The sequence below is a fragment of the Tenacibaculum maritimum NCIMB 2154 genome, assembly GCF_900119795.1.
GTDB classification, from domain to species: Bacteria; Bacteroidota; Bacteroidia; order Flavobacteriales; family Flavobacteriaceae; genus Polaribacter; species Polaribacter maritimus.
On sequence record NZ_LT634361.1, the window covers coordinates 3,351,715 to 3,409,385 of the forward strand.

General features: G+C 30.9%; 48 protein-coding genes (2 of these 48 only partly in view). 34 read left to right on the forward strand and 14 right to left on the reverse strand.

What is annotated here, in order from left to right; all coding sequences use genetic code 11:
* The 3 genes from MARIT_RS15020 to trxA form a co-directional block, all read right to left on the reverse strand.
* A protein-coding gene (locus MARIT_RS15020; RefSeq protein WP_024741095.1) for a ribonucleoside-diphosphate reductase subunit alpha crosses the window boundary here: on the reverse strand, positions 1–1,377 show its 5' portion. Its footprint begins 1,008 nt before the window's first position; 1,377 of the gene's 2,385 nt are visible here — the first part of the coding sequence; the start codon lies at positions 1,375–1,377; the stop codon falls past the left edge of the window.
* A gap of 166 nt (positions 1,378–1,543) precedes the next feature.
* On the reverse strand, positions 1,544–2,515 hold the full coding sequence (locus MARIT_RS15025; protein ID WP_100211939.1) for a ribonucleotide-diphosphate reductase subunit beta: 972 nt from the start codon (positions 2,513–2,515) through the stop codon (positions 1,544–1,546).
* Positions 2,516–2,820: 305 nt separating this feature from the next.
* Complete coding sequence (gene trxA / locus MARIT_RS15030) at positions 2,821–3,180, reverse strand: thioredoxin (RefSeq protein ID WP_024741097.1); 360 nt, start codon at positions 3,178–3,180, stop codon at positions 2,821–2,823.
* 143 nt (positions 3,181–3,323) lie between these two features.
* Between trxA and MARIT_RS15035 the strand changes: the two genes are divergently transcribed.
* The 5 genes from MARIT_RS15035 to MARIT_RS15055 all read left to right on the forward strand — a co-directional run bounded on the left by MARIT_RS15035 (position 3,324) and on the right by MARIT_RS15055 (position 10,005).
* Positions 3,324–5,465: a prolyl oligopeptidase family serine peptidase gene (locus MARIT_RS15035; protein WP_100211940.1), complete on the forward strand. Its 2,142-nt coding sequence runs from the start codon at positions 3,324–3,326 to the stop codon at positions 5,463–5,465.
* Between the two features lie 73 nt (positions 5,466–5,538).
* Entirely contained in the window at positions 5,539–7,620 is a 2,082-nt protein-coding gene (locus MARIT_RS15040; RefSeq protein ID WP_100211941.1) for a M13 family metallopeptidase, read from the forward strand.
* Positions 7,621–7,748: 128 nt separating this feature from the next.
* Positions 7,749–8,162, forward strand: a complete 414-nt coding sequence (locus tag MARIT_RS15045) for an ATP-dependent zinc protease family protein (RefSeq protein ID WP_100211942.1) — start codon at positions 7,749–7,751, stop codon at positions 8,160–8,162.
* Between the two features lie 3 nt (positions 8,163–8,165).
* On the forward strand, positions 8,166–9,038 hold the full coding sequence (gene rimK, locus MARIT_RS15050; protein WP_024741101.1) for a 30S ribosomal protein S6--L-glutamate ligase: 873 nt from the start codon (positions 8,166–8,168) through the stop codon (positions 9,036–9,038).
* A 43-nt stretch (positions 9,039–9,081) separates the two neighbouring features.
* Positions 9,082–10,005: an ABC transporter ATP-binding protein gene (locus tag MARIT_RS15055; RefSeq protein ID WP_100211943.1), complete on the forward strand. Its 924-nt coding sequence runs from the start codon at positions 9,082–9,084 to the stop codon at positions 10,003–10,005.
* A gap of 11 nt (positions 10,006–10,016) precedes the next feature.
* Here MARIT_RS15055 and MARIT_RS15060 read toward each other — a convergent pair whose 3' ends face one another.
* The gene (locus MARIT_RS15060) at positions 10,017–10,469 is read right to left on the reverse strand and encodes a 3-oxoacyl-ACP synthase (protein WP_024741103.1); all 453 of its coding nucleotides are present in this window, start codon (positions 10,467–10,469) and stop codon (positions 10,017–10,019) included.
* Positions 10,470–10,487: 18 nt separating this feature from the next.
* Positions 10,488–11,594 carry an NAD(P)/FAD-dependent oxidoreductase gene (locus MARIT_RS15065; RefSeq protein ID WP_024741104.1) on the reverse strand — a complete coding sequence of 369 codons (1,107 nt, stop codon included), beginning with the start codon at positions 11,592–11,594 and terminating at the stop codon, positions 10,488–10,490.
* 88 nt (positions 11,595–11,682) lie between these two features.
* On the opposite strand from MARIT_RS15065, the gene MARIT_RS15070 reads away from it, so the two are divergent.
* The gene (locus MARIT_RS15070) at positions 11,683–12,147 is read left to right on the forward strand and encodes a hypothetical protein (RefSeq protein ID WP_100211944.1); all 465 of its coding nucleotides are present in this window, start codon (positions 11,683–11,685) and stop codon (positions 12,145–12,147) included.
* Positions 12,148–12,227: 80 nt separating this feature from the next.
* On the opposite strand, the gene MARIT_RS15075 is transcribed toward MARIT_RS15070, so the two are convergent.
* From MARIT_RS15075 to MARIT_RS15095, 5 genes are all read right to left on the reverse strand, one after another.
* Positions 12,228–13,367, reverse strand: a complete 1,140-nt coding sequence (locus tag MARIT_RS15075; RefSeq protein ID WP_024741106.1) for an ATP-binding protein — start codon at positions 13,365–13,367, stop codon at positions 12,228–12,230.
* 1 nt (position 13,368) lies between these two features.
* Positions 13,369–14,121: an SDR family NAD(P)-dependent oxidoreductase gene (locus MARIT_RS15080; RefSeq protein ID WP_024741107.1), complete on the reverse strand. Its 753-nt coding sequence runs from the start codon at positions 14,119–14,121 to the stop codon at positions 13,369–13,371.
* Between the two features lie 126 nt (positions 14,122–14,247).
* Positions 14,248–15,156: a hypothetical protein gene (locus MARIT_RS15085; RefSeq protein ID WP_100211945.1), complete on the reverse strand. Its 909-nt coding sequence runs from the start codon at positions 15,154–15,156 to the stop codon at positions 14,248–14,250.
* A gap of 409 nt (positions 15,157–15,565) precedes the next feature.
* Positions 15,566–19,039, reverse strand: coding sequence for a M4 family metallopeptidase (locus MARIT_RS15090; protein WP_100211946.1), 3,474 nt, complete (start codon positions 19,037–19,039; stop codon positions 15,566–15,568).
* Positions 19,040–19,293: 254 nt separating this feature from the next.
* Positions 19,294–21,978, reverse strand: coding sequence for a GEVED domain-containing protein (locus MARIT_RS15095; protein ID WP_100211947.1), 2,685 nt, complete (start codon positions 21,976–21,978; stop codon positions 19,294–19,296).
* A gap of 337 nt (positions 21,979–22,315) precedes the next feature.
* On the opposite strand from MARIT_RS15095, the gene MARIT_RS15100 reads away from it, so the two are divergent.
* Genes MARIT_RS15100 through MARIT_RS15120 form a run of 5 tightly spaced genes read left to right on the forward strand, consistent with a single transcriptional unit; the run spans position 22,316 to position 27,962 of the window.
* Complete coding sequence (locus tag MARIT_RS15100; RefSeq protein WP_100211948.1) at positions 22,316–23,974, forward strand: ABC transporter ATP-binding protein; 1,659 nt, start codon at positions 22,316–22,318, stop codon at positions 23,972–23,974.
* Between the two features lie 58 nt (positions 23,975–24,032).
* Positions 24,033–25,049, forward strand: a complete 1,017-nt coding sequence (locus MARIT_RS15105) for a sugar phosphate nucleotidyltransferase (RefSeq protein ID WP_100211949.1) — start codon at positions 24,033–24,035, stop codon at positions 25,047–25,049.
* A gap of 5 nt (positions 25,050–25,054) precedes the next feature.
* Complete coding sequence (locus MARIT_RS15110; protein WP_100211950.1) at positions 25,055–25,972, forward strand: tetratricopeptide repeat protein; 918 nt, start codon at positions 25,055–25,057, stop codon at positions 25,970–25,972.
* Positions 25,969–26,739, forward strand: a complete 771-nt coding sequence (locus tag MARIT_RS15115; RefSeq protein ID WP_024741878.1) for a DUF4292 domain-containing protein — start codon at positions 25,969–25,971, stop codon at positions 26,737–26,739. Before MARIT_RS15110 ends, MARIT_RS15115 begins: the two co-directional genes overlap by 4 nt.
* Positions 26,739–27,962: a murein hydrolase activator EnvC family protein gene (locus tag MARIT_RS15120; RefSeq protein ID WP_024741879.1), complete on the forward strand. Its 1,224-nt coding sequence runs from the start codon at positions 26,739–26,741 to the stop codon at positions 27,960–27,962. Before MARIT_RS15115 ends, MARIT_RS15120 begins: the two co-directional genes overlap by 1 nt.
* A gap of 117 nt (positions 27,963–28,079) precedes the next feature.
* Here the strand turns inward: MARIT_RS15120 and MARIT_RS15125 are convergent, their stop codons facing one another.
* Together MARIT_RS15125 and MARIT_RS15130 are read right to left on the reverse strand one after the other, a co-directional pair.
* Positions 28,080–28,589, reverse strand: a complete 510-nt coding sequence (locus MARIT_RS15125) for an acyl-CoA thioesterase (protein WP_024741880.1) — start codon at positions 28,587–28,589, stop codon at positions 28,080–28,082.
* Positions 28,590–28,662: 73 nt separating this feature from the next.
* Positions 28,663–29,565: an HU domain-containing protein gene (locus MARIT_RS15130; protein WP_100211951.1), complete on the reverse strand. Its 903-nt coding sequence runs from the start codon at positions 29,563–29,565 to the stop codon at positions 28,663–28,665.
* Between the two features lie 95 nt (positions 29,566–29,660).
* Here MARIT_RS15130 and dprA point away from each other — a divergent pair, with 95 nt between their 5' ends.
* Together dprA and MARIT_RS15140 are read left to right on the forward strand one after the other, a co-directional pair.
* A complete protein-coding gene (dprA, locus tag MARIT_RS15135; RefSeq protein WP_100211952.1) occupies positions 29,661–30,761 on the forward strand; it encodes a DNA-processing protein DprA in 1,101 nt (366 codons plus the stop codon).
* 37 nt (positions 30,762–30,798) lie between these two features.
* The gene (locus tag MARIT_RS15140; protein WP_024741883.1) at positions 30,799–31,857 is read left to right on the forward strand and encodes a hypothetical protein; all 1,059 of its coding nucleotides are present in this window, start codon (positions 30,799–30,801) and stop codon (positions 31,855–31,857) included.
* 2 nt (positions 31,858–31,859) lie between these two features.
* Here the strand turns inward: MARIT_RS15140 and MARIT_RS15145 are convergent, their stop codons facing one another.
* Positions 31,860–32,720 (reverse strand): DMT family transporter, encoded by an 861-nt coding sequence (locus MARIT_RS15145; RefSeq protein WP_100211953.1) that lies wholly within the window; start codon positions 32,718–32,720, stop codon positions 31,860–31,862.
* A 206-nt stretch (positions 32,721–32,926) separates the two neighbouring features.
* On the opposite strand from MARIT_RS15145, the gene MARIT_RS16110 reads away from it, so the two are divergent.
* The 4 genes from MARIT_RS16110 to glpK all read left to right on the forward strand — a co-directional run bounded on the left by MARIT_RS16110 (position 32,927) and on the right by glpK (position 37,613).
* Positions 32,927–33,055, forward strand: a complete 129-nt coding sequence (locus tag MARIT_RS16110) for a hypothetical protein (RefSeq protein WP_262509187.1) — start codon at positions 32,927–32,929, stop codon at positions 33,053–33,055.
* A gap of 63 nt (positions 33,056–33,118) precedes the next feature.
* Positions 33,119–34,981 carry a tetratricopeptide repeat-containing sensor histidine kinase gene (locus MARIT_RS15150; protein WP_024741885.1) on the forward strand — a complete coding sequence of 621 codons (1,863 nt, stop codon included), beginning with the start codon at positions 33,119–33,121 and terminating at the stop codon, positions 34,979–34,981.
* Positions 34,974–35,651: a response regulator transcription factor gene (locus MARIT_RS15155; protein WP_024741886.1), complete on the forward strand. Its 678-nt coding sequence runs from the start codon at positions 34,974–34,976 to the stop codon at positions 35,649–35,651. The genes MARIT_RS15150 and MARIT_RS15155 overlap by 8 nt, the downstream gene beginning before the upstream one ends.
* Positions 35,652–36,128: 477 nt before the next feature.
* Positions 36,129–37,613 (forward strand): glycerol kinase GlpK, encoded by a 1,485-nt coding sequence (gene glpK, locus MARIT_RS15160; RefSeq protein ID WP_100211954.1) that lies wholly within the window; start codon positions 36,129–36,131, stop codon positions 37,611–37,613.
* 385 nt (positions 37,614–37,998) lie between these two features.
* On the opposite strand, the gene MARIT_RS15165 is transcribed toward glpK, so the two are convergent.
* Positions 37,999–39,177, reverse strand: coding sequence for an acyl-CoA dehydrogenase family protein (locus MARIT_RS15165; RefSeq protein ID WP_024741888.1), 1,179 nt, complete (start codon positions 39,175–39,177; stop codon positions 37,999–38,001).
* 128 nt (positions 39,178–39,305) lie between these two features.
* Here MARIT_RS15165 and rnpA point away from each other — a divergent pair, with 128 nt between their 5' ends.
* The 17 genes from rnpA to purD all read left to right on the forward strand — a co-directional run.
* The gene (gene rnpA / locus MARIT_RS15170; protein WP_100211955.1) at positions 39,306–39,698 is read left to right on the forward strand and encodes a ribonuclease P protein component; all 393 of its coding nucleotides are present in this window, start codon (positions 39,306–39,308) and stop codon (positions 39,696–39,698) included.
* On the forward strand, positions 39,685–41,307 hold the full coding sequence (locus tag MARIT_RS15175; protein WP_100211956.1) for a S41 family peptidase: 1,623 nt from the start codon (positions 39,685–39,687) through the stop codon (positions 41,305–41,307). The genes rnpA and MARIT_RS15175 overlap by 14 nt, the downstream gene beginning before the upstream one ends.
* Positions 41,308–41,350: 43 nt before the next feature.
* Entirely contained in the window at positions 41,351–43,030 is a 1,680-nt protein-coding gene (locus MARIT_RS15180; RefSeq protein ID WP_024741891.1) for a DUF6909 family protein, read from the forward strand.
* Between the two features lie 24 nt (positions 43,031–43,054).
* Positions 43,055–44,095 carry a hypothetical protein gene (locus MARIT_RS15185; RefSeq protein ID WP_100211957.1) on the forward strand — a complete coding sequence of 347 codons (1,041 nt, stop codon included), beginning with the start codon at positions 43,055–43,057 and terminating at the stop codon, positions 44,093–44,095.
* Between the two features lie 60 nt (positions 44,096–44,155).
* Positions 44,156–45,274: a GDP-mannose 4,6-dehydratase gene (gene gmd / locus MARIT_RS15190; RefSeq protein ID WP_024741893.1), complete on the forward strand. Its 1,119-nt coding sequence runs from the start codon at positions 44,156–44,158 to the stop codon at positions 45,272–45,274.
* Between the two features lie 2 nt (positions 45,275–45,276).
* The gene (locus MARIT_RS15195) at positions 45,277–46,194 is read left to right on the forward strand and encodes a GDP-L-fucose synthase family protein (RefSeq protein WP_100211958.1); all 918 of its coding nucleotides are present in this window, start codon (positions 45,277–45,279) and stop codon (positions 46,192–46,194) included.
* 4 nt (positions 46,195–46,198) lie between these two features.
* On the forward strand, positions 46,199–47,359 hold the full coding sequence (locus MARIT_RS15200; RefSeq protein WP_100212054.1) for a DegT/DnrJ/EryC1/StrS family aminotransferase: 1,161 nt from the start codon (positions 46,199–46,201) through the stop codon (positions 47,357–47,359).
* A 13-nt stretch (positions 47,360–47,372) separates the two neighbouring features.
* Positions 47,373–48,623: an oligosaccharide flippase family protein gene (locus MARIT_RS15205; protein ID WP_024741896.1), complete on the forward strand. Its 1,251-nt coding sequence runs from the start codon at positions 47,373–47,375 to the stop codon at positions 48,621–48,623.
* Between the two features lie 19 nt (positions 48,624–48,642).
* On the forward strand, positions 48,643–49,440 hold the full coding sequence (locus MARIT_RS15210; RefSeq protein WP_024741897.1) for a glycosyltransferase family 2 protein: 798 nt from the start codon (positions 48,643–48,645) through the stop codon (positions 49,438–49,440).
* 58 nt (positions 49,441–49,498) lie between these two features.
* Positions 49,499–50,446 carry a class I SAM-dependent methyltransferase gene (locus MARIT_RS15215; RefSeq protein WP_100211959.1) on the forward strand — a complete coding sequence of 316 codons (948 nt, stop codon included), beginning with the start codon at positions 49,499–49,501 and terminating at the stop codon, positions 50,444–50,446.
* A gap of 35 nt (positions 50,447–50,481) precedes the next feature.
* Positions 50,482–51,714, forward strand: coding sequence for an O-antigen ligase family protein (locus MARIT_RS15220; protein WP_100211960.1), 1,233 nt, complete (start codon positions 50,482–50,484; stop codon positions 51,712–51,714).
* Positions 51,711–52,775: a glycosyltransferase family 4 protein gene (locus MARIT_RS15225; protein WP_024741900.1), complete on the forward strand. Its 1,065-nt coding sequence runs from the start codon at positions 51,711–51,713 to the stop codon at positions 52,773–52,775. The genes MARIT_RS15220 and MARIT_RS15225 overlap by 4 nt, the downstream gene beginning before the upstream one ends.
* Entirely contained in the window at positions 52,762–54,108 is a 1,347-nt protein-coding gene (locus tag MARIT_RS15230; protein ID WP_157926303.1) for an O-antigen ligase family protein, read from the forward strand. The genes MARIT_RS15225 and MARIT_RS15230 overlap by 14 nt, the downstream gene beginning before the upstream one ends.
* Positions 54,101–55,219 (forward strand): glycosyltransferase, encoded by a 1,119-nt coding sequence (locus MARIT_RS15235; RefSeq protein ID WP_100211962.1) that lies wholly within the window; start codon positions 54,101–54,103, stop codon positions 55,217–55,219. Before MARIT_RS15230 ends, MARIT_RS15235 begins: the two co-directional genes overlap by 8 nt.
* Positions 55,216–56,571, forward strand: coding sequence for an exopolysaccharide biosynthesis polyprenyl glycosylphosphotransferase (locus tag MARIT_RS15240; RefSeq protein ID WP_100211963.1), 1,356 nt, complete (start codon positions 55,216–55,218; stop codon positions 56,569–56,571). Before MARIT_RS15235 ends, MARIT_RS15240 begins: the two co-directional genes overlap by 4 nt.
* Positions 56,572–57,333, forward strand: coding sequence for a glycosyltransferase (locus MARIT_RS15245; protein WP_100211964.1), 762 nt, complete (start codon positions 56,572–56,574; stop codon positions 57,331–57,333). It abuts the gene before it with no gap.
* 254 nt (positions 57,334–57,587) lie between these two features.
* Positions 57,588–57,671, forward strand: the 5' end (the start) of a protein-coding gene (gene purD / locus MARIT_RS15250; protein ID WP_100211965.1) for a phosphoribosylamine--glycine ligase. The gene runs 1,200 nt beyond the window's last position; only the first 84 of its 1,284 coding nucleotides appear in the window; its start codon is at positions 57,588–57,590; its stop codon lies off the right edge, out of view.

Here is a 57,671-nt window from a genome sequence, read left to right on the forward strand (position 1 = left end):
ATTTTCTCTCTCTGAAATAAACATAGGTAAAGCAATAGACGCTAAATTACAAACGGCTACCTCGTCATTTGATGTATATTCCATAATTTCTGTACATAGATTTGAAGAACGAATTGTTCCCAAATTTTTGTGATTCGTTTTACGGTTTACAGCATCCTTATATAGCATATATGGTGTTCCTGTTTCTATTTGAGATTCCAATATTTTCTCCCATAAATCACGTGCTTTTATTGTTTTCCTTCCTTTCCCAGCTTCTTCATAACCAACATATAATCGTTCAAAATCATCTCCATAGGTATCGTATAAATGTGGGCATTCATTTGGGCACATCAGTGTCCATTGACCATCCTCTTGTACTCGCTTCATAAATAAATCAGAAATCCACATCGCGTAAAATAGATCACGTGCTCTCATTTCTTCTTTACCATGATTTTTCTTTAAATCTAAAAAATCATAAATATCTGCATGCCATGGCTCAATATACATCGCAAAAGATCCTTTTCGTTTTCCTCCTCCTTGATCTACATAACGTGCCGTATCATTAAACACCTTTAGCATTGGTACAATTCCGTTAGAAGTTCCATTTGTTCCTCTAATATAAGAACCTGTTGCACGAATATTATGAATAGACAAACCTATTCCTCCCGCAGACTGTGAAATTTTTGCTGTTTGTTTTAATGTGTCATAAATTCCATCAATACTATCATCTTGCATTTGTAATAAAAAGCACGATGACATTTGTGGTTTTGGCGTTCCTGAATTAAATAACGTTGGCGTAGCGTGAGTAAAATACTTTTTACTCATTAATTCGTATGTAGCAATAGCTTCGTCAATATCATGTTTGTGAATACCTATAGAAACACGCATTAGCATATGTTGTGGACGCTCAACAATATTTCCATTTAATTTTAATAGGTATGAACGCTCTAACGTTTTAAAACCAAAAAAATCATAATTAAAATCTCTACTATAAATAATCGTTGAATCTAACTTCTCCGAATTATCCATTATTATTTTATACACATCATCAGCTAATAGAGGAGCTTTTTTTCCTGTACGAGGATTCACATACTCATACAAATCAATCATTGTTTCAGAAAATGATTTCTTCGTATTTTTATGTAAATTAGAAACTGCTATACGAGCTGCCAATTTAGCATAATCAGGATGTGCAGTAGTCATGGTAGCGGCTATTTCTGCTGCCAAGCTATCTAACTCAGAAGTACTCACCCCGTCATACAACCCCTCTATTACGCGCATTGCTACCTTTACAGGATCTACAATTGTGTTCAATCCATAGCACATTTTCCTAACTCTTGCAGTGATTTTATCGAACATCACAGGCTCTTTCTTGCCATCTCTTTTTACTACATACATATTCAATTACTTTTAAATTGGGTTATTAATTCACCAAAGCATCCACTATTTGGTGTTTTTATTTTTTTTGCGTTTCGCGTAGGAAACTATTTGATTAAAATGTATTAGTACACCTTAACCATTATTACTGTAAACAGGGGATAACAGTAGAAAAGTTCGCTTTTATTTAAAAATCAGCATCGAAACTAATACTTCCAGTTCCTCCTGATTTAACGCCTGCCTTTTGATATTCTGACACTCGTTTTTCAAAGAAATTTGTTTTTCCTTCTAATGAAATCATTTCCATGAAATCAAATGGATTTGTTGCATTATACTCTTTTTCACATCCAAATTCCAATAGCAGCCTATCAGTTACAAACTCTAAGTACTGCGTCATTAGCTTAGCGTTCATACCTATCAAACTAACAGGGAGTGACTCTGTTATAAATTCTCTTTCAATAGCCAAAGCATTTACAATAATTTCTCTTATACGCTCTTTAGAAACTTTATTTACAATATGATTATTGTGCAAGTGTACTGCAAAATCACAGTGCATTCCTTCGTCACGAGAAATTAATTCATTTGAGAAAGTTAACCCTGGTAGTAACCCTCTTTTTTTCAACCAAAAAATAGAACAGAAAGCTCCTGAAAAGAAAATTCCTTCAACTGCTGCAAAGGCTATCAACCTTTCTGCAAAGGAATCAGATTCTATCCATTTTAAAGCCCAATCTGCTTTTTTCTTAATGGCAGGAAAAACTTCTATAGCTCTGAATAATCTATCCTTTTCTTCCTCATTTTTCACATAAGTATCTATCAATAAAGAGTAAGTTTCTGAATGAATATTTTCCATCATAATCTGAAATCCATAGAAAAATTTCGCTTCAGAATATTGAACTTCATTCACAAAATTTTCTGCTAAATTTTCATTTACAATTCCATCAGAAGCTGCAAAGAATGCTAAAATATGCTTAATAAAGTAACGCTCATCATCTGATAATTTCGAATTCCAGTCAGTTAAATCTTGATGCAAATCAATTTCTTCTGCAGTCCAAAAACAGGCTTGTTGTTTCTTATACCACTCCCATAAGTCATTATGCTGGATTGGAAAAATAACAAATCTATCTTTATTTTCTCGTAAAATAGGTTCTATAACTGACATCAATTTTATATTATTTTAGTTGCTTTTTATACCCGAAAAAACGGATTAACAAAGGTTCAAAAAAATGCTTCAAAACCAAAGTGATACTTATCCACAAAACTTCGAAGTTTTTAACAATCTTGCTTTTTTAACGAAAAAAAACATAAAAAAACAAAACGAATAATCGTTTGAAAACCAACACATTAAAATACATTAAAAACGCTCCCTAGTGATATTTACTGACTTTATCAAAAACCTCTTTGCACAAAAAAAAGCAACACAAATTGTGCTACTTTTTTAACTTCCTAAAGTCATAAATTTACCTTCTATTTTTCCACCTTTAAAACATCTCTTATAATTTGCTCTAACTGTTTTTTAGGCAATGCTCCATTAGCCATTTGTGGATCTTCTCCAATAGGGCAAAATAACATAGAAGGGATACTTCTAATACCAAAAACAGCAGCTAATTCTTGCTCTACTTCAGTATTTATTTTATAAATATTAAGCTTCCCTTCATACTCTTTACCTAGTTCGTCCAATACAGGTGCTAATGCTTTACAAGGACCACACCAATCAGCATAAAAATCTATAAGTGCTGGTATTTTACCTTTATACACAAACTCTTTACTTTCTTCATAATTGAAGATTTTTTCTATAAAACCTTCTTTTGTTAAATTTTCTGTCATCTTTGTTTTTTATATAAAAATAGACGTTTTAAAGTATTAAAAATTACAAAAACATTCTTTTTTGTTAAAATCCTCTTAAATTTTTACTCATAAAGCTCTTTTTCGTATAAATTTGAAAGCATTATCAAACTCAACCTCAAGAAATGAAAAAATTAATTATTCCTATTCTTTGCGTAACTACACTACTCATATCATGCAAAGAAGAAGAGAAAAAAAGAGCATCTATTGTGACTTATCCAAACACTACTAAACTTCCTGTTACAGACAATTATTTCAACACCTCTATAACAGATAACTATCGATGGCTAGAAGATGACACCAGCAAAGAAACCAAAAAATGGGTCCAAGAGGAAAATGAAGTGACATTTAATTTCTTAAACAAAATAACATATAGACAACAGCTAAAAAAGCGTTTGACTGAACTATGGAACTACGAAAAAATAGGCACTCCATTCCAAGAAGGAAACTTTACTTATTTTTATAAAAATAACGGACTACAAAATCAACACATATTGTATAGAAAGGATCAAGAAGGAAAAGAGGAAGTTTTCTTAGACCCGAACTCTTTTTCCGAAGACGGAACAACCTCTCTAGGTAGTGTTAGCTTCTCTAAATCTGGAAACATTGTTGCCTACTCAATTTCTGAAGGAGGTAGTGATTGGAGGAAAATTATTGTTATGAATACCGTCGATAAAAAAATTATTGGAGATACCTTAATCGATGTAAAATTTTCTGAAATTGCTTGGAAAGGAGATGAAGGCTTTTACTACTCTAGTTACGATAAACCTGTGGGAAGTGAATTATCTGCAAAAACAGATCAACACAAACTATATTACCACAAATTAAACACCCCTCAAAAATCCGATTTAGTTATTTTTGGAGCTATTCCTTCAGAAAAGAACCGTTATGTTAGTGGTCAATTAACCGAAGACGACAAGTATTTAATCATCTCCGCTTCCACTTCCACTTCTGGAAACAAATTATTTTTAAAAGATCTTACAAACCCTAAAAGCAAGTTAATTACAATTATAGATAACTATGATAGCGATACTTATGTTATAGATAGTAGAGATGATAAACTATACATGGTAACCAATCTCAACGCTCCTAATAAAAAAATAATCATTGCTGACGCAAAAAAACCTGAATCGACAAATTGGAAAGACTTTATACCTGAAACTAAAAACGTACTAAACCCTTCCACTGGAGCTGGATTTTTCTTTGCTGAATATATGGTTGATGCTATTTCTAAAGTAGTACAGTATGATTTCAATGGAAAATTAATCCGAGAAGTAAAGTTGCCAGGAAAAGGATCTGTTGGTGGTTTTAGCGGAAAAACAAAAGCTAAAGAAATTTATTTTTCTTTCACAAACTACAACACCCCTAGCTCCTCTTATAAGTTCAACCCTCAAGATGGAACTTATGAGCTCTACTGGAAACCAGCTATTTCTTTTAAATCCGAAAACTACGAAACAAAACAAGTTTTTTACACTTCTAAAGACGGCACAAAAGTACCTATGATTATCACCCATAAAAAAGGAATTCCATTAAATGGAAAAAACCCAACTATATTATACGGGTATGGAGGGTTTAATATTAGCTTAACACCTAACTTCAGTGTGGCAAATGCTGTATGGATGGAACAAGGGGGAATATATGCCGTTGCTAATTTACGCGGAGGTGGCGAGTATGGTAAAAAATGGCACGATGCAGGAACTCAATTAAAAAAACAAAACGTTTTTGATGATTTTATTGCTGCTGCTGAATTCTTAATTCAAGAAAACTACACTTCATCAAATTACTTGGCTATTCGCGGAGGTTCTAATGGAGGGTTACTAGTAGGAGCAACCATGACACAACGACCTGACTTAATGAAAGTGGCTCTTCCTGCCGTGGGGGTTTTAGATATGCTACGTTACCACACATTTACCGCCGGAGCAGGATGGGCATATGATTATGGTACTGCTGAGCAGAGTGAAGAAATGTTCAAGTACCTGAAAGGGTACTCACCTGTGCACAATGTCAAATCAGGCGTTGAATATCCTGCTACAATGATTACAACAGGAGACCATGACGATAGGGTTGTTCCTGCTCATAGTTTTAAGTTCGCTGCTGAACTTCAGGATAAGCAAACAGGAAAAAATCCTATTTTGATTCGAATAGAAACCAATGCTGGTCATGGCGCAGGAACTCCTATCAGCAAAACAATTGATCAATACGCTGATATATTCGGTTTTACATTGTTTAATATGGATTTTAATGAGCTCCCTAAATTAAGTAATTAATAAAAAATGTAACAAATCATTTTTCTTTTATACTAATTGATTAATACAAAATCAACCTAATAAATTAATACCAATGAAAACCATAAAAAGAGCATTTTATGTGTCGGCAATTGCTTCCTTAGGAATTATTGCTTGTAAAACAGAAAAACCAAAGGAAAAAGAAAAGGTTGCGGGAATTGTACTGGAGAACATGGATACCTCTGTAAAACCAACCGACGATTTTTTCCGATTTGTCAACGGAACATGGTTGGACAACACAAAAATCCCTGACGATCAAACCTCTTGGGGAGGCTTTAATCAGCTTCGCAAAAAAACAGATGCTGATGTTTTAGCAATCCTAAATAAAGCTATTCAAGAAGGAAATTTCCCTAAAGTAAAGGATACTAATGGGAATGAAATGGCTTCTGATCAAGAAAAAGCAGTAAACTACTACAAAACTATCATGGATACTGTAGCTAGAAACAAACAAGGAAAGACTCCTTTAACTCCTTTCTTAGCTAAAATTGATAAAATAAAAACAAAAGAGGATATTCAAACCTACATCACTGATATGACCCCTTATGGCGGAGGTGGTTTCTATAGTTTCAGTGTTTTTAATGACCTAAAAAATAGCAGTATGAATACTGGCTATTTAAATGGCAGCAGCCTTGGTTTGTCTAGAGATTACTATGTTGATGATAAGGTAAAAGATAAATTAGAAAAATACCAAGAATTTGTTGAAAAAATACTGAAAGAATTCGGAGATAACGAGGCTGATGCTAAAAAGAATGCTGCTACAATCATTACTTTCGAAAAAAGTTTAGCAACACCAATGATGTCTAAAGAAGAGCGAAGAGACACTCGTAAGATATACAATCCTATGACTGTAGCTGAATTGCAAAAACTAGCTCCTGCTATTGATTGGAATGCTTATTTAAAAGGTATTGGCATTGCTAATATTGATACGATTATTGTTACTGACCCTGGCTACTTCAAAGCAATGAGCGAAATTTTCAAGAATCGCTCTGTAGAAGACATCAAGTTATTGCTACGTTGGAGCGCCATCAACAATTCCCTATCAATATTATCTACTGATTTAGAAAAAGCAAATTGGGAATTTTACAGTAAAGAAATGCGTGGTGCTAAGCAACAGCGTCCTAGAGACGAACGCGCTTTAAACAATTTAAACGGTGCTATTGGTGAAGCTTTAGGCAAACTATATGTAGCCGCTAAATTTCCACCTGAAGCAAAGAAAAAAGCCAAAGAAATGATTGACAATGTAATGCTTGGTTTTGAAAACCGCATTGCACAATTACCATGGATGAGTAAAGAAACTAAGCAAAAGGCTTTAGACAAATTACATAAATTAAGTGTTAAAATAGCATACCCAGATAAATGGAAAGATTATTCTAAACTACAAATAAAAGGGTTAGAAGAAGGCGGTACTTATTTTAATAATGCAATGAACATCAGAAGATGGAATTACGATAAAAACATGGCTAAATTAGGGAAAGAAGTAGATAGAACTGAATGGGGAATGTCTCCACAAACAGTAAATGCCTACTTCAACCCTTTAAATAATGAAATTGTATTCCCAGCCGCTATTTTACAACCTCCTTTTTACAACTACAAAGCCGATGAGGCTGTTAATTATGGTGGTATCGGTGCTGTTATCGGGCATGAAATTTCTCATAGCTTTGATGATTCTGGAGCCCGTTTTGATGGTGATGGAAACCTTAAAAACTGGTGGACAGAAGAGGATTCTAAAAAATTTAAGGAAGTAGGCAGCAAACTAGTAAAGCAATACAGTGATATTATTGCTATTGATAGTATGCATTTAAATGGCGCTTACACCTTAGGTGAAAATATTGGAGACCTAGGAGGTGTTCAAGCTGCTTATGAAGGGTTACAAATTTTCTTAAGTAAAAATGGGCGTCCAGAAAAAATAGATGGATACTCTCCTGAGCAACGTTTTTTCCTTTCTTGGGCAACTATATGGAGAACTAAAATGCGTGACGAAGCTTTGAAAAACTTAATTATGACCAATACACATGCTCCTGGGCAATATAGAGCTTATATGCCTTTAAAAAATGTAAATGCTTTTTATAAAGCTTTTGGTGTAAAAGAAGGAGATAAGATGTATCTAAAACCAGAAGAAAGAGTTAAAATCTGGTAAAAAATTTCAGCTATAAACTTCAAAAAACCGAGATAAAAATCTCGGTTTTTTTTGTTTCTAAAAATTAAAAAAAGATATTGTATATTTCAAAAATTAATAAGTAATTCGTGTTCCTTAATTTTTAAATTATGAAAATAATTGGTAGGGTTGAAAAAATATCATTTTTAAATTGGGAAATAGAAGAGCTCCCTATCAAAATAGATACAGGAGCATATACCTCATCCATTCATTGTAACCATATTATGGAACAAGATGGTACTTTAGAGTTTAAGCTACTATGCCCAGGTACAAAAAAATATAATGGTAAATTAATTAGAACAACTTCGTATTCCAAAAAAGTGATACGAAGTTCAAATGGACAAAAAGAGGAAAGATATATTGTAGATACTACAGTAGTATTCTTTGGAAAAAAATATAAAATGAAGTTTTCATTGGCAGATAGGAGTAAAATGACTACACCTGCCTTAATGGGGCGAAAATTTTTAACTAAAAAATTTATAGTGGATGTTTCGCAAGAAAATATCACATCTAAAAAAACATAGAAAATGAAAATTGTCATTCTTTCTCGAAACCCTCAATCTTATTCAACCAAGCGCTTATTTGAAGCGGGAGAGAAAAGGGGGCATCAAATGCTAATTTTAGACCACACTAAATGCGACTTAATCATTGAAAAAAAGAAACCAGCTATTGTATATAATCATGAATTGGTAACAGACGTTGATGCAATTATACCACGTATTGGAGCATCAGTTACCTTTTACGGCACAGCTGTAGTTCGTCAATTTGAGATGATGAAAGTATTTTCGGTAGTTGAATCTCAAGCCTTAGTAAGATCGAGAGACAAACTAAGCAGCCTACAGGTACTTTCTAGAGCCAATTTAGGACTACCTAAAACAGTTTTTACAAATTACTCAAAAGACACTTCCGAAGTTATTAAAAAAGTAGGAGGAGCTCCACTAATCATCAAATTACTAGAAGGAACTCAAGGATTAGGTGTTGTTTTAGCAGAAACAAAAAAAGCAGCAGAATCTGTTTTAGAAGCTTTCAATGGTTTAAAAGCTCGTGTAATTGTACAAGAATTTATCAAAGAAGCAAAAGGAGCTGATATAAGGGCTTTTGTAGTAGATGGCGTTGTTGTAGGAGCTATAAAACGTCAAGGCAAAGAAGGTGAATTCAGGTCTAATTTACATAGAGGGGGTTCAGCAGAAATCATAGAATTAACCGAAGATGAAGAAAACGCAGCCCTAAAAGCTGTTAAAGCAATGAAATTAGGAGTTGCTGGCGTGGACATGTTGCAATCTGATAGAGGTCCTTTAATTTTAGAGGTAAACTCTTCTCCTGGATTAGAAGGAATTGAAGTAGCTACCAATAAAGATATTGCCAAAAGCATTATTCGTTATATAGAAAGAAGTGCTTAAAATATAAACTGATTACAATGCCATTACTAAATTCCATGTCACTGTGTTAAAAGTAAATAACGTAAAATTCTCACACGATACAGAAAGCACTGTACTTAAAAATATCAGTTTTACCGTTGACAAAGGAGAACAACTATGTATAATGGGAGAAAGCGGTTGTGGTAAATCTACTTTATTAAAAATCATTTATGGTTTATTAGACATAGATAAAGGTTCTTTATTTTGGAATGATATCAAAATTTTAGGTCCAAAGCATCACCTAGTTCCAGGTATCAACTTTTTCAAACATGTTGCTCAAGACTTTGATTTGATGCCTTTTATTTCAGTTAGTGAAAATATAAAGAAATTCTTGTCTCGCTTTTACCCTGAGGAAGCACAAAAAAGAACCAACGAGCTTCTCGGTGTAATTGAAATGACCGAATTTGCAAATACAAAAGTTAAGAATCTAAGTGGGGGTCAACAACAGCGTGTAGCAATAGCAAGAGCGCTAGCAAAAGAACCTGAGCTCCTACTCCTAGATGAACCTTTCAGTCAGATAGACAATTTCAAAAAAAACTCATTACGTCGAAAACTATTTACATATTTAAAAGAAAAAAACATCTCTTGTATTATAGCTACTCATGATGGAAATGATGCACTTTCTTTTTCTGACAAAATGATTGTTCTTAAAAATCAAGAAATAGTAGCTAGTAATACTCCTAGTAATTTATATAAAAATCCTAAAACTAAATATGTTGCGTCCTTATTTGAGGATGTAAATGAAATAATTCTTCATAATAAAAGCATATTACTATATCCTCATCAAATAAAAATAGTACCTCACTCAATATTAAGTGGAATTGTTATAGCTTCTTATTACAAAGGAGCCTATTGGCTCATTGAGGTCGCTTTTAAAAAACAAACTATTTTTATCAACAACTCTATTGATTTAGAAACAAATACTATCATTTATTTTCAAATACCATAGTTTTGAATGAATCAAAATATTTGTTGAATAATGATTTCTTTTGCATTAAAAGAGATAACATCTCCTTTATCTTTTCCTAGCAATATCTTCCCTATAGGAGATGAAATAGAAACTGCAAAATAAGATTCTCCCAGAACCTCTAATTTACCCGCAGAAATACTCAAAAAGTAATTCGCAAAATTCGTTTTTATAACACTTCCTAAATGAGCTTTATCAGATTCTTCTGATATATTCATTTTTGCCAAAATTATTTTCATTTCTGTAATATTAGCCAGTTGCTGCCCTGCCTTCTCCATTTCTAATTGTAACATAGCTCTCTCTGTTTCATGTTTATCCCCCGCAGAACTTTTAGTTGCTGTTTGCAATGCTTTTTGATTAGATTGAATAATCTCTTCTATCGTTTGTAATCTTTGATTTACATATGCAATGCATTTTTCATATAAAACCTTTCTTATTTCGTCCATAAATTTTTAATAAAAATACTACGCCAACAAACCCGCTAGCTCTTTGCCTACTAAACTTCCAATAGCAACTCCCATTCCTCCTAGCCTAACACCACAAAAAACATTTTCTGACACCTGCTTTACAATTGCTTTTTTCTGGCTTCCAACTCCCATAATCCCACTCCATCTGTGGGCTACCTGAAAACTTGTTTTTGGTAAAATAACCTCTTTTAATATTTTTTCCAAAGAACTCTGAATTACCTCCGTTTTTCCAAAGGTGGTAGTTTCTTCTCCCTTAAAGTCAAGATTCCTACCTCCCCCAAACAAAATTCTATTATTAATATTCCTAAAATAATAGTATCCTTTATCTAAATGAAAAGTTCCTTTTATACGCAAATTTTCAATCGGAGAAGTAATTAATACTTGCGCTCTTGCAGGCTGCACTTTTTCTTGTAACAACGATTTCGCAAACCCATTTGTTGCAATAAATAATTTATTGGTTTTAAATGTATATTTATCTGTTTCAACAACTACTTTACTTCCTTCATTAAACCTCTCTACCTTAGTTGAATTTAAAATCCGTATCCCTGATTTTTGGACTTTCAACAATAGTTCAGCCATCATTTTTCCAGTATCAATTTGCCCTTCAAATTGATTTACAATATAATTCTCTTGAATATTACTAAATTGAAAAAAGTTATTCTTAACTGAAAAAACGGGTGCTTTAAACAACGGATATAATAATTTATTAATCTGCTTTTTTTTGCCCAAGCATTCTTCATAAAACGATTTGTCACGAAATAACTCGAACCCTTTATTTTGCTGAAAATCAATATTTTTATCTCCTATGTTTTTACGTAAGAGTTTTAAACCTTCCCAACGTTTTTTAACCAAATTAAAAACCTCCTCTTCTGTATGTGTCTTTAAATCATCTATCAACTCTGATAAACTTCCAAAACAAGCAAAACCTGCATTTTTAGTACTAGCTCCTTGTGGAAGTACTCCTTTTTCCAAAATCAAAATTTTTGATTTTGGATGTTTTTTTTGCAACTCCAAAGCACAACTTAAGCCTACAATTCCACTTCCTATAACTGTGAAATCCACCTCAGTAAACCATTCTTTAAGTTCCCAATAACTAAAATGTATCATTCTGTAAAATTAACCAAGTTTTTAATATTAATTTGTACCTTGGCATAATACTTGAATTTTTTAATAGTATATCAAATCAATCACAATGAAAAACATAGGCTTTATACTTCTTACCATCAGCATTTTTCAATGCAAAAGTATTTCTTTTGAAAAAACACCTCCCTTTACCATAAAAGAGGCTTCTTATTACAACTACACTGGAGGAATACGTGGTGTTAGTGGCACATGGGTTCGTATAAATTACGACTCTAAAAAAGCTATTGAATTTGATAGTATTTATTACCAAGGAAGAAAAACAAAAGCAGAGCTTCAAAATATAGCTAATAAAATTTTTGTGAGCGGACACTTCAATACTTCAACTGTTAATAATAAAAATGACTTGATTTTACATAAAAACAAGGAAAAAGAATTTCACAATCAGCTCCCTAAAAAATCTTGCTCATTTAAATTAAAAGAAAATGAAGCAATTATCAGCTATTTTCAAAAAGGAAAGAAAAAGTACTACAAAATAAACTCTCTTAAGCAAGAAAAGTCTCCACTACACCAGTAATACATTAAAAAAGTAGCTAGATGTTATAAATTTACACACTTTATAGGATGGTGTCATAAATAATATATCCAGCTATTTTTTTAGTTATATGTTACTTTTCTCAATATTCTCATGGCTTCTTTATATTTTACATAAGTAGTTTTATCTTCAAGAGATTTGATATATCTTCTTGCTTTTTTTAGCTGCTCTAACGATTTTAAAAAGCCATTTAAGAAACAAATCAAATAGGTTGTTGGCATTTTCAATACATCTTGTGCTTCTCTTTCAGAAAGTATTTCTTTCTTTTCTATCTTATCAATTATAGTATTATTCGTATTATAAATAAAACATAAAGTATCTTTATTATATTGAGGTGGACTAAATAAAAATTCATTTACAATATCATGCTTTCCATTATTTTTAAAATGGATAATCGTTTTTTCTAAAGGATAATGACGCTTTTTTTCATCTATTCCTAGTAAAATATATTCTGTGATAATAAAAGAATCTTCATTATAGTTTATCTGAACATCATCTAAGGAAGAAAAAAATAAACGCACCTGTTCATTAATAAGCTCAATATCTACCCTAGACAAAAATTCTTGACCATTAATCATTGACCTTTTACCCGCCCAGCAAAGCACAAATTGCTCATTAAACACTTTATATCTTGGATTATACTCTGGCTTATGATTATTTATAAAATCAAAGACCCCATTCAAAGTCAGCTCTATATTATTACTTGCATTTTTCTCTATTGCGCTTACAAAATTTGCATTATTAGGAATATTAAACATTTCTCTTTTTCCTGCTAAAGAATTACTACCTCTCCTGTAAAAAGTTGTGTTTTTCTCGTATTTCCATGCTTTTTTTATAAGAGAAGTGACTGCTTCAATTGGAAAAATAGTAACTAACCCTACCACTTTATGCCTAGGTAAACGAGGAAAGGGAACGTTTTCATATTGAATTTTTGGTGGGTTTTTCAAATATGCATTTACCAAGTTCTGTATCTTACTATCATCAAAAAAGTCAACCCCTATTATTTTATTTTCTGCATCCTCAACACCAATTACGATATAAGAATTATTAAAAGGATTGGAATTAGAAAGCGCGCAAACATGTTTTAAAAACTTTGCTTTTCCTTCCTTTGTATCTAAGGAAATTTTTTGCTTCTTATCGTAAAAACTATTTTCATCATTATGAGAAAGTAAATTTTTAATAAGCAACCGTTTGTTTATCATTTTAGTTTTTATTCAAAATAGTAGCACTTGCCTGCGCTGTTGGGTACACTACCAAATCTTCAATATTTACATGATAAGGTCTTGTAACTACAAAATAAATAATATCTGCAATATCTTCTGCTTGTAGCGCTTTATATCCAGTATAAACCTCTCTTGCTTTATCAATATCTCCTTTAAAACGAACTTCTGAAAACGCTGTTTCTACAGCTCCAGGGTGAATTGCTGACACTCTAATATTATATGCATTCAAATCTATTCTCATTGCCTTATTCAAAGCATTTACAGCATGCTTCGATGCACAATATACATTTCCGTTAGGATACACTTCTTTCCCTGCAATAGAGCCTATATTAACAATAAAACCTTGATTTTGGGTTATCATTCTAGGAATAATTGCTTTTGATACGTATAGCAGGCCCTTTACATTAATATCTAACATTGCATCCCAATCATCTATACTCCCATCTTGAATAGCGCTTAAGCCATGAGCATTTCCCGCATTGTTTATTAAAATATCTATTTTTTGGAACTTTTCTGGCAACTTACCTATTGCTGTAACAACAGCATCTCTCTTACTCACGTCAAAAGACAATGTAGTAACTTCTGTGTATTTACCAAGCTCTTCTTCTAAGAAACTTAAACGATCTTTTCTTCTACCACAAAGAATCAATCTTATTTTTTTTCTGGCAAAAAGTACTGCTGTAGCTCTACCTATTCCAGAGGTAGCTCCTGTTATAAATGCGGTTAAAATCATTTTTTTTATTTTTGTTAAAGATAACTTTTTCTTCTAAAAAAGAAAAAACCGCTTCTAAGGAAGCGGTTTTCTTTCAATTGGTTATCAAAAAATAACCAACCAAAAATCAACTAACCAAACTTTATTTTAATTTCTTTTCTGTACTACTGCTCTTTTTATCTTAGTACGCTTTCTTCCTTCATTCCTTACAGGAGATTCCGTTCTTTGCTTATCACGCCTCAAATACTCTACAAACCCTCTCCCTGAAAAATCATATGTTGTTTTCGAATTTATATTATACAACCTAATTGTTTCGTCGTTTATAACGGTCAAATCAAACTCCTCAGTATCTCCATTATCATAATTAAGTGTTAAATATTTTAAGTTTGTAATACCTATAGGATCTTTGATCGTGTAATTCCCTGAAAAATCCCATCTAATACTTTCAATATCCGTGCCAAAAGGATCATGAGATGAATAAAATGTAGTAGTGTTCTCTGGTGTAAATTGCAAATACGTTTCATCATCAAATGCATCAGCACCCCCTCCTTCAATACCTATTCTTTCCCAAGCAATATATTCTTGTAAGAAATATTCTATATTATCATAAAAAAGCTTATTATAATCAAAGTTATTACGTTGATAACCAATCAAAAAATAACTTACATTTTGAGATATATCATCAATCCTAATTTCATTGCTTGATAGTTGAACAACTTCAAAACCATATGTTCCATCTAAACGGTGACTCATCTCCAAAATCCCATTATATGCTCTATAGTTTCCTACCAAAACCCCCAATCCATTTCCCGTTTTGCCAATATCTACAATATTATTATTTGCATACATTTTGCCATTAAAAAAAGAAACTGTAAAAGATTTAGCTATAAAAGGTACTTCTCCTCTCCCTTCTGTTCTATGATAATCTATATACCATAAATCATACTGAGACACTAATTCATCTAAAGAAATCAAATCATCAACTCTATCATCTATTGTACATGACGTAAATATTATTGTTGTTAGAAACACAAAAAGTAGTTGTATCGCTTTCATAAACCTTATTTTACAGTTATGTTCATAACCTACTCAAATTACATGCCAAAAAGCTATTACTACTTGTGTAACACCTAAAAGCTTAAATAAAACAAAAGAACCACCCCAGTAAGGGTGGTTCTAAGTAAAGTTCTATTAAAAATATGAAGGGCTTATTTTTTAATGAACCTAGTTATTAATAATAATTAACAATATTAATTCCTATAATATACAACATTTTAAAATGTTTTCGCTTATTCTAGAAAGTCGTTTTTTATTAAAAAGCTTCTCGTTTAAGCGTCTTCAAAAGTATATATTACTTTAAACATTTCAAATAGGTATAAATACTGAAATATGCATACGGGATTATACGTACCTTATAAAAGAGGAGTAAATATACCCCTCTTTTAGCATATTAATGAAGACAATTTTAGTCTTTAACAAAATTAGTAGTCATTGATTTTTGACCATCGTTAACCTCTATGATATATAACCCTGGCTCCAATTTAGAAACATCAACACCATTATCATCTTTCATTTTTCCTGTTTTTACTACCTGCCCAATTGGATTTACAATTTTATAAACTAAATTATTGCTAGAATTTGATTTTACCTGTACAAAGTTTGTTGCTGGGTTAGGGAATACCATAAAACTAGTGACTGCTTCACTTGCCAAAGGCTCTCCTTCGATTTCTTCAAAGATACCATTAAAACTTCCTGCTGCGGTAATATTTACAGTATAATCTTCGACCTCGCCATCTGCAAAACTCTCACATGGAGTTGATTTTGAATTATACTTCATAGAAACTCGCATTCTTGTTGATCCTAATTTAGCCGAAGATGGTATCGTTATCTCTGCTGTTCTGTTTGATGAACTTCTAGATGATCCTGAAACTACCTCCTCACTTGATTCAAAAACTCCATTTTGATTAAAATCAATCCATACTGTAAAAAATTCTGTATATGAACTACTTCTAAAACCTGCACTAACAATCAATTGGTTCGTACTTCCTTGAGATACATTCGCTACTTTTGATGTAAAATCTCCATAACCGCCATCTGATGAGCTACTATGACTCATACCTCCTAAAGATACATAATCAATCCACTCATATGTAGAACGATTTCCTTTTGACGAACAGTAATTTAACTCTACTCCCAAAGTTGTAAAAACCAAACTACTACTTGACTCTGAAACATTACCCGCTGCATCCTTTGACTTTACACTATATGAATAAGTCGTATTTGCCGTTAAACCTGTTATATTAGCCGATGTTCCTGTTACTACTCCTATGCTTGATCCTCCATTAAAAATTTCATATTCCTTTACACCTACATTATCCGTTGATGCTAACCAACTCAACGTTGCTGTCGTTTGCGTGATATTAGATACTGACAATCCTGTTGGAGCCGTTGGAGATTGAGTATCAGAATTCGCCCCTACTATATGTATTGTATAATCTTCAACCTCGCCATAAGATATAGCTCCTTCACATGCGCTTGGAGTTGCATTGTATTTTAAAACTACGCGCATTCTTGTTGAACCTTCTAATGCTGATGATGGCACGCTAAATGAACCACTAACTGCAGTATCCTTAGAAGGTGCTTTTGTCCAAACTGTTTCTCCTGCATCTGAAAAATCTCCATCTCCGTTATAATCAATCCAAACACCATAACCCTCACTATATACAGCTCCATTCCATTTTGGAGTAATTTTTATCGTATTTGATACTCCTTTTATTAAATCTGTTGATATTGAAGTGTAATCAGAGTACCCATTACCTCCATCTGAACTATTATCAATACTTCCTAACTCTACACGTTGTATGTACTCATCCGATACATTTTCTCCTTTTGAGGTACAATAAGAAATAGGTTTAACCCCTGTAGTAGTTACAGCAATTGTAGAAACTTCACCACTTCCTCCTGAAGAACAATTTGCTTTTACCGTACAAGTATATGTTGTACCCTCTACTAAACCTGTAATTAACTTAGAGGTACCATTTACTGTATATGAACTCTCATTTACTGTTACTATATAAGAAATTGCTTCTGAAACAGCTGTCCATGATAACGTAAAATCATTGTCATTTATATTAGAACTTTCAAATCCACCCGGAGCAGCTAGTGCACAGTTTTCTACATAAGCTTCTCCAACACCAACAGCATACCATGCATTTGTCACAGATTTTACCTCATCACTATTTTCTCCATACAAATCAGTAGCTGCAGTAATAGAACCTGCCCTTGCATCTGCAAAAGTAGCATTAGCTGATAAATAATTAGCTTCTGTACGATAGGCTATTTTAGCAGATTTTATCATTCCAATTGCCGTAACATTAAACATATTATTAATATCATTTGTTCCTGCTCCTCCTGCAGTTAACAAATAAAACCAATAATTTAAAACACCTGAATTCGTATGAACTCCACAGTAATCATTAGATTGACTTGGCGTACCACAATTAGGCTCTTTCCAATAAGTACCTCCATATGTATCTGGCTGATTTCTCTCATTTGGATTACTCATAGACCTCAATGCTACCGACCCTGTTCTTCTATCAATTTCATCTCCTATCAACCATACTGTAGCGTCTGGTGCTAAATCATTTCCATTTCCTTTTGCAAAATGCTCTACTGCAGCTCCCCAAATATCTGAAAAACCTTCATTCAAGCCTCCTGATTCTCTCTGATAAGCTAAATCTGCTGTATGACTACAAATAGCATGTCCTATTTCGTGCGCAGCCACATCTATTGAGGTCAAAGCATCAAAATAACCATTGCCTTCACTCCCGTTAGAAGAACCATCTCCATAAGACATAACAGCCCCATTCCAAAACGCATTATCATAATTATTATCTACATGCACATAACTACGAATTTGAGCTCCATTACCATCATAACTATCTCTATTATGGTTGTTCTTAAAATAATCATACGTCATCATAGCTCCCCAGTGTGCATCTAAAGCAGCATCATCCTTATTAGTACTATGCTCAGCAGAAGTCCAATTATTATCATTATCCGTAAACTCATCATAATTAGTTACATACGGATAATTAAACCCAGGCCCTTGATTTTTAGCATCACGAGTATATATCTTTCTTGTCGCATCTGCCAAAATATAACTAGCCCCACTTAAGGTTGTTTCAATAGTTCTTGTTCCACTATACCTAGTTGCTGCCGTTCCTGAAGCAAACATCGTTTTTAAAGTTTTCTTTACATCTACTTTCTCTGATTTTTTAACCGCTCCTATATGACCAAATTTATCAGCATGTTTTATAATTGCATTAAAAAATAAAGCTTCTCCTGTATGAGCATCTATATATAAGTATCCTCTACTCAAAGGTTTTGTAGCAAAAATATCAAATTTATAAGCTAGCCTAGCTTCTTTAGTTCCTATAACTTCTTTAGGTAAAATGAGTAATTCTCCTTTAGGTTTTTTATAATTATTCATCTCTTTCGCAGCTTCAGGTGTTTCCCAAAGATATTTTTCTGCTCCAGTATGCTCTAAAGCTCTATCAAATGCAGCTTTCCTAGAAAGCTTAGGTATAATATTTACCGCTCCTACATCATAAAACTCCCCATTCATCGTTTTTAACTTTCCTTTCTTAGCATGAGCCATATAAGTAGCAAATTCTACTTTAACTCCTTTAAATGATTGTTGGTATTTTTCATGTGTAAATCCTAAATCATCAACTTCCGTTTTAACTCTCATCAGGTGATCTTCAGCTGACATTTTCAGTTTTTTCTTTAATAGCTCAGGTGCTCTTTCCAAAGAATATTTTGATGATTTTTCTAATTTAATCTGTTTTATCTTTTTTAATTCTTGAGCTTCTACAGAAGACAATCCAATAAAAAAGAAAGGGGATAATAACACACTTGTAATATACTTTTTTTTCATTATAAAGGAATTTGTTGGTTTAATTATTTTTAATAAAAAACAAAATTTAATAAAATATTTTTATTAAAAAGATTATATACATATATAATATTCAGCAAAAATACCCTTTTTGCAAAAAATACAAAATAAGTATAAATACGGAAATACATATACGTAATCATACGTTTTATAATAAAAAAGAACCATCAAAAAAAGGGTTAGAAAATACTTTCTAACCCTTTTTTGGCAATCTATAATATTGAATATAAACTGATTTATCTTTTCATCAACTTAACTGCTTTTGATTTCTGACCATCATTAACTTCTAATATGTATAATCCTGATTTCAGTTTAGACACATTAATAACATCATTAACAACTCCTGCTTTCACTACCTGCCCAATGGTATTTACAATTTTATACGTTAAACCTTTAGCCGACCTCAATGTTATTTTCACATAGCTTGTAGTTGGATTTGGAAATACTGCTAAATAATCTGCTGATTCATTCCCCAGAGCTTCAATATCTAAGAATTCTGAATCTCTACTTGTTCCTGCTGCGGTAATATTTACGGTATAATCTTCGACCTCGCCATCTGCAAAACTCTCACATGGAGTTGATTTTGAATTATACTTCATAGAAACTCGCATTCTTGTTGATCCTAATTTAGCCGAAGATGGTATCGTTATCTCTGCTGTTCTGTTTGATGAACTTCTAGATGATCCTGAAACTACCTCCTCACTTGATTCAAAAACTCCATTTTGATTAAAATCAATCCATACTGTAAAAAATTCTGTATATGAACTACTTCTAAAACCTGCACTAACAATCAATTGGTTCGTACTTCCTTGAGATACATTCGCTACTTTTGATGTAAAATCTCCATAACCGCCATCTGATGAGCTACTATGACTCATACCTCCTAAAGATACATAATCAATCCACTCATATGTAGAACGATTTCCTTTTGACGAACAGTAATTTAACTCTACTCCCAAAGTTGTAAAAACTAAACTACTACTTGACTCTGAAACATTACCCGCTGCATCCTTTGACTTTACACTATATGAATAAGTCGTATTTGCCGTTAAACCTGTTATATTAGCCGATGTTCCTGTTACTACTCCTATGCTTGATCCTCCATTAAAAATTTCATATTCCTTTACACCTACATTATCCGTTGATGCTAACCAACTCAACGTTGCTGTCGTTTGCGTGATATTAGACACTGACAATCCTGTTGGCGCCGTTGGAGATTGAGTATCAGAATTCGCTCCTACTATACGTATTGTATAATCTTCAACCTCGCCATAAGATATAGCTCCTTCACATGCGCTTGGAGTTGCATTGTATTTTAAAACTACGCGCATTCTTGTTGAACCTTCTAATGCTGATGATGGCACGCTAAATGAACCACTAACTGCAGTATCCTTAGAAGGTGCTTTTGTCCAAACTGTTTCTCCTGCATCTGAAAAATCTCCATCTCCGTTATAATCAATCCAAACACCATAACCCTCACTATATACAGCTCCATTCCATTTTGGAGTAATTTTTATCGTATTTGATACTCCTTTTATTAAATCTGTTGATATTGAAGTGTAATCAGAGTACCCATTACCTCCATCTGAACTATTATCAATACTTCCTAACTCTACACGTTGTATGTACTCATCCGATACATTTTCTCCTTTTGAGGTACAATAGGAAATAGTTACTGTAGAAGTTGTAACACTCACTGATGCACTGTAATTAGAATTTCCTGATGTACACTTACTACGGACCTGAATTTCATATTGAGTTGATGCCGATAATCCACTTAATGTAGTAGATGTCGAAGCAACATCTTTGGTTACCCAAGAAGTACTTCCTGCAATACGATATCTTACGCTATAAGTTGCACCTGATACCGAAGACCAAGTTACTGACACACTTGAAGAAGTTACCCCTGAAGTTGCAACTCCAGTAGGCACTGTAGCTGTACATGTTGCTCCTTCACCAAATTTATCTGATAAAGCTAAACTTCTACGAGAACCACCAGCTTCTAAAATAGCTCTCATTCTATTCTTTTGCCCTACCGTAAATAAATTCATACATGAATCATCAGAATAGTCCATATAATTTTGAACCATATCTTCTGAACCACAAGAATTATGCCCTGTAACACATCCATAATTCGGCGCATCAGACTCTGGCGTATCAGCAACAAAATCATCTGAACCACAAGGTCCATCTCCCCAAATATGACGTAAATTCAAGTAGTGACCAACTTCATGAGTTGTTGTTCTACCTCCATCAAAAGGCGCTTGAGCAGTTCCTACCGTACCGAAATACTGATCTGCCATTACCACTCCATCTGTAGAAGCGTCTCCCCCAGGAAACTGAGCATAACCTAAAATAGTATTTGATCCACTTTTTATATTATCTACAATCCACATATTTAAGTATTCCGCAGTATTCCAAGCATTTACCCCACCTGTAGAAGTTTTTTTCATAGCATCATTAGTTCCCCAAGTAGCGGTACTAACGGCTGTTCTTGTAATTCCTGTTGTTGGATTTCCATTAGGATCAATCGTTGCTAGTTTAAATTCTATTTGAGTATCAGCTGCTTGAGACCATTTATTAGTTGCATCTGAGTTTGTTCTTCTAAAATCTGCATTCAATACATCTAACTGAGATTGGATCTGTGCATCGCTAATATTATTTGTTGAATTGGTATATAATATATGTACAACAACTGGTAGTGTTATTATTTCTCCCGATACCTTTCCATGATACCTTTCTTTCTCTGTAATTTTTCTTTGTGTAAATCTCTCTATTTCTGCCATCTTTCTTTTAAGCTCTGGATCTAAAGATTTACGGTATTCTAAGTTTTCCATTGCATGGCAAGTCCTTCTATCTTGCGCGTAAGTGACACCTATAAAAAGCAGGCTTAAAAATGCTAAAGTAATTTTGTTTTTCATTCTGAGGAGGATAAAAAAATTAATATTAATTAATGCTCAATAAAAAAGCCATTTTAATAAAATAAATATGTTAAAATAACTTAATTTATTAACAAACAGATGGTAAATTTACAAATAAAAAACAAATATCAAAATAAAGAAGTAAAACAACCCACTATAAACCAGCTCATTTATACAAACAACCCCAGTGATTAACTGGGCTGATCTTATTTCAAAAAAAAATATTTTTTTTTAATAAAAACCCGTAGTATTCGTTTTTTTTTGAATTTTTAGTAAAAAAAGGATTCAAAATATATTCTATCAAATATAATTTTAACTTTATCGTTTTTACCTTAGTATGCTAGAAATACAACAATTAAACATTTCATTTAAAAACAATATTGTCATTGAAAACCTTTCTTTTTCTATAGAAAAAAAACAAATTATAGGAATGGTAGGTGAAAGTGGTAGTGGAAAATCTATTAGTTCACTAGCTATCATGGGACTGCTCCCTAAAAACGCATCTCTCAATGGCAAAATATTATTCAATAATAACAACCTAACATCTTACACAAATAAACAGTTTCAAAAAATTAGAGGAAACAAAATTTCTATGATTTTTCAAGAACCTATGAGTTCTTTAAACCCTACTTTAACATGTGGATACCAGGTTTCAGAAGTATTAAAATTGCATTCAAACCTTTCTTCAACAGAAATAAAAGAAGAAGCCCTTTCTATTTTTGAAAAGGTAAAATTACCAAACCCTAAGCAAATTTACAGTTCTTATCCTCATCAAATTAGCGGTGGTCAAAAACAACGGGTAATGATTGCAATTGCAATTGCCTGTAAACCAAAACTATTAATTGCCGACGAACCAACTACAGCTCTCGATGTAACCGTTCAAAAAGAAATTATAAAGCTACTAAAAGAAATACAACAAGAAAGTGAAATGAGTATTCTATTCATTTCACACGACTTGGCTTTGGTTTCTGAAATTGCAGATAAAATAGTAGTCATGTACAAAGGAAAGGTTGTAGAAAAAGGAACAAAAAAAGATGTTTTTGTGTATCCTAAAAAGGATTATACCAAAGCTCTTATAAATTCTAAGCCCAAATTATCTGCGCGTCTTAAAAAGCTACCCACAGTCTTTGATTTTATGAATAATAATGTTGATTTATCTATTTACTCACAAGAGAGTCGTGCTGTTTTTCATAAAAAACTATATCATCAACCTCCCTTACTTGAAATCATTCATCTTAACAAACAGTTTATTTCTAATAGTTCCTTTTTTCGTACCCCAAAAATTACTCATGCTGTTAATGACGTTTCTTTCAAGATCTATGAAGGAGAAACTTTAGGTTTAGTAGGAGAGTCTGGATGTGGGAAAACCACCTTGGGCCGTACTATATTACAGTTAGAAAAACCTACATCGGGTCAAATTATATACAAAGGAAAAGACATTCTCAAACTTAAAAAAAGAGAGATACAAAACTTAAGAAAAGAAATACAAATTATTTTTCAAGATCCCTTTTCTTCACTAAATCCAAGAATAACTATAGGAGAAGCAATTCTTGAGCCAATGCGAGTACATCGTATTTTACCCTCCAAAACAACCCGAAAAGAATACGTGATAAAATTATTAAAAAAAGTTGGTTTATCTGAAAATCATTTCTACCGCTACCCTCATGAATTTTCGGGAGGGCAGCGCCAACGTATAGGAATTGCAAGAACAATAGCACTTCAACCAAAGTTAATTGTTTGTGATGAATCGGTTTCGGCCTTGGATGTTTCTGTTCAAGCACAGGTACTAAACCTTTTAAATCACCTAAAATCTGAGTTTAATTTTACGTATATTTTTATATCTCACGACTTATCTGTTGTAAAATATATGGCGGATCAACTGGTTGTTATGAACAAAGGGAAAATTGAAGAAATAGACGATGCTGATATCATTTATAGAAATCCCAAAACCGAATATACTAAAACTTTAATCGATGCTATTCCTAAAGGAATTTAAGCTTTCACAGTATCGCAATTAATAGTATATTGCATATTTAAAAACGAAAAGACAGTTCATGAAAATAATCGTACCAATGGCCGGAATCGGCTCTCGTTTAAGACCCCACACATTAACTATCCCCAAACCGTTGACTGTTATTGCAGGAAAGCCAATTGTTCAAAGGCTCGTAGAAGACATTATCTCTGTAGTAAACCAGCCTATAGAGGAAATCGCCTTTATTATAGGCACTACAGCAAAAGGTTTTCCAACAAACACTGAAGAAACCCTAAAAAATATTGCAGCTGAGCTAGGAGCTAAAGGCTCTGTATATGTTCAAGAGCAAGCTCTAGGAACGGCACATGCTTTACACTGTGCTAAAGAATCTTTGAGTGGTCCTTGCGTTATTGCTTATGCAGACACTCTATTCAAAGCAGACTTTACGTTAGATGCTAATGCTGATGGTGCTGTTTGGGTAAAGCAAGTGAAAGACCCTAGTGCTTTTGGCGTTATAAAATTAAATGATGGAGTTATCACAGACTTTGTTGAAAAACCAAAAGAATTTGTATCTGATTTAGCAATTATCGGAATCTATTATTTTAAAGACGGTGATAAAGTTAGAGAAGAAATAGAACATTTAATTAACAACGACCTAAAAGAAAATGGCGAGTACCAATTAACAAATGTTTTAGAATCTTTAAAAAAACAAGGTGCTCAGTTTATTCCTGGAAAAGTAGATGTTTGGATGGATTGTGGTAAGAAAGATCCTACCGTAGACACCAACAAACAAGTTCTAGAGTTTGAAAAAGCCGAAGGAAATAATCTAGTATCTAACGATGTTATTTTAGAGAACTCTGAAGTCATTCAACCTTGCTTTATTGGTAAAAATGTAACATTAAAAAATACCAAAGTAGGTCCTTTTGTTTCTATCGGAGCAAATAGCACTGTTGATAACTCAACTATTACAAACTCCCTTATTCAATCAAATGTTCAGATTTCAAACGCAAAATTGGACAATGCTATGATTGGAAATCATGCAAAATACAACGGTGAATACACATCAGTAAGCATCGGAGATTATACTGAGTTAATTTAAAAGATATGTTAAAAAGGATTGTGCTTATTACTTTTATAGGATTATTGTGCAATCCTTCTTTCTCTTTTGCGCAAAGCGAAAGTTCTTTGGTTGTTTTGGAGAAACAGCAAGTGGCATTTCAAGATTTTTTCTTTAAAGCACTCTCTAACAAAGCAATTGAAAATTACCAAAAAGCAATTGAAAACCTAGAGAATTGCAACCAAATTATCCCTAATAATAAAGCTGTTTTATTTGAATTTTCAAAAAATTACTTAAAACTTAATCGTTTTTTTGAAGCTATTGAATATGGAAACAAAGCATTAAAAGCAGCTCCCCAAAACCTGTGGATTTTAGAGCATTTAGTAACTGTCTATAGAAAAAACAGAGACTTCACTGAAGCTATCAAAATCCAACAAAAAATTATTAATAAACACCCTCTCAAAAAGCGAAAACTCGTTTTTTTATACTTAGAAAACAGAAATTATAGTGCCGCTAAAACTGTTTTACAAGAACTAGAAGAAGCTAAACTACTGACTCCTAGATTGCGTAGAATAAAAGATAGCCTAAGAAAAAGAGAAGTAGCCAATAAATCTAAAAAAAACACTGTAAACAATTACAGCTCTGAAATCAACAAATCGTTTACTCAATTAAAAGAAATGTTGAATAAATATAATAGTACTCAAAACAATGCTCACTTATTAAAATATAGTCAAAAAGGAATTGACTTATACCCTGCCCAGCCTTTTGTTTACTTGATGAAAGCAAGAGCTTTAAATAATCAAAAATCATATAAAAAAGCGATTGAAACTTTACAAAATGGCATTGATTTTGTTATAGACAATCATGCTATGGAGGTCAGCTTTTATTTAGAATTAGCGAAAGCTCACCAAGGAATTGGGAATATAAAAGAAGCTAAAAAATATCGTAAAAAAGCTAAAAAATGAAAATTTTAAAATATATTTTAATTTTAAGTGTTGTTTTTACCTCTTGTAAAACTACTAAGAATGCCATTGGTAAAAATGTTGCTTCCAAAAAGACGTCCACTAAAAAAATTATACGAAAACACATCAATGCTAACTTCGATAAAGAGAGTGTCAATGCTAAGTTTAAAGTTCATTACAAAAATTCAACTGAGAATATTGGATTTTCAGTTCAGCTGAAAATAAAAAAAGACGAAGTCATATGGTTAAAAGGAAAAAAATTCATTACTGTGTTTAAAGCTAAAATCACACCAACTACAGTAAGCTACTATTCTCCTTATAAAAAAGATTATTTCGAAGGAGATTTTTCACTTCTAAAAAAACTATTAGGCATTGATATCAATTTCAATCAGTTACAAAATATGTTATTAGGACAAGCTATACTGGATCTTAAAGAAAAAAGACACACAAGTACTATCTTAAATAATTCTTATGTCCTTTCTCCTAAAAAACAAGCGAGCTTATTTGACATATTTTATCATATAAACCCTTCTCATTTCAAACTAAACAAACAAACTTTAATTAACCCTTCAAAAAACGAACGATTAGATATTTCCTATCCAAAATATTCTTTGAAAAATGGGGATATCTTTCCGCAAGAGATAAAACTCAAAGCAACATCCCCTAATGCATTCACCAATATTACAATGGTTACTAAATCAGTTGCTTTTAACACACCTCTAAATATTTCTTTTCAAATTCCTTCGGGCTATAAACGCATTGATTTCTAGTGACTAAAAAAACACATATATCATTCCTTATTATTATTTGCTTAATTAGCTTTTCTTCTTTTTCACAAACAAGAAGGCAATTAGAAAATAAGCGAAAAAAATTAAATAACGAAATTAAAAAAGTTAACTCTCTTCTTTTTAAAACAAAAAAAGAAAAAACGAATGCTTTAGATGACTTAAAGGATTTAAATCAAAAAATTAGTGTTCGAGAACGCTTAATTGAAACTATTAATTTGGAATCCCAAGAGCTTCTTAAGGAAATAAATACTAACAAAAAGCAACTTGATAAATACCACGAAGAGCTTACTAATTTAAAGGCTGATTATGCCGATATGGTTTTAAAATCTTATAAAAGTAAATCGCAACAAAGCAAAACAATGTTTTTACTTTCCTCTAAGAGTTTTTATCAAGCCTATAAAAGATTACAGTATATGAAACAATATACTGATTTTAGAAAGAAACAGGGAGAGGAAATTATTATAAAAACCGCTTTTGTCGAAAAATTAAACGACTCACTAAGTGAAAGAAAAAAGATAAAAGAACAGCTAATTATTGCTGAAAAAAAGCATAAAGAAGAAATAGAAACTGATAAAGAGCAGCAAGAAGAGCTAATTTCTAAAATAAAAAAGCAAGAGAGTAAGTACAAAAAAGAGCTAGAAAAGAAGCAGCAAGAAGAAAAAAGGATCGCTGCTAAAATTGATAAGATCATTAGAAATGCAATTGCCAAGGCAAATAGAAATAGAGCTAAAAAAGAAAAAAATGCCAAAAAATCTACTGGTTTTGTACTAAATGCAGAGGAAAAAACATTGAAAAAATATTTTGAACAAAATAAAGGAAACTTACCTTGGCCTGTTAACGGCTTGATCACACGAAAGTTTGGAATACAACCACACCCTACCTTCAAAGGCATCAGTATTAATAGCACAGGACTGCATATTGCCGCTAAAAAAGGAGATCATGCCAAATCTATTTTTAACGGGAAGGTGCTTGCCGTTCAATTATTATCAGAAGGAAGAAAATCAATATTAGTGCAACACGGTAACTACATTTCAGCCTACAACAATCTTGAAGAAACTTACGTTAAAAAAGAAGATAAGGTGGTAACAGGCCAGCGATTAGGTAAAATTTTCACTAACAAAATTACAGGTAAAACCAAACTTGCTTTTGTGCTATTTAAAAACACAAAACGTCTAAACCCAGCTAACTGGATACAAAAAAAATAATCTTATTTTCAATCTAAAAGTGAATTAATCATCCAACAAAATACTATAAGCTATTATAGCTTCCATGTAAGATTTATACACTAACCTTTCAATTTTAGATATAAAAAAAGCGCTATTTTATACAAATAACGCTTTTAATTCTGTTGCTTCTTTCGGATCCATTTTATTTGCCAGTATCAAACTCAACTGCTTTCTACGTAGCGCTCCATCAAATCGCTTTTTCTCTAATTCTGTTTCTGGTATAATTGGTGGAATAGGCACAGGTTTACCTGTTTCATCTACAGCTACAAAGGTATAGATTCCTTCATTTACAGAAGTTTTCTCACCTGACTGACGATCTTCTATCCAAACATCAACATACACCTCCATAGATGATTTAAATGCTCTTGAAACTTTAGCCTCAACAGTAACTACACTTCCTACAGGTACACTCTTATTAAAGGCTACATGATTTACAGACGCTGTAACAACAATTCTTCTAGAATGACGTCTAGCAGAAATACTACAAGCCCTATCCATTCTAGCCAATAGTTCTCCTCCAAAAAGATTATCCAAATAATTTGTTTCACCAGGTAAAACAAGGTCAGTAAGTACGGTTAAAGACTCTTTAGGTGATTTTGCTCTCATGAATGTTTTTTAAAAAACAAAGATATACAATCCCCTTTACAAAAAAGCGTATTTTAGAACTCGATTGTTAAAATTATTTTACTAACAACCACGCATCTTTTGAAAAGTTTTCCTGAATTTCCTTAAGGTTTTTTCTAGCTTCTTTTTTTGTTTCATAACTATCAAAAACTACTTGAGTAAGCCCCCAAGAATTTTCTCCTAAAATATAAGAATCAAATCCTTTTTGTTTTAGTTCATTTACCTTATTCTCTGCATTCTCTCTAAGTTGAAAAGCACCTGCAACTACATGAAATTTCTTAATAGTTACTTTGGTTAGGTTTAAATCTATTGCAGGTAAAGGATTATCTATAACAAAAGTTGCTGATTGGATTTTATCTTGTAATTTTTGTTCCTCTGAAACTTCTCCTTGGTTTTGAACTCCAACCCATCCTGTATATCCTAATGTTAATAAAATTGCTGCCGTTGCTGCATACTTTATAAAAACAGGAATTCCTTTACGTTCCTCCTCTTTTAGTTCAGAATCAGATATCAAAGACTTCACTTGACCTTTATATTCTGATCGTTTCACTGCTGACGATGCAAAGGTAGCTAAACCAAAAGCATCCGTTAAAAAGTTAGCAGTAGTATTGGGTTCAAAAATTAATTGTTCTTTTTCGTTTAAAGACAAGCTACCTATATCTCCTATTTTTAGAGACTTTGATTTTAGTTCTTTATTCCATTTTTCAACTATACCTGCTATCTTCAAAGAAGCTTCTTCAAATGAAATTTCCTCTGCTTTCACAATATAATTAGCTAACAACCCATCGTTATGTTTTAAATGCGAATTAAACGTAATCTGCTTCGTTGGTGGAGAAAAAGTATGTGTAAAATCATTCACTTTCGCACCAATTTTATTCGTTACAAAACCTCCAAATCCAGGTATAATTACACAATCGTATCTGTACAATAAATCGTTAATATAGTTGTCTAATCTCATAAATACAAAGATAGTTTTTTTGCAAAAAGTAATTTAAATCTTATTTATAATTTATTAACAATTATTTTGTATATTGATTTTCAATTATTTGCTATATGAAATCAGAAAAACTACTTGCTATCTTAAGACTACAAGCCACTAAAAGCATCGGAGATATTGTTGCTAAAAAACTCATTAAAACAATTGGAAGCGCTGAACAGATCTTTAAAGAAAAGCCGCATACCTTACAAAAAATAAATGGTATTGGATCTTGTATTACGAAACAATTATTTAATCTTAAAAACAAAAAAAAAGCAGCAAAAGAATGCGATTATATTTTAAAAAACAATGTTCCTTTCTCCTACTTTCTGTCTGATACTTACCCAAAATACCTTAAGCACTGTATTGACGCACCTATTTTAATTTTTAAAGATGGAAACTTAAATCTTAAAAATGATAAAATTATTGCCATTGTTGGTACTAGAAACATTACTTCCTATGGACGTGATTTCTGTCATCAATTAATTGATGGGTTAAAAAATTACAACCCTATTATTGTGAGTGGTTTTGCTTATGGAATAGATATTTGCGCACATAAAACTGCCATAAATAACAAGCTACAAACCGTAGCTATCCTAGCACATGGATTAAACCAAACCTATCCTAAATCGCATAAAGAGTATATACATCAACTAAATGAAAAAGGAGGTTTTATAACCGAATTTTGGCATAATGAAACTCCTTTTAGAGAAAGTTTTTTAAAAAGAAACCGAATTATTGCAGGCATTTCTAAAGCTACAATTGTTATAGAATCGGCTGAAAGAGGGGGTTCTTTAGTTACAGCAGACATTGCGAATTCTTACAATCGTGATGTATTTGCTCTTCCCGGAAGAAATACAGATATATACAGCAAAGGCTGTAACAACCTTATAAAAAACAATCAGGCACATTTATTAACTTCCTCAGAAGATATTGCTAAAATGCTAAATTGGGATCTTCCCAACAACAAACCCTCAATCCAAACCAAACTATTTACAGAATTAAATGAAGATGAAGAAAAAATATACAATTATCTATGTTCTAACGGGAAACAACTATTAGATACAATCGCATCGCATTGCAACATCCCTACCTATAAATTATCATCTATTCTATTACAAATGGAATTAAAAAAACTTATAAAGCCTTTACCTGGTAAACTATTTGAAACCATTTAGTTTTTATCCTTATTTTTGATTTCACTAATACAAACTCATGTCTTCAGAAGAAAAATTAATGTCGCAAAAAAAACCTGCTTTTCCTGTTACAAAGCAGCTGAACGATTATTTGGTTGAATATAATAGAAATATAAAAATTCCTATTTTTTATGACGATCTACTACGTTTTCAAGGTTCTATCGTTGTATATGATAAAAATGATGTGGATACTCTTTGGGTTCGTACTTATTATTCTGAATTTGAGCGTCAAGAAATAGATTTGAGTTTAAAAAAAGTTTATACAATCTTACACTCCAATGGAAATGAAGATACTATTCCTTTTTTAAATATAGATGCGATTGACTATTGTACGTTTGGTAATTCAAAACCTTTTCGAGTAAAAGTTAGAAATATACTGAACGATAATTACACTTATTTTTATGTAAAAAAGACTGATGCCTCTCGTATTTACGGCTTAGAGTTAGAGCATATATTATCACCTTATAATCTTAATTTCTTAGTATATAAAGACACCTTAATAGAAGAGCATATTGCAGGAATTCCTGGAGATGAGTTTATCAAAAGTTTTTTACCGAAGTGCACTCCCTCCGAAAAGGCTCAAATAGCAAAAGAGTTCGTAAAATTTAATGAACGTTGCATGATAAGACTGTTAGGAGATATGCGTTCGTATAATTACGTTATTGTTCCTGTACACGATTTTGACCATGTTGTATATCGAATTAGAGCTATTGATTTTGACCAACAGTGTTTCGAAGGAAAATTTAAAGTTTATTATCCCCAATTTTTCAAAGAAAATTTTCAAATGGTAGCTTTAGTTGGAGAAAAACTACAAAACTCTTCAATAGATCAATATAAATTAGAAGAACGGTCTATAGTTGCAAAACGGATTCTAAGCTCAGAAGACAGAATCTATGAGTTGATTTCTTGTATGAAAAATGATACCATATCAACACCTAAAAACATTAATTTACTAAAACATCAAATTTTTAATTTTACCAAAGACGTACATTTTAAAAAAAGCAAAAATATGGGCGAAATTATAGCTACTGCTTTAGATTTTGTAAAACGAAATTACGAAAGTGTTACAATGAGATAAACCTATTCTTCTCCACCTCTGACGCTTTCAATAATTACGGTTGTTAAAATTAAACCTCCCCCTATAAAAGTCTTCCAAGTAGGTATTTCGTTTAAAAAAGTATATGCTAAAACAACCCCAAATACTGGTTGAATACTACTAATAATACTGGCTGTAGAAACTGTAAAAAACTTAAGAGAACGCACCATTAAACTATGCCCAATAGCAGTGGTTAACAAGGCCAATAACAGCACATATGGAAACTGATTTACTATTTCCGAAAAATCCATAAACAACAATACAGGGCTCAAAAAAACAGTAATAATTAATGTCTGATAAAACATTAGCATTGTTCCATTATAATTAGCTGTAAATGGTTTTAAAATTAAGATTCTAATTGCATAAAACAGCGCTGATAAAAGTCCCATCAAAATCCCTTGTACATTTGAATTTCCTAGATTAAAATCTGGCCTTAAAATATAAATTCCAATCAAAACTAGCATGGCTAAAACAATGTGTACTGGATTAAATTTCGTCTTAAAAACAACAGGTTCTAATAACGTTGTGATAATAGGAAATGTATATAAAGACAACATCCCTAAAGCTACATTTGAGAGCTTCAATGCATAAAAATAAGTTATCCAATGCATTGCCATAAAAACACTGCTAATAATAAAAGGAATATAATGGTTACTAGAACTTATCGTTAGCTTCACTTTCTTAAATTTGCAAAATGCATATAAAAAAAGCATTGCTAGTGACGAGCGAAACCAAATAATTACTTCAGGAGACATTTTAATATACTTTCCTAAAACTCCAGAAGTACTTATAAATAAAGTAGCTAACAATAAAACTAGTAGGTGTTGAATATGTTTTTTGTGCATATTAAAATCTATTTAAGGTTGCAATAATAACAAAAACACTTTATAGATTTCTATCTTACACAAGGCATCCAAAGAAATAAAACCTAGGAGCTTCTAAATAATTACTATGTATTTATTTGCTAGTTTTAAATAAAAAAGTAACTTTATAAAACATTTACAGTCCCCCCTTAAAAGTTAAAATAAGTGTTTAATTTAAAACTGTAAAAATGGAAAACAAAACCCCTTTTACGAATGAAAATGAGTTAGCAACCGCAATTTCCCTATCCCCTTCTGATACCAGCATTGACTTAGATACTGGTGGTGATGGTGGGAATGATGGTGATGATCCAAAATAGAAATCATTTATAATTTAGTAAAGAATTAAAACCACCTCTTGGTGGTTTTATAATATTATATGAATGTATCGTTCTATTCTCTTTTTATTCCTCATACAATTTACATACGGGCAACAAAACTATAAAATTGATAGCTTAAATTATATCAAAGATAGTATTTCATACAAATCCTGTATAAGAACAGCATTGTCTTATTTTAAGGAAAGGCAATTAGATTCTTTTAAAAAATACAGTATAAAGTCTTACCTATTATCAAAAAAGATAAATAGCCCTCGTAAAACTCAAAAAGCTCATTTTTACTTAGCTACTTACTATAAGTATAAAGAAATGTCTGACAGTGCGTATTACCACTACCATAAATCAAAAAGCATTTTATTAAAACTTAAAGATACGATTACCGCAGGTAGAAGATTGTTTTCTATAGCAAGGATTCAATTACGAGAAAAAGACTTACTAGGAAGTGAAATATCCTCTATCACAGCTTTAGAATACGTAGAAAGTTCCAACCTATACAGAATAAAGCATCAAATAATTAACAACTTAGCACTAACATTACAAGAAAAAGGCGCACCTTATGAAGCGCTAAAATTTTATGATATCAGCCTAAAAGAATTGCGTAAAGACTCTTTAGAAAACACTCCATTAAAATTAAATATTATCAACAATAAAGGGTTGGTATATCAATCTATTAATCAACAAGGAAAAGCGATCTCTTATTTTAAAAAAGGGTTAAGCTATGACAGTATTAAAGAAAAATATCCTATAAAGTATGCTTTATTACTGGAAAATTTAGCTTCAAGTAATTTTTTATTAGGCAAAAACAAAGGTGTTTTAAATCAATATTATGAGGTTCTTGCCATTCGTAAAAAGTTAAAAATTCTTAAAGGAATAAGCACAACACATCTAAATATTGCAGATTATTACAAACGCTTTAACCAACAGCAAAAAGCTTTATTTCATGCAAAAAAAGGGCTCTTATACGCAAGAAAAACGGATAACAATAAACGCTTATTAGAAGCTCTAAAATTACTTTCAGAACTCACTACAGATAAGCAATCTACACAGTATTTGCGACAGTACATACAACTAAATGATAGTTTATTTCAAAAAGAGCGTACTTTGAAGAATCAATTTGCAAAAATCAGATATCAAACAGATAAAAAAGAAAAGGAAAATAACATTTTGAAATCTGAAAATGAGAAAAAGCAAGTTGAGATAACGTATCAAAAACAACAAAAAACTATTGGATGGCTGATTGCTATTTTAAGCTTATTTACGCTAGGAATCAGTATCTCTCTGTTTATAGTTCGCAGAAAAAAAATGATTTATCAAACGCAATTAGAAAAAGCACAAATCAGAGAAAGAGAACGTCAGCAAATAGCAAAATCACTGCATGATGAAGTTGCTGGCGATCTATTTTTATTGCATCAAAAACTAGAAAAAACAAATCAACCAGAACTTGCACAAAAACTAAGTATTGTAAAAAGTAACGTCCGAAACTTATCACATCAATTGAGCAGTATTAGTTTTGATAAAGTTTCTTTCGAAGATCAGGTTATTAATTTAATTACAGATTATTTCGAACCTAATTTTAAGATTTTTCCTACTGGTTTATTGGATCATGACTGGGCAAACATTAACGAACCTATAAAAAGAGTTCTTTACTTAAGTACTAGAGAATGTATTCAGAATAGTAAAAAATATGCAAAAGCCTCTAAAGTAGTAGTCCATTTTTCAACGCGTAAAAAAAGTGTTCATTTAAATATTTCTGATGACGGAATTGGATTTGATATAAGGACTAGTAAAAAAGGGATAGGTTTACAAAACCTACAAGAAAGAGTTGAAGAACTCGGCGGATCCCTTCTAGTTAAAAGCAAAATTGATAACGGAACACAAATATCCATTCGAATACCATTAAATGTCTAAAAAAATTAAACTACTTATTGTTGATGACCATCAATTAATTATCGAAGGAATTCTTTCTTCTTTAAAAAAAATTGACCATTTAGAGGTAGAAACTTCTAAGTCTTGTGATGATGCTTTTTTCAAAATAAAAACCAATCAGCATAATGCTCCATTTGACATTCTTTTTACAGACTTGAGTTTTGATAACACAACATATGACACCATACTAAACGACGGAGAATCTTTAATAAAAAAAATTAACGAAGAAAAAATTCCAATTAAAATAGGTATAATTACCGGACATTCTGAAACGAATAGAATATATAATGTTATACACAACCTTAATCCTTCTGCTTATATTTTAAAAAGCAAATGCGACAGTGCCGAACTTAACTTTGCTATTCAAAAAATAATAGCAAACGAAACTTATTATAGCCATGAAATTCACAATAAACTATTAAAACGAGCTATTGTATTGATCCAAATGGATGACATTGCTACTCAAATATTAAAAGAACTTCGAAAACATCCTAAAATCAGTAATCTGGAAGGTCTTATTTTAAAATCAGATGGAAGCCCAATAAAACTAAGAGCTATTGAGAGTAAGCTCGCCAAATTAAGAATTGATTTAGATGCCAACAATAATACCGATTTAGTTTTAAAAGCTATTGAGCTCGGTCTTATTGACTAAAAACTTAGCTATCACCTTATTAAAAACGCGGAAATCCGCATTTTTAAAAACGGAAAAACCAATTATTAACCTCCTCTTCTCATGTATCTTTGCTGTAGTATTTTATTTTTTATTGGGGAATGAAAAATAAAAAGGGGAAGGAAACCTTCAAGATGATCTTGAAGGTTTTTTGTTTTATACAAACTAACCTAACAAACAGACTTCTAGCTGCGGAAACATACATTTTTATTTGCGGAAAACACACTTTACATGGATTGTATGTAGAGTATATTTGCAGGGAATCTAACACTTAATTGGGGGAAATTCAGAAAAAAAAGAGATTATAACCTTTTACAATTTATAAATTGTAAAAGGTTTTTTTGTATTTTAACTCTTCTTCTTATTTCTATTCTCTTATAATTGTAAATCGCACTGTTTTATAAAACCTTTTATTTTAAACATATTATTGTAAATTGCTAATCCAATTTATGAATTAATATGACTGGTAAATATATCATTGCTCTAGACCAAGGAACTACAAGTTCTCGCTCGGTGGTTGTAAACGAAAATGGAGAAATTATAGAAATGGCTCAACAAGAATTTGAGCAAATATTCCCAAATTCAGGCTGGGTAGAACACAATCCTCTAGAAATTTTAGAAACGCAATTATCTACCTTGAAGAAAGTCATATCAAAAGCAAATATTAAAGCTTCAGAAATTGCAGGAATTGGTATTACCAATCAACGAGAAACTACTGTCATCTGGAATAAACATACAGGAAAGCCAATTTATAATGCTATTGTTTGGCAAGACAAGCGAACTTCTGATTTTTGTAAAGAATTAAAAAATAAAGGGCTATACTCACACGTAAAACAAACCACAGGATTAATTATAGATAGTTATTTCTCTGCAACAAAAATTCATTGGATATTAAATAATGTTGAAGGAGCTCATGAAGAAGCTAGAAAAGGAAACCTTCTTTTTGGAACTATTGACACCTGGTTACTTTGGAATTTAACGGGTCAAAAAGTACATGCTACTGATTATAGTAATGCATCTCGTACTATGCTATATGATATAAAAAACTTATGTTGGGATGATACTTTATTAACGGAACTCAATATTCCTAAATCTATTTTACCGACAGTGAATCCGTCTTCTTTTCATTTTGGAGATTACACCTTAGATGAATACAAAATTCCAATCACAGGAATTGCAGGCGATCAACAAGCTGCTCTATTTGGTCAAGGATGTTTTCATAAAGGAGAAGCCAAAAACACCTATGGAACAGGATGCTTTATGCTAATGAATATAGGAGAAAATATTGAGTTTTCTAAAAATGGTTTACTAACTACAATTGCTTGGGGAATAAACAATAAAGTTTATTATGCTTTAGAAGGTAGTGTATTTATTGCTGGTGCTGCAATACAATGGCTAAGAGATGGACTAAAAATTATCAATAGTGCTGAAGAAAGTGAAATTTTTGCAGCTGATATTAAAGAGGAAAACCCTGTGTATGTTGTTCCTGCTTTTGCTGGACTAGGAGCTCCTTATTGGGATATGTATGCAAGAGGAGCAGTTTTCGGACTAACAAGAGATACAGGAAAAAAGCACTTAATTAAAGCAACACTACAATCATTAGCATACCAAACCAAAGACATTTTAGACGCTATGCAAAATGATAGTAATACCCATCTAACTTCTTTAAAAGTAGATGGAGGTGCTTGTATTAATAATTTATTAATGCAGTTTCAAGCAGATATCCTAAACACCAATGTTGAACGGCCAAAAACAACAGAAACAACCGTTATGGGAGCTGCTTATTTAGCTGGAATTGGTATTGGATTATGGAAACAAAATGACATCCTAAATAAAAAAATAGTTGACAAGAATTTTATTCCTAATTTCCCTTTAGCAAAAAGAGAAAAACTGTATAAAAAATGGCTAAAAGCAGTAGAGAGAACTAAAAACTGGATCGACTAGCAATCCTATACTATGTATTAATTTTAAAATATAACTTACTTTTTTACAAAACTGATATAAGTCATGTTTTATACGGTTTATGCGCTATAACTTTGTACCAAACGCAAAATGTGTTACTCACTATTAGACAAAGTAAATTATTGTCGTTTTTATTTGGTATTGTGTAAAAATTGGTAGCCCTTTAATTATACTTACTAATAGTAATAAAAAAAGTAGCACCGTGGTTTTTATGGTTAACGTAAAAGTGTTCTAACTTCATTTAGAACACTTTTTCTTTATAAGAATCTTATGTAAACCTATTCTTAATATATAATCAACTCCTAACATTAAATCTTTTTATACAAAACAACTAATCATTAAGGGTCAATTTTAACTCAAAATAAAACTATTTAAAAGCGTTAAAACCTGTGATATCCAATCCTGTAATTAATAAATGAATATCATGAGTTCCTTCATAAGTAATAACACTTTCCAAGTTCATAGAATGGCGCATTATTGAATATGCACCACTAATTCCCATTGCCCCTAACACTTGACGAGCTTCTCTTGCTATATTCAATGCCATTGCTACATTATTTCGCTTCGCCATTGAAATTTGAGCTGAAGTTGCTTTGCCTTCATTTTTCAAAACACCCAATCTCCATGTTAATAATTGCGCTTTTGTTATTTCTGTAATCATTTCAGCCAATTTCTTTTGCTGTAATTGAAACTGACCAATTGGTTTTCCAAACTGAAAACGTTCTTTACTATAACGCAATGCTATATCATAGCAATCCATTGCAGCTCCTATTGCTCCCCATGCTATTCCATAACGAGCAGAATCTAAACATCCTAACGGAGCTCCTAACCCTGATTTATTAGGTAATATATTTTCTTTAGGTACTTTTACATTATCAAAAATTAACTCCCCTGTTATGGAAACTCTTAACGACCATTTATTATCTGTTTTAGGTGTAGAAAAACCTTCCATTCCTCGCTCTACAATTAATCCATGAATACGTCCTTCCTCATTTTTTGCCCAAACAACCGCTATATCAGCTATTGGCGCATTAGAAATCCACATTTTTGCACCATTCAACAAAAAATGATCTCCCATATCCTTAAAATGAGTTTCCATACCTCCTGGATTAGAGCCATGATTCGGTTCTGTTAAACCAAAACTACCAACCCATTCACCAGAAGCTAACTTCGGCAAATATTTTTTTCGTTGGGCTTCACTCCCATAATTAAAAATTGGCCACATTACCAGCGATGATTGAACGGAAGCCGTTGATCTAATTCCACTATCTCCTCTTTCTAGTTCTTGCATAATTAACCCATAAGAAATCTGGTCCAAACCAGCTCCACCATATGCTTCAGGAATATATGGACCAAAAGCACCTATAAGACCTAATCCTTTAATCAATTGTTTTGGAAACGCTGCTTTTTGAGCATACTCTTCAACAATAGGAGAGACTTCTTTTTTAACCCACTCTCTTGAAGCTGTTCTTACTAATTTATGCTCTTCATGTAATAATTCATCTAATTGATAATAATCTGGCGCTTGAAATAAATCAGGTTTCATTTGTTCTTATTTTCTATCAAAAGTACTATAAAAAATATGTTTTTTAAGCTTTTTAGCATGTTTACATTGCTTCTTTTTACTATTCAACTAATATTATTTAGTTTTACAAAAATTATAGGATACTTATTGTGAAATTTACACTCGGAAAGGAAGAACGTTTAAAAAGTAAAAAATTAATTGGAAGGCTATATAGCGAAGGAAAATCTGTTAAAGTTTTTCCGCTTCGAATGGTTTACCTACAAGCAAATCATACCTCTAATTTTCCTGCTCAAATAGGGGTTTCTGTTCCTAAAAGAAATTTTAAAAAAGCTGTTCATAGAAACCGAATCAAACGGTTGTTACGTGAAACCTACAGAAAACAAAAATACACTGTTTATAATTCACTTAATGAACCTTATGTGTTTATGATTTCTTATCTTGCCAAAGATGAATGGGCTTATTCTGATATAGAGCGAAAAATGGACAAACTTTTAAATTCATTTGTTAGTGAAATAAACATGAAAAAACATGAAAAAAAATAAAAAACATGCACTTATCCTTTTAGCAGGAATACTAGCCTTATCTTTTTCTTTTCAATCGAAATTTTTTGAAATAGCAAAACAAATTGAAATTTACAATAATCTCTTCAAAGAACTCAATATAAACTATGTAAATGAAATAAATCCTGCTGAGCTTACTAACAAAGCGATCAAAAACACTCTTAAAGGGCTAGATCCTTATACTAATTTTTTTACGGAACAAGATGTTGAAAATGCTAAAATTAGACGAGAAGGAGAATACGGAGGCATCGGAATTGCTGTTTTTTATGATAAGAACGGAATTACCATAACCGAAATTTATAAAAACTACGTTGCAGATAAGGCTGGTTTAAAAGTTGGAGATATAATTACCAAAGCAGATGGACAAATATTAAAGGGATTAGAAAAAAATCAGTTAGCTATGGTATTAAAAGGCAGCCCTGGAAAAAAAGTTACCATTGAAGTTGACAGGCTAGGAAAAGCTTTGACCTTTAATTTAACATTAGATAAAATCATTATTGACGCTGTTCCTTTTTATGAAATGATTGATACTGAAATAGGATATATTATATTAAGCAGATTTAGTCAAAAAGCTGCTGCCGAAATAAAAAAAGCCTTCATTTCTTTAAAAGATCAAGGAATGAAAAAACTGATTCTTGATTTAAGAAATAACCCAGGAGGTTCTCTAGGAGAATCTATCAATATTGTTAATTTTTTTACTCCCAAAGGCAGTAACGTTGTTGAAACAAAAGGAAAGCTCAAAAAAGCAAGTCAAATTTACAAGGGGCATAACGAACCTTTAGATTTAGAAATTCCCATAGTAGTGCTCATAAATGGTCGCTCTGCTTCAGCCTCAGAAATTGTTTCAGGAGCATTACAAGATTATGACAGAGCTGTTATTTTAGGAGAACGCTCTTTTGGAAAAGGACTTGTACAACGCTATTTCAAATTATCATACGGTACACAGCTAAAAGCAACTATTTCTAAATATTATACTCCTAGTGGAAGGTGTATTCAAGAGTTAGATTATGAAAATAGAAACCCTAAAACAGGTATAGTTCCTAAATTCTCTGAAGGTACAGTAAATTCTTTTACTACTAAAAATGGACGTACAGTGTATGATGGCGGTGGAGTTACTCCTGACATTCTCATAAACAGATCAAAACAAACAGAAGCCACAAAAAAACTACTTAAATCTCAAGCATTATTTAATTTTGCTACTGTATATACCAGTAAAAAAAATGCTATAAATATTGATGATTACTCATTTAATAATGCTGATTTCAATGCATTTAAAGAATACCTTGAAAAAGTAGATACCACATTTCTATCAAAGCAAGAATCTCTTTTTAAAACAGCCTATAATGCTAATAAAAACACTATTATAAGCGATGATTATGAAAAAATAAAGCTAAAATTAGCTAAAATAAAAATAGCTAATATTTCAAAAAATAAAGATTTTTTAGTAGAGCAAATACAAGATGAAATTATAAAGCGTTATCACTACAAAGAAGGCACCTACCAATACCATCTAAAACATGACAACACTATAAAACAAGCTATTAATATATTAAAAAACAAGTCAAAGTATAACAACATATTGGCTAAATAATAAGCCATCGTTAATTTAGTATCTTTGCCGATTAAAACAACGTATGTCACAACCAAAATTAAAAGAAAGAACGAGAGCTCAAGAGTCTACAAATGCCATTGAAAGGTTATACATCTCAATGCGTCACTTATTCAGTCGCGGTTTCTATAAACCAATGGGAGTTTCAGGAGAAACTTTACGTAAGTCATTACTTCTATTAAGACCTGAAATTTATGGTTCAATTGCTGAAGACAGAATGGAACTTAACGGTTTGGTATATGTAATTGAACGTTTGCCTGAAGGCATAGAAGAATGTCAGTTTATTAACTTAACCGCTGATGAAGGTTATAAAAACTCTCATTTTAAAGCTATTATTCCTCCTAAAAGGAGAAGAAACTGTTACCGCATAGATAAGGACCAAATGAATATCGAAATTACTCGTGGTCGCTCAGAAATTTATGACATTCTTACACATCTAACTTTCTTATTTATTGAATCTCATAAAATAAAAGATCGCGTTTTAATAAACGAAGGAGAAAATTATACCAGAGAATGGATAAACTTAGAAGAAATTGTTTTACATAATAAACAAATTTCACAAGAAGAAAGAGAGGTTACAATGGTTCATCTTGGAAATATTTTAGGAAGAACATATGAAGAAGTTATAACTGCTCACAATAAATTTTCTACGGATAAAAATCCTGATCGATTCTTTCAATTAATTTATTGGCTAGGAAAATTAGCTATTAATGAGGTAGTTCAAAATAAAAAACGTTCTATTACCTTTAGTTCTGTATTAAACGAACAAATTGGACATCATTTTTATGGCGAAATATGGGCAAATAATATAAAGAAGACTATGTTAGAAAATAACTTACTTCATAGGCCTACCCATATTATTAGCGCAAATATGCATAGTGTTTTAAACTCTATATACGCACATGATGCTTTACCTAAAGAAGCTAAAACTCATAAAAATTTCGAATTATATGAGCTTTTAAGTGATGAAAATAGCAAGCTTTTACAAAAAACAATAAAAAATTATGCTTCTGAAAATGGCTTAATTTATTTAAAGGATACATCAGGAACGAACATCAATGTTCAAATTATTGATACAGAAAAAATTAATCTAGAAAATACTCCTTTCGAAAGGGTAAATTCTAACGATGAAAAACCTGTTATCATCGTAATGGACTACGCCTTTGGCGAACAAGCTTATGAAACTATGGACGAGCTTTTAAAACCTTATAAAACCAAAGACGAAAGTATTCACTTGAATATAAAGTCGGTTTCTATTATGGGAAAAGCTGGTATTTTAGAAGGTGGTAAAGGAGATATTATGATTCCTTCAGCGCATATTTTTGAAGGGACAGCCGACAACTACCCCTTTAAAAATGAATTATCAAAAGAAGATTTAGAAGGCTTTGGTGTAAATGTTTTCGACGGATCTATGATTTCTGTATTAGGTACTTCCTTACAAAACAAAGATTTACTCAAATTTTTCCACGATTCTACATGGAAGGTTATCGGGCTAGAAATGGAAGGCGCTCACTATCAAAAAGCAATTCAATCTGCTTCCAAAATTAGAGGTAATGTTTCTGAAAATGTAAAAGTTCGTTATGCTTATTATGCCTCTGATAACCCTTTAGAAACAGGAGCAACACTAGCTTCTGGAGGATTAGGTATGAGTGGAGTTACTCCAACATATGCTATTACAAAAAAAATATTAGAGCAAATCTTGTAACTTTTTATATTAAAACCCCATACCATGCCCAAAGAGGAAGCACAAAAAAATGACGATATAGAATTAGGAAGTTTGTTTATAATAATTGGAAAAGGTTTTTCTACTCTTTTCAATTTTATTATGTCCTCTATTAATAATGTAGTTCATTTTTTTATTCTTGTTTTACTTTTTTTAAAACGTCACTTTCTTAAAATAGCGTTAGCTACAATTATAGGTGCTGTTATAGGATCCTTTATGGAATATAATAAGCACCAACGTTTTGGTGCCGATATGCTTGTACAACCCAATTTTAAAAGTACAAGGCAGCTGTATAGTAATATTCATTATTATAATGATTTAGCAAATCAAAAAGATAGTATCTTGCTTGCTAAAACCTTCTCTATATCTAATAAAGAAGGAGCTTCCTTAAAAAGATTTTTCATTAGCCCTGTAGAAAATGATAATGATATTTTAACCTACTATGATGAACTAATATTATCTGTAGATACTTTAGCTGCTAAAAGTTACTCTTTTGATGCCTTTAAAAAAGCATTTACTAAATATGACTATAAAATTCATAGAATTCATGTTGAATCTACTCAACGAAATTTATTTTCTTATTTAGATGACGTAATTATTTCCTCTATTACCGAAAATAAATATTTTAATAAACTAAAGAAACTAACGAACGAAAATTTAAATAGAACAGATTCTTTACTTCGGAAAAACCTATCTCAAACAGATTCTTTACATGACGTTTATAAAATGGTAATGCTAGAGAATGCCAGAAAACAAACCTCTGGAATTAATATTGACTTAGGAGGTGAGGAGAAATCTTCAAATAAAGAATTAGAACTTTTTAAAACAAGTAAATTAATTAATAAAGACCTAAAAGAAATCATTGAAGATAAATCTGACAAATCTGAAATAATAAATATTATCTCTAGCTTTCAACCTATTGGTTATGAAATAAAAGGAATTGACAAAAACTATGGTTTCTTATCAGCTCTTACTGGAGCAGGATTAATGATATTGCTCCTGCTACTTTTAAAATTAAATCGTTTCTTAAACTCTTATAAAGAATAATCTTTTTTGAAATTCTTCATTAAGTAATACAAATAAAAGCCCCAATTTTATACCTTTAGCATGAAAAAAGTAGCATTAATAACAGGAATTACCGGCCAGGATGGAGCTTATTTAAGTGAATTCCTATTAAAAAAAGGATACGAAGTTCATGGAATAAAAAGAAGATCTTCTAGTTTCAATACTCATAGAATTGACCACCTATACCAAGACCCTCATGTAGAAAACAGAAACTTTTTCTTACACTATGGAGATATGACAGATGGTACTAATCTTACCAGAATAATTCAGCAAATACAGCCTGATGAAATTTATAACTTAGCCGCCATGAGCCACGTACATGTTTCATTTGAAACTCCTGAATATACGGCTAATGTTGATGGGCTAGGTACTTTGCGTTTGTTAGAAGCTATTAGAATTTTAAACCTTGAAAAGAAAACAAGAATTTATCAAGCTTCAACTTCTGAATTATATGGAAAAGTTCAAGAAGTTCCTCAAACGGAAACCACTCCTTTTTACCCCAGAAGCCCATACGGGGTTGCTAAAATGTATGCATACTGGATTACCGTAAATTATAGGGAAGCTTATAATATATATGCTTGTAATGGCATTCTATTCAATCATGAATCTCCCATACGAGGAGAAACGTTTGTTACTAGAAAAATAACAAGAGCTATTGCTAAAATTGCTCTTGGGTTACAAGATAAAGTTTACTTAGGTAATTTAGATGCTCAAAGAGATTGGGGGCATGCTAAAGACTATGTAAGAATGATGTGGATGATTTTACAGGCTGATGCTCCTGAAGATTGGGTTATAGCCACTGGTAAAACAACAAAGGTAAGAGACCTTATTAAAATGGCTTTCAATCAAGTAGGCATTGAAATAGAATTCAAAGGAACAGGGAAAGAAGAAAAAGGCTTTATTAAATCTTGCAATAATCCTGAATATCAAGTTAAAATTGGAAAAGAAGTAATTTCAATTGACCCTCATTATTATAGACCTACAGAAGTAGATTTACTTATTGGAGATGCTTCTAAAGCTAAACAAAAACTAGGGTGGATTCCTGAATATTCATTAAACGAAATGGTTAAAGAAATGGTACAAAATGATCTTTCATTAGTTAAAAAGGAAATATACTTACAACAAGGGGGCTTCGTTAACAAAGAATATTTTGGAAACTAATTATGAAAATTTTATTAACAGGAGGTACAGGAATGGTTGGAAAAAACATCCTTTCTTACTCAAAAAATTACAATCACCTATTTTTAGCTCCAAATAGCAACGAACTCAATTTACTAAACTATACCGATGTTTATACTTATATAAAAAAACATCAGCCAAATTTTATAATTCATGCCGCCGGTTTAGTTGGAGGTATTCAAGCAAATATCAAACGCCCTGTAGATTTTTTAGTTAAAAATACAGATATGGGTAGAAATATCATATTGGCAGCTAAAGAAAATAATATTCAACAGTTACTTAACCTAAGTAGTTCTTGTATGTATCCTAGAGAAGGTAAAAATCCTTTACAAGAAAATTTAATTCTGAAAGGTGCTTTAGAACCTACCAATGAAGGATACGCTCTTGCTAAAATTTTTGCTACAAAACTTTGCGAATATATCTGTACCGAGAATAACTATTTCCAATACAAAACAGCTATTCCTTGTAATTTATATGGCAAATTTGATAAATTTTCTCCTGAAAATTCTCATATGATTCCTGCCGTTATTAAAAAAATTATAACTGCAAAAAATAAAAAAGAAACAACTGTTACTATTTGGGGAGATGGTACTGTTAGAAGAGAATTTATGTATGCAGAAGATCTTGCAGACTTTATTTTTTACGCTATTGAAAACTTTAGCGAAATGCCAACCAATATAAATGTTGGCTTAGGAAAAGATTATACAATTAATGATTACTATAAAACCATAGCTAAAATCAGCAATTTTGAAGGCAGTTTTATACATGATACTAAAAAACCTGTAGGTATGAAACAAAAACTTGTTGACGTAACAAAACTTAACGAATTTGGTTGGAGTTCTAATACTTCTTTAGAAGAAGGCCTCCGTAAAACAATTGAATTTTATAAACAAAATTATTAATATTATGAAATACCCCTTAGCTTCTTCTACTTGGGACTCGAATGAAATAAAAGCAATCCAGTCTGTTATAAACAAAGATATGTACACTATGGGAGCAAGTGTAAAAGAGTTTGAGCATCAATTTGCTGATTATGTTGGAGCCAAATATGCCGTCATGGTAAACTCTGGCTCTTCTGCAAATTTATTAGCTGTTGCCGCCCTATTTTATACTAAAACTCCCCTACTAAAAAGAGGAGATGAAGTTATTGTTCCTGCCGTTTCATGGTCAACAACATACTATCCTCTATATCAATATGGCTTAAAATTAAAATTTGTTGATATTGATTTGCATACTTTAAATTTTGATTTGGACGCTTTAGAGAATGCTATTTCTGATCAAACTAAAATGATTTTTGCAGTCAATCTTCTAGGCAATTCAAATAATTACGAAACTATCACTAAAATTATAGGAGATAGAAATATTATTTTATTAGAAGATAATTGTGAGTCAATGGGAGCAGAATTCAATAACAAACAAACAGGCACATTTGGAGTTATGGGAACTTTCTCTACTTTTTTCTCTCACCATATGGCTACAATGGAAGGAGGATTAATTTGTACTGATAATGAAGAACTTTACCATATTTTATTAGCTACTAGATCACACGGTTGGACACGTCATCTACCAGAAATTAACAAAGTAGCTAATAAATCAAATAACCAATTTGAAGAATCTTTTCGATTTATCTTACCTGGTTATAATGTTCGTCCTGTAGAAATGAGCGGAGCTATTGGCATTGAACAATTGAAAAAACTACCTTCCTTTATTAAGCAAAGAAGAGAAAATGCAACATATTTTCAATCTCGCTTCAAAAACCATAAAGATTTTTTCATTCAAAAAGAAATAGGCGCTAGTAGCTGGTTCGGATTTAGTTTTGTAATCAAACCTACTTCTACCTTAAAAAGAGAAGAAATTGTACAAAAACTAACTCAAAACAACATAGATTGCCGTCCTATAGTAACAGGTAACTTTGCACGTAAAGAAGTACTCCGATTTTTTGATTATGAAATTTTTGAGAAATTAAAAAATGCTGATTATATTGATAAAAACGGCTTTTTTGTAGGAAACCATCATACTTCTATTAAAGAAGAAATAGACCATTTATATAATATCTTAACAGATTAATCTAACACTAAAAATGTTTGCTCAAGGAAATGCTACTTTACAAAAATATAAAGGGCTGTTGGCTAACCTAGGTTACTTAACAGTTATTAAGGTTTTTAATTTAATCTTACCTCTAATTGTATTTCCTTATTTATTACAAACTCTAGGTTCTCAAAAATATGGCTTGGTCATTTTTGCAGAATCAATAGTAGTTTATCTAGTCATTTTCATAAGTTTTGGCTTTGCTTTATCAGGTACAAAAGAAATTTCTATACATAGAGATAATAAAAAAAAAGTAAATGAAATTGTTAGTAGTGTATATATCATAAAAGGCGTTATTTTTCTTATATCTACCTTCTGCTTCTTTATATTTTCTTCTTTCTTTTTAAAATATAAAGAGCATCAATTGCTTTTTTTTATTACAATGCACTTAGCTTTATACGAGTTTTTATTTCCTTTTTGGGTTTTTCAAGGAATTGAAAAAATGAAATATATTACTTATATTGATTTAATAAGCAGGGTAGTCTTTGTTCTTTTAATTTTCGTTTATATAAAATCTCCTAATGATTATTTATTCGTTCCTACTTTTCAAGGAATCGGTTCAATAATTTCTATTTGTATTGGACTATATATACTTTATACTAAAGAAAAAATAAGGTTTATAATACCTCCTTATGCCGTAATAAAAAAATACGCTAAAGAGAGCCTTTTATACTTTACTTCTACACTATCTATACAAGTATTTACCAACTCTAATAGATTTTTAATAGGCTCTTTCATTGGAATGACTAATTTAGCGTATTATGACATCGTTGAAAAAATTATTAAAATATTAGCGGTTCCTACAACAGTACTTAGAACGGTTTTAATCCCTTTTGTAAATAAAACAAAGGATAAAAAAATTGTACGAAATATCACCAAATTAATGGCTATTAGCTCAATTTTTATTGTTTTTGGAGTTTGGTTATTTGCTAATGAAATTATTTATTTAGTTACGAAGCAACATCATGAAAAAATAAGCTATTACTTAAAAATTTATTCATTAATAATACTACTTTACAATTTGAGCAATTACTATTTAGTAGTTAGTTTAAATGCCTTTGGGTATCAAAAATTATTTATGAAAACAATGCTCTCGTCAGTAGCCTTATATTTAGTTTTGATATTCATTATTTTCTTAGGTAAATTATTTATTGTTGATTATTTCATAAGTGTATTAATCATTGTTGAATTGTTTATTGTTTTTAACACCTATCATATTTCTTATAAAAAAAACTTACTATAAATAAAATCTTAAAAAAATTATGAGCAAACATCCATTGGTTAGCATTGTTACAGTTTCTTTTAATAGCGCAGTAACTATAAAGGATACTATTGAAGGAGTATTACAACAAACATATCCAAATATCGAGTACCTCATTATAGACGGAAAATCTACGGATACTACTTTAGATATTGTAAAATCTTACGAAGATAAATTTGCTGAAAAAAAAATCAGTTATAAATGGTTAAGTGAAAAAGACAATGGAATTTACGACGCTTATAATAAAGGGGTTTCTTTAGCTTCTGGTGATATTATAGGAATAATTAATAGTGATGATTGGTATAATAATAACGCTATTGAAGAAATTATACGTGTTTTTTCAAACCAAAAATTCGCAATTGTTTCTGGTGAAAAAAGGAAAGTCACCCTTCATAAAAAGACATATGGTTTTTATTATAACAAAAAAAATATAGGTAAATACGTTCATAAAGTAATGCCTTTAAATTTTCCTGCAACATTTATTCATAAGACTGTTTACAATAAAATAGGTCTTTATGACACACAATATAAATTGTCAGCCGATTACGATTTAATTTTTAGAGCTTATAAAGCAAATGCTTCTTTTTTATTTACAGATAAGGTAATTGTAAACATGAGAAATTCTGGAGCTACTGGCCAACTAAGTAGCTTATGGCTAACAGCAAAGGAAGATCAACATATTCGTAAAAAAAACAATGTTAAATGGACGAATTTTTACTATTTAAAAAGAATAATTTTTAATTGCTTAGTAATTGGTAGAGATACTTTCAAAAGTTTTTTTATTTTCAAAAAAAAGTAATTTGTACATATCTCTTTAATTATAACAAAGTATCCAGAACTCTCAAAATTGAATAAAAATGATTGATAAGATTAGTAAATTATTAGACATTTTGTTATTACCTTTTATTATTCCTGCTGCATTTATCCTAAAATTTGTTAGAAGGCTTGGTTTAAATCGACTTCCTTTCACTAGAAAAATGCTCGTTAAAATAGGGGTTATACCTATTATAAATCATTATTACGATCCATTTTTCTCTGAAAAAGATTTACAAAAACCTCTAAACGAAGAAAGAAGTTTAATGGGAATTGACTGGAATATCAATGAGCAATTAGCTTTATTAAAAAGCTTTTCTTTTTCTAATGAGTTTTCAGAAATACCAGATGACTATAAAAACGATTTATCTTTTCACTTTAATAATGGTTCTTTTTGCTCAGGAGATGCAGAGTATTGGTATAATATGATACGGTTAAAGCAGCCTAAAAAAATCATCGAAATTGGGTCTGGGCATTCAACTAAAATAGCGCAAAAAGCTATTTTAAAAAATAAAGAATTAAATCTTGAATATAATTGCCTCCATACTTGTATAGAACCTTATGAAATGCCTTGGCTAGAAAAACTTAATATCAATGTTATTAGAGAAAAGGTAGAAAATATTGAATTGAGCTTTTTTAAAACCTTGGAAGAAGGAGATATTTTATTTATTGATTCTTCACATATTATTAAGCCTCAAGGCGATGTTTTATTTGAATACTTTGAAATTTTGCCCATACTAAATAAAGGAGTTATTGTTCATATTCATGATATTTTTTCTCCTAGAAACTATTTGAAAGAATGGGTTATAGATACGCATAGACTTTGGAATGAACAATATCTTTTAGAAGCTTTTTTAAATTCAAATAAAAATTGGAGAATTATTGGTGCTGTAAATTATTTAAAACATAATCATTATGCACTATTACACTCAAAATGTCCTAGACTCACTGTAAATAGAGAACCAGGTTCTTTTTATATTGTAAAAAATTAATTTTTTATTTCTAATACCAAAGCTTCTCGTAAATAATGATTAAAAAACTGTTTTATTTATTTATTTTTTTTGCTCCTTTTACCAGTTTTTTTGCATTATCTGCTTGGTTAAGATTACCTGTTATCATAAATCAATTACTTTTTATTACACTATTAATTACACTCTTAAAAAATAACCGTATAAATACAAAGTGGCTTGTAAAAGAAGATCTTTATTTACTTTCTTTCTTGGGTTTAATTTGGTTAAGCTTTTTTTTAGGTTTTAGAGAAAAAAGAAGTTTTAATCACTCTTTAGCCTATACCAATGCTATTATCTTTTTCTTCTTTTTATCTAAATATATTATTCATTTTTTGCGTGTTTCTTCTATTAAAATAGCAAAAGTATTCTACCTCTCATTCATTTTTAGCTCTATCATTATACTTATTGACTTCATTGGTAAAAATTACTACAATTTTAGTCTTAGAGAAACCTATGCTACAAGTGAATCTTCCAATATGAATTACTTTATTCGATCTAATATGTTTCGTGTAGGAGGGGTTGCTGAAGAACCTGGAAGCATGGCCTTATTTTATAATATTTATTTTGGAGTTTCTTTATATTACCTCTACCAAAAAGACAAAATAAAACTATTTAAATGGCTTTTTATACTCTTTGCTCTTGTTCATTTTGCTATGCTTTCTAATGCTGGAATTACCTTAACCTTAGTGGCTTTAATCATTATATTTTTAATAAATAAATTACAACACAAAGTCATTTCCAAAACCCAACTTTTTTGGATTGTAGGTGTTTTTTCTTTATTAATATTAAGTAGCTTCTTTATAATTTTCTTTGACATTGGTCATAGTAATAAGTTTCTAGAAGATTTTTCTAATAAAATATTCTTTAATGAAAGCCATAAATCTTATTCTTCTAGCGGACAAAGACTGTTGCAATGGCAAAGGGCTTTAGTCAATTTTTTTAAACATCCTATTTTAGGTAATGGTCCTGGGTTTGGTGTTCATGAAGATACAGAAGGTTATTTGAGTATTTATTTAACCATACTCTCTGATATTGGCTTCATTGCTTTTGTCTTTTTTATGGGATTCATCAAAAAAATTATTGAAAAAGTAATGCTATTACCTATACATATTAGAAACTTTATTTTATTCAGTAACATCACTCTTCTCTTTCATATATTCATTGTAGCAGACTTCTACCATGCTCCTATATGGATTTTATTTGCATTCGTTCAGTTGATTTATAGAGAACAAAAAAGTATTCAACCATGACCATTATACATATTATAACCTCACTTGGAATTGGAGGTGCTGAAAAGTTATTAGTAAATGTAGTTAATGAACAAGTAAAGCAACATTCAGTACATATAATTTACCTAAAACCTATTAAAGATTTAGTTCCTGTTTTAGATGCAAACATAAAAGTAAAACAAATTCCTTTAAATTTTTTAACAGTATCCCGATTAAAAAAATATTATAAAACTGTAAAACCAACTGTAATACATACACACTTAGGACATGCAGATTTATTAGGTATTTGGAGTGCTAGAAATCAAAAAGCTAACATTTTTTGTACCATGCATAATATTTATTTTAAAAAGAACTTTTTGGACGCCATCTTTTTTAAATGTTATACTTATCTCTTTTTAAAAATTAGTAAAAACTGTAAAGTTATTTCTATTTCTAAGTCCGTAGAAGAGCACGTTTTAAAAAAATTAAAACTACCTCAAAATCGCTCTTTTTTACTTTATAACGCTATTCCTAATTCTATCAAAGCTTATAAAACAACCAAAAACAAGACCATTAATTTGTTATTTATTGGTAGATTAGAAAAACAAAAATCTATACCTACTTTTCTAAAAGCTATTTATCAACTAAAACAACAACAAAATGTAAATATAACTGCCACGATTGTTGGTGATGGTAGCTTAAAAAAAGAATTAGAAACTCTTGCTAAAAAATTACAAATAAAGCACTTGGTTAATTTTGTAGGAAAACAAGAAGATACGAACCCTTTTTATAATAATGCTGGTATTTTTATTTTGCCTTCAATTTGGGAAGGTTTCGGTATTGTTTTATTAGAAGCTTTTAGAGCAAAAGTTCCTATTATTGCTAGTAATATTGAAGGACCTTCTGAATTGATAAATCATAACGTAAACGGCTTATTATTTGAACCAGAAAACCATATTGAACTAGCCAACCATATCCTACTTTTAATAAATAACTCCTCTTTAAGAGAGCGGCTGGCTCAAAAAGGATTTAGTACTTTTACCGAAAAATTCCAAATCAATACCTACGTTAAAAAATTGAATGAATTATATGAACATTTTTAATAAACTATACAAAGGCAGCGTTATTACAGATATATACGCGCTAATCTTATTTTCCTTAGTATCTCTTTGCTTTGTTTTTACTAGCAAAGTAATCACTCCTACGATCATACTCGTTATTGGTTATCAATTTTACAGGTATTTTAAAAACAAAGTATCAGCTACCTATTTTTTTACTACTTTTTTTTACCTGTTAATATATGCGGCTATCTTCTATGGCAGCATTCATAAAATCATACTCATCGCACTTCTTATTTTTTTAAGTATTTTATACTTTAAAAGGAATATAACTAATACCCCTCGATATACCTCTGAAATTATTATCCTAATTTTTTCTGGGCTTATTCTTATAAATCACTTTATATTTCCTCCTTATTTAAAAGGATTAGATGTATATATTTACTACTTCTTAATACCTTTTTTGTTTTTAGGTATAAAAAAACAAAACTTCAATTTTTCAATAACGAAATCAATAAAAGTATATATATCTTCTATCTTAGTAGCTACTTTTTTCCTATTTATAACGAATATATATCATGGAACACTCTTCTTAAAAACAAATACATTTTTTCCAAAATATATAGGAATTATCCATGTGTATTATGGTATGTTTTTAGGAGCCGCTTGTTGTTTATTACTCTACTTATACGCTGTAAAAAAACACTATTATAATACCTTTATAGATATTTGTATCTTTTCCATATTAGTTATATTACTAGCTTATACAGGAGCTAGAATCTCATTAATCGCTGTAATAATCAGCCTTCTTTTTTATGCATACACAAAAATTAACCTTTCAACTTATAAAAAAGTTTGCTTAGTAGGACTATTACTTTTTGGATTTACCTTTATAGGAACCAAAATACCTCGTGTGCAATACGGCATCCAAGAAATTCAACATCTATATAATGCTGTAAAAACAAATAACAAAGAATATCTAATTAACAATTCATGGCGTAATATGAATCAGCGCTTTTTAGTAACCAAATATACACTACAAGAAATTAAAGAACATTTTCTATTGGGTATAGGTATTCAAAATGTTACAAATCAAATTAGCAATAAAATAATAAAAGATGGATACAAACACTTTAAACCTATAAACTCACACAATCAGTACTTAAATGTAATGGTTTCAATGGGGTTTATTTCTTTTTTATATTTCATATTTCTACTTCTTTATTTTATAAAACAATCTAACAATGCTATATATTTCTTCTTGTTCTTTTTAATTATTATGTTTACAGAATCTATCTTAGTTAGAGGAAAAGGAATATCTTTATTTTTTCTTTTTACTCTCATTTTTTCAGTAAAAAGAAAATCATTAGATGATTAAAATAATTCACATAGCGCGGCCTCTAGGAGGCATTGGAGTTTATATTGATTTATTATCAAAAAATATTGATAATAATACTTTTTCTAATAGTATCATCTGTAATACTAAAGAGAAGGGAATTGACATAAAAAATGCTAACGAAAAAAGTATTACAAAATTTCATGTTAACCTAATACGCGAAATCAGCCCAATAAATGATATCAAATGCTTTTTTAAAATCATAAATATCTTACAGAAAGAAAAACCAACTATTGTACACTGCCATAGTGCTAAAGCTGGGGTTTTAGGTAGGTTTGCTGCTATTGTTTTAAAAATACCTGTCGTATATACACCTCATGCCTACTCTTTTTTAAGTACAAAATCAAAACTTAAAAAGCAACTTTTCAAAGGTGTTGAAAGTCTTTTCCGTTTTTTTAATGCCAATACAATAGCTTGCTCTGCTTCTGAATATCATAGAGCTATTTATGATGTTGGCTTAAAAAAAGAAAAAGTATATGTATGGAATAATTCTATCGAATATCCTATAAAAGCGAAGAATAATAGCAATTTTATATTCCCTGACGAATTTATATGCTCTATTGGGCGTCCTTCTTATCAAAAAAATACAGAACTATTAATCAAATCAATAGCCAAAATAAGGCAAAAAATAAGCACAGTTCATTTAGTCATTTTAGGAGTAGGTCTATATTCTCCATTAATAAAAGATATTGAAGCTTTAATCAAAAAGTACGCCCTTGAAAAAAATATAACATTGGTTCCTTGGTGCGATCGCTTAGAAACCATGGATATACTGAAAAAGTGCCAGATATATACCTCTACTTCAAGATATGAAGGTCTTCCTTACTCTGTTATAGAGGCTTTGGCTTTATCAAAACCTTGCGTAGTAACCAATGTAGATGGAAATAAAGATTTGGTTAAAAACAATTTCAATGGCTTTTTAGTTTCAGAAAATGAAGGTGAAATTGCTAAAAAAATTATTCAGTTATTAAAAGATAAAACTACTAGAACCCTATTTGCCCAAAACGCGCATGAGGACTTCTTAAAAAATTATAGCATTCAAAACACTATTCATAAGCTAGAAAATATTTATAAAACTATACTGCTCCCTTGAAAAAAAGATATTCGCACCTTATTGTTCCACTTTTACTTCTTATTGATATTTTTATTATCAATATTGTTGTCTTTTCTATTTCTGATAAAGAATACCTTAATATATCTTTTTTAAGCTATATAAACCTTTTTTGGTTAATCTCATCCTTTTCCATAAAGTTTTACATAACACATAGATATACTAGTATTTATAAAATAATAAAGCTTTTAATCATCCAATTTTCCCTTTTTTTTCTAGGGTATTTTACCTATTTCGGACTATTTAGAGAAGGAATTATTGTAAACAATCAAACACGTATTCTTTCTTTAATAATATTCGCTATTTCTTTTTCTAAAATCATTAGTTTTTACCTTCTCAAAAAATACAGATCTAAAGGAAATAACTACAGAAATGTAGTGATTATTGGTTACGATTCTAATTCTAAAAAACTTATTGAACTCTTTAAAAACAAAAAAGAGTTAGGATATCAATTTATAGGTTTTTTTGATGATGAAACTTCTAAAAAAAACGATTATTTAGGAGCATTAATTGATAGCAAAAAAAACATTCTAAAAAAAGAGGTGGATGAAATCTATTGCTCTATACAAAGCTTAACAAAAAACCAAATCAAAGACTTTACAAAGTTTGCTAATAAATATTCAAAAACGATCAAACTAATTCCTAGTGCTACTGAACTATATAGCAAAAATTATAACGCAACTTACTATGAAGATACAATTACGGTATTAGACGTTCAAAAACTCCCTTTTGATCTAATTGAAAATAGAATTATAAAAAGGGTTTTTGATATTATTTTTTCCACCTTTGTTTGTATATTCGTTCTGTCTTGGGTAGTACCTATTTTATGGATTATTGTAAAATTAGACTCTAAAGGTCCTTTGTTTTTTAAGCAAGAACGCGAAGGTATAGAAGGAAACCATTTTACTTGCTATAAATTTCGCTCTATGAAGTCAGATAGTAGCGCTGAAAAAAAACATACCTCTAAAAATGATACTAGAGTTACCAAAGTAGGAGCTTTTTTACGTAAAACAAGTATTGATGAGCTACCTCAATTCTTTAACGCCTTAAAAGGTAATATGAGTGTTGTTGGCCCACGGCCTCATATAAAAGAAGAGTCTTTGCAATTTGAAAAAGATGTTGCCAATTATATGGAAAGAAAATCAGTAAAACCAGGTATTACAGGTTTAGCACAAGTAAGCGGATATAGAGGTGAAATACAGAAAAAATCAGATATTAAAAATCGTGTTCGGCTTGACGTTTTTTATATTGAAAACTGGTCTTTTTTCTTAGATATTAAAATCATCATCCAAACAGTTTTAAATGTCTTTAAAGGAGACGAAAAAGCCTATTAATTGAATATAAAAATAGATATATCTGCTACCATTGTCTTATATAAAGAAGACCCTATTATTCTAAAAAAAACAATTGATAATTTTTTAGCAATACCACTTACTAAAAAATTATTTTTAGTTGATAACTCTCCTACAAATTCCTTAGCATCTATTATTAAACACGCTGATGTTGAATATATTTTTATAGGAAAAAATCGTGGTTTTGGAGTTGGACATAATAATGTTATCGCTAAAATTAAAAACCTTTCTAATTATCACTTAGTCTTAAATCCTGATGTTTCTTTTACACCTTTAGTACTTCCTAATTTAATAAATCAGTTAAAAAAGGATCATCGTTTGGCTATGATTGCTCCTAAAGCCGTTTTTCCTAATAATACACATCAATATTCTTGTAGAAGGTATCCGAGCCCTTTAGAATTATTAATGAGGAGATTTGGATGGTTTTCATCTATTATTGACAAGGGGGAATATAGAGATAAAGACCTTACAAAACCTTTTTATTCAGAATATATTGCGGGTTGTTTCCATTTATACAATACCTCGGATTTTATTCAATTAAGAGGATTTGATGAACGGTATTTTTTATATATGGAAGATGTAGATATTTGTAGAAAAATAGATCTTTTAGGAAAGAAAAAACTCTATTATCCTAAAGAAAAAATTTTCCATATTTTAAAAAAAGGTTCTTCAAAAAATATAAAACTATTGTATTATCATATTGTGTCCGCTATAAAGTATTTTAATAAATGGCGCACTTTTTAGGTAAAAAAGACTTCTTCTTTATTCTTACCTTAAACATTCTTAACTTTTTTAATAGAAGTGATTTCAACTTTTTCTGATACCTGGAAATTGGTCTTATTTTACCCTCATTTTCACTTCAATACCAAAAGTTGAAATCACTTGTAATGTTAAAGTAAAAAAGTTCTCAAAACAGCATTTTTTTCAGCAAATTAAAAAAGTTTAAACGAGTTCATGTTATAAAAGATATATTTGCATATACAACAACACAACAACAAATGAATATTTTAATTTTAGGATCTGGAGGTAGAGAGCATGCCTTTACGAAAAAGCTTTCCGAAAGTAACAAAATCAATCAATTA

What these genes read in the sequence shown, in the direction of transcription:
- MARIT_RS15185 (WP_100211957.1), top strand. Translation starts at nt 43,055, where the DNA reads ATGCCCAAAGAGGAAGCACAAAAAAATGACGATATAGAATTAGGAAGT.
- MARIT_RS15165 (WP_024741888.1), bottom strand. Translation starts at nt 39,177, where the DNA reads ATGAAACCTGATTTATTTCAAGCGCCAGATTATTATCAATTAGATGAA.
- MARIT_RS15140 (WP_024741883.1), top strand. Translation starts at nt 30,799, where the DNA reads ATGTCTTCAGAAGAAAAATTAATGTCGCAAAAAAAACCTGCTTTTCCT.
- MARIT_RS15095 (WP_100211947.1), bottom strand. Translation starts at nt 21,978, where the DNA reads ATGAAAAACAAAATTACTTTAGCATTTTTAAGCCTGCTTTTTATAGGT.
- MARIT_RS15110 (WP_100211950.1), top strand. Translation starts at nt 25,055, where the DNA reads ATGTTAAAAAGGATTGTGCTTATTACTTTTATAGGATTATTGTGCAAT.
- MARIT_RS15075 (WP_024741106.1), bottom strand. Translation starts at nt 13,367, where the DNA reads ATGATAAACAAACGGTTGCTTATTAAAAATTTACTTTCTCATAATGAT.
- MARIT_RS15090 (WP_100211946.1), bottom strand. Translation starts at nt 19,039, where the DNA reads ATGAAAAAAAAGTATATTACAAGTGTGTTATTATCCCCTTTCTTTTTT.
- MARIT_RS16110 (WP_262509187.1), top strand. Translation starts at nt 32,927, where the DNA reads ATGGAAAACAAAACCCCTTTTACGAATGAAAATGAGTTAGCAACCGCA.
- MARIT_RS15035 (WP_100211940.1), top strand. Translation starts at nt 3,324, where the DNA reads ATGAAAAAATTAATTATTCCTATTCTTTGCGTAACTACACTACTCATA.
- MARIT_RS15045 (WP_100211942.1), top strand. Translation starts at nt 7,749, where the DNA reads ATGAAAATAATTGGTAGGGTTGAAAAAATATCATTTTTAAATTGGGAA.
- MARIT_RS15150 (WP_024741885.1), top strand. Translation starts at nt 33,119, where the DNA reads ATGTATCGTTCTATTCTCTTTTTATTCCTCATACAATTTACATACGGG.
- MARIT_RS15100 (WP_100211948.1), top strand. Translation starts at nt 22,316, where the DNA reads ATGCTAGAAATACAACAATTAAACATTTCATTTAAAAACAATATTGTC.
- MARIT_RS15130 (WP_100211951.1), bottom strand. Translation starts at nt 29,565, where the DNA reads ATGAGATTAGACAACTATATTAACGATTTATTGTACAGATACGATTGT.
- MARIT_RS15070 (WP_100211944.1), top strand. Translation starts at nt 11,683, where the DNA reads ATGAAAAACATAGGCTTTATACTTCTTACCATCAGCATTTTTCAATGC.
- MARIT_RS15175 (WP_100211956.1), top strand. Translation starts at nt 39,685, where the DNA reads ATGAAAAAAAATAAAAAACATGCACTTATCCTTTTAGCAGGAATACTA.
- MARIT_RS15040 (WP_100211941.1), top strand. Translation starts at nt 5,539, where the DNA reads ATGAAAACCATAAAAAGAGCATTTTATGTGTCGGCAATTGCTTCCTTA.
- rimK (WP_024741101.1), top strand. Translation starts at nt 8,166, where the DNA reads ATGAAAATTGTCATTCTTTCTCGAAACCCTCAATCTTATTCAACCAAG.
- MARIT_RS15155 (WP_024741886.1), top strand. Translation starts at nt 34,974, where the DNA reads ATGTCTAAAAAAATTAAACTACTTATTGTTGATGACCATCAATTAATT.
- MARIT_RS15205 (WP_024741896.1), top strand. Translation starts at nt 47,373, where the DNA reads ATGTTTGCTCAAGGAAATGCTACTTTACAAAAATATAAAGGGCTGTTG.
- glpK (WP_100211954.1), top strand. Translation starts at nt 36,129, where the DNA reads ATGACTGGTAAATATATCATTGCTCTAGACCAAGGAACTACAAGTTCT.
- gmd (WP_024741893.1), top strand. Translation starts at nt 44,156, where the DNA reads ATGAAAAAAGTAGCATTAATAACAGGAATTACCGGCCAGGATGGAGCT.
- MARIT_RS15225 (WP_024741900.1), top strand. Translation starts at nt 51,711, where the DNA reads ATGACCATTATACATATTATAACCTCACTTGGAATTGGAGGTGCTGAA.
- MARIT_RS15210 (WP_024741897.1), top strand. Translation starts at nt 48,643, where the DNA reads ATGAGCAAACATCCATTGGTTAGCATTGTTACAGTTTCTTTTAATAGC.
- MARIT_RS15145 (WP_100211953.1), bottom strand. Translation starts at nt 32,720, where the DNA reads ATGCACAAAAAACATATTCAACACCTACTAGTTTTATTGTTAGCTACT.
- MARIT_RS15085 (WP_100211945.1), bottom strand. Translation starts at nt 15,156, where the DNA reads ATGAAAGCGATACAACTACTTTTTGTGTTTCTAACAACAATAATATTT.
- MARIT_RS15230 (WP_157926303.1), top strand. Translation starts at nt 52,762, where the DNA reads ATGAACATTTTTAATAAACTATACAAAGGCAGCGTTATTACAGATATA.
- MARIT_RS15195 (WP_100211958.1), top strand. Translation starts at nt 45,277, where the DNA reads ATGAAAATTTTATTAACAGGAGGTACAGGAATGGTTGGAAAAAACATC.
- MARIT_RS15235 (WP_100211962.1), top strand. Translation starts at nt 54,101, where the DNA reads ATGATTAAAATAATTCACATAGCGCGGCCTCTAGGAGGCATTGGAGTT.
- MARIT_RS15180 (WP_024741891.1), top strand. Translation starts at nt 41,351, where the DNA reads ATGTCACAACCAAAATTAAAAGAAAGAACGAGAGCTCAAGAGTCTACA.
- MARIT_RS15105 (WP_100211949.1), top strand. Translation starts at nt 24,033, where the DNA reads ATGAAAATAATCGTACCAATGGCCGGAATCGGCTCTCGTTTAAGACCC.
- dprA (WP_100211952.1), top strand. Translation starts at nt 29,661, where the DNA reads ATGAAATCAGAAAAACTACTTGCTATCTTAAGACTACAAGCCACTAAA.
- MARIT_RS15115 (WP_024741878.1), top strand. Translation starts at nt 25,969, where the DNA reads ATGAAAATTTTAAAATATATTTTAATTTTAAGTGTTGTTTTTACCTCT.
- MARIT_RS15025 (WP_100211939.1), bottom strand. Translation starts at nt 2,515, where the DNA reads ATGTCAGTTATAGAACCTATTTTACGAGAAAATAAAGATAGATTTGTT.
- MARIT_RS15220 (WP_100211960.1), top strand. Translation starts at nt 50,482, where the DNA reads ATGATTAAAAAACTGTTTTATTTATTTATTTTTTTTGCTCCTTTTACC.
- MARIT_RS15200 (WP_100212054.1), top strand. Translation starts at nt 46,199, where the DNA reads ATGAAATACCCCTTAGCTTCTTCTACTTGGGACTCGAATGAAATAAAA.
- MARIT_RS15125 (WP_024741880.1), bottom strand. Translation starts at nt 28,589, where the DNA reads ATGAGAGCAAAATCACCTAAAGAGTCTTTAACCGTACTTACTGACCTT.
- MARIT_RS15215 (WP_100211959.1), top strand. Translation starts at nt 49,499, where the DNA reads ATGATTGATAAGATTAGTAAATTATTAGACATTTTGTTATTACCTTTT.
- MARIT_RS15060 (WP_024741103.1), bottom strand. Translation starts at nt 10,469, where the DNA reads ATGGACGAAATAAGAAAGGTTTTATATGAAAAATGCATTGCATATGTA.
- MARIT_RS15080 (WP_024741107.1), bottom strand. Translation starts at nt 14,121, where the DNA reads ATGATTTTAACCGCATTTATAACAGGAGCTACCTCTGGAATAGGTAGA.
- trxA (WP_024741097.1), bottom strand. Translation starts at nt 3,180, where the DNA reads ATGACAGAAAATTTAACAAAAGAAGGTTTTATAGAAAAAATCTTCAAT.